Source organism: Stenotrophomonas sp. PvP093, assembly GCF_017876915.1.
Taxonomy (GTDB): Bacteria; Pseudomonadota; Gammaproteobacteria; order Xanthomonadales; family Xanthomonadaceae; genus Stenotrophomonas; species Stenotrophomonas muris.
Window position 1 is genome coordinate 287,348 of record NZ_JAGIOX010000004.1, and the last position, 54,907, is coordinate 342,254.

The following is a 54,907-nucleotide window of genomic DNA, read 5'->3' on the forward strand; positions in this document are numbered from 1 at the left end:
AGCCGAGCCCATGCTCGGCTTACGCGCGCAGCGCGCGGGTTTCCGTGCACGGAGCGAACAGCAGCCGAGCATGGGCTCGGCTCTACAGTTCGGCGGTACTGCTGCGGAACCCGCTGAACACCGATTCCGCAGCAAACCCCACGCCACCCAGCAGCACGCCGAAGTACACCACCGTGGCCACCACGAAGCCGTAGCCGGCTGCCACCGCCGCACCATCGCGCTGGATGAAGCCAATCGCAAACGACATCAGCGCCAGCGCCGGCAGCGTGTTGCTGAAGGGAATCGGCCCGGCCGGCGCCATCAGCAGCAGGGTCGCAAACACCAGCATCAGGTTGTTCAGGCGCATCATCTTCTTTGAGCGCACCATCACCGCCAGCCGCATCGGCCGCGACAGCCGCTCCATGCGGTGCACCCATTTCAGCGCACGGCCCAGGTTGGCCTTCAGCTTGTCGGTGGCGATCCCGCGGCGCGCCAGCTTCTGCGGCACCCACAGCGGGCGGTTGCGCACCCGGCTCAGGCCGATCAGCAGGATCGAGGCGCCAAACACCGTGCTCAGCCCGGGAATCGACACCGGAATGATGAAGATGGCCGAGAGCAGGATCACGACCAGCAGCAGGCCCTCATCGCCCAGCGCGCTGAGCAGGGTGCCGACGCTCACCTGGTCGCCGGGCAGCTCGTCGATCATCTGCTCGATCTGCTGGGCCAGGGGGGCGCTGTCGTTGGTTTCGGGGGCACGGTAGGTCATGCGTCGCAAGGTTCTCCAGGGAAGGGCGGTCAGCGGGCCGTCCTGCGGTGGGGGACGCACAGGCTCCTGCAGTATCCCGGCCAACGTGGGCAAAGAGGTGAACCGGGCATGAGGGGGTAAACTGGCGTGCCCCGCACGAGTTGAACGCAATGGACATGGGCCGCAGGCAATCGACCATCGAACTGGTCGCCATCGACATGGATGGCACGCTGCTGGACCCGTCGCACCAGCTCACCCCCCGCGCCAGGAAGGCCATCGCGCAGGCGCGCGCACTGGGCGTGCACATCGTGCTGACCAGTGGCCGCCCGGTTCCCGGCCTGGCGCCGTACCTGCACGAGCTCGGCATCACCGGCAACGACGACTACTGCATCGCCTGCAATGGCGGCCTGGTGCAGCGCATCGGCACGCGCGAAACCGTGGTCGAGTACCCGCTCAGCTTCGACGACTTCCTGTTCTGCGAGCAGGTCGCCCGCGACCTGGGCGTGCACTTCCAGGCGCTGGACAGCCAGCGCATGTACACGCCCAACCAGGACATCAGCTACTACACCGTGGCCGACTCGCATCTTTCGCGGATGCCGCTGTCGTATCGCCGCGTGGAAGACATGGACCCGTCGATGTCCTTCATCAAGCTGATGATGATCGACGAACCCGAGGTGCTGGACGCTGCCATCGCGCGCCTGCCCGGCGCGCTGACCGAGCGCTTCGCGGTATTGAAGAGCGCACCGTTCTTCCTGGAAGTGTTCGACCACCGCGCGGGCAAGGGGCCGAGCCTGCAAAGACTGGCCGAGCACCTGGGCATCGACCGCGCCAACGTGATGGCCATCGGCGACCAGGAGAACGACCTGACCATGCTGCAGTATGCCGGCACCAGCGTGGCGATGGGCAATGCCATCGACGCGGTGAAGGCGGTGGCGCGGTTTGAGACCAGCAGCAATGCCGATGAAGGCGTGGCGCGCGCGATCGAGCGTTTCGTCCTGCAGTAACCGCGCGTCCCTATGCTCTGGTAGCTGCCAACCTTGGTTGGCACACACAATCGGCAAGCGCCGACCAAGGTCGGCCTCTACCAGGCCCCATTCGCCCCGGCAGGTGCCAACCTTGGTTGGCACACGCAGGCGGCAAGCGCCGACCAAGGTCGGCCTCTACCAGGCCCCATTCGCCCCGGTAAGTGCCACCCTTGGTTGGCACACGCAGGCGGCCAGCGCCGACCAGGGTCGGCCTCTACCAGGCCCCATTCGCCCCGGTAGGTGCCAACCTTGGTTGGCACACGAGCACCGACCAAGGTCGGCCCCCACCACGCCGGGGCTATACCCACGTATAGCCCACCCATCCCCACCGCCATCGGCGCTGTACCACCGCGCAATGGCGGATGCGGCAGCGCGATGCAAGAATTCCGCACGTCGAAATCACGCCATCGAATCCTGCGGCAGATGATCGTCTGCCTCTGCTGACCGGCGCGCACCCCGCCGTCACCCCTCAACGCAATCGCATCGCCAGCCAGGGCGCCGACACCGGTGCTGCAACGCGCTGGGCGTGCGCCTGCGCCGCTCTCTCCCTGCACCCTGGATCTGCCCATGAACACCCCACCCACGACGCGCCTCGCCCTGTCCATCATCGCGGCCATCACCGCACCTGCGTATGCTGCAGAAACGCAGGACGCCGCGCTCGACACGCCCACCACGCTCAACGCCCTGCAGGTGATCGCCACGCCGCGCGGTGCGGCCGTGGCACCGACCCAGGTGGTCGGCCCCAACCGCTACATCATCAAGGCCGAAGACCTCGACGCGATGGTCACCGGCAACAATGGCCTGGCCATGCTGAAGCAGGTACCTGGCGCCAGCTACACCGCCACCGATGGGCTGGGCCTGGATATCTCCGCCACCAGCCTGTTCGTGCGCGGCTTCCGCATGAACGAAATGGGCATCACCTTCGAAGGCGTGCCGCTGAACGACAACGGCTTCCTTTCGCTCACCGGCACCAGCGTGGTGAACGTGGGCGTGCCCGATGGCATCGGCGCGATCACGGTCAGCCCCGGTGGCGCACCGGTCAGCGTGTTCTCCAGCAGCGTCAACGGCGGCAGCCTGGAATACCGCCTGCGCGACCTGCAGGACACGCCCAGCCTGCGCGTGAAGCAGGGCGTGGGCAGCAACAGCACGCTGGTCACCACCGTATCCGGGCAGACCGGCCAGCTCGGTGAGCATGGCCCGAAAGTGCTGGTCGACCTGCAGCGCGTGTCCGCCGACAAGTACCAGGGCGAGGGCACGCAGAACTTCCTGCGCGGCGACCTGAAGCTGCAGCAGGACGTCGCCTGGGGCGATGTCACCGTGTTCCTGTCCGACAGCAAGGCCAAGGTCTGGGGTTACAACAACATTTCCTTCGACATGATCAGCAAGCTGGGCTGGAAGGCCGACATCTTCTACCCGGACTACGCCTGGGCGTACTACGTGGCCTCGCCGGAGAACGCAGACAAATCCTGCGGCGCCTATACCTGTGGTGAACTGTCCGGGCTTATTCCCTACGACACCGGCCAGAGCACGCGTGACCGCGTGTCCTCGATCAACCACCGCTTCCAGATCAGTCCGGCGCTGAGCGGCAACGTGCAGCTGTACAACGCCAACAGCCACACCCAGGCCACGCTGACCGACCCGAACGTGCCGTCGCCCAACGGCGCGCCGTTCTCCGAACAGGTGCAGACCCCGCGCCTCAACCGGCTGGGCGGCATGCTCAATCTGCAGTTCGAGACCGGCGCGCACACCTTCACCGCCGGTTTCTGGCAGGAGAAGAGCAAGGCCGCGGCCAAGACCGAGTGGTACCAGCAGCCGCTGCTGGGCGAGGGCCCGCCGCTGAAGGCCACCGGTCCGTTCGATGTGTACGGCCCCGCGTTCAAGACCGACAACGCATCGAGTTGGGTGACCCGCTCGCGCCAGTTCTACCTGCAGGACGACATCGTGTTGAACGACACGCTGAAGCTGGGCGTTGGTTTCAAGGCCGTGGACTTCCGCACCAGCGGTGGCGGCCTCGGTGATGCCAAGGACCGGCCGGTGAACGGCACGCTGCGCGCGAAGAGCAACTTCCTGCCGCATGTCTCGCTGTTCTGGAGCCCGACCGAATCCACCGATGCCTTCATCGACCTGGCCAATACCATGAACGGCTACCGCGTGGCCCAGCGCGGCAACATCGGCTACACCGCCTCGGCGTGGACCATCACCGACCAGGAGGAGTTTGACCGCGTGGCGGGTACGCTGCGGCCGGAGAAGAACTGGAACCTCACCGTGGGCGCATCGCATCGTTTCGACCGGCTGACGATCACCGGCGACGTGTTCTACAACGACATCCGCAACCGCTTGCTGTCGGCCGCCATCGGTACCCAGTTCGCGCAGATCAACACCGTGCGGCTGATGCCGAAGATGCACGTGATCGGCGCTGACCTTGGCATCACCGCCGACCTGAGCGACCACCTGCAGTTCTACCAGGGCGTGGCCGTGGCCCGTTCGTACTACGACAGCGATTTCGTGGTGGGTGACACGGTGTACCCGATCAAGGGCAACGCGCAGCCGGGCTACCCGCAGATCTCGCTGGTCAGCGACCTGTCAGCGCATTTCGGTGACTGGCGTTTTGGCGCCACCAGCACCTCTTACCTGCGCCAGCCCTTCACCTACGAGAACGACATCCGCGTGCCGACGTTCTGGCAGGTCAACACCTATGCCGCCTACCGCTTCGGTGCCGACAGCGCGGTGCCCGGCCTGGAGCTGCGGCTGGACGTGAGCAACCTGTTCAACCGCCACAACATCGGCACCGCCACCATTGCCGGCTCGTCGTTCTCGGGGGATTACCAGACCCTGCAGCGCAGCGCGCCACGGCAGCTGATGTTCAGTACCTCGATGGCGTTCTGAGGCGGCGAGGATGGGGTCAGAGCCCTTTGCTGCGCAAAGGGATCCGACCCCGCAGCCACCCCGTGATCGGGGTCAGATCCCTTTGCGCAGCAAAGGGCTCTGACCCCCCAAACCCGCCCGGAAGCCCGCCTTGCGCAAACAACAGGGGTTTTCTGGCAGCGACGCAAGGTTCCCACAATGTTGCTGGGTCATCCTGTTGGCATGGCACAGCACAACCCGCGAACCCCGTTGTTCGGCATCCGGGGCCCAGGACGGCCCCGGCAGGCGCTGTCCGTGGCGCCTGCAATCGACCTGCGGGCCGAGTACCGGTTCTGGCAGGTCTACGAACGCGTGGTCCGCCCGCTGCCCGGCGGTGGGCTGCGCCGGGCCTGGCTGGTGTGCCAGAAGGTGTACCGGGACCGCCTGCGGTTCCCGCATGACACCCGTGAAGCCGCGCTGGCGCGTGTGCTTTTCGGCAGCAACAGCACGCCCGAGCGCGCAGCCGAACTGCAGGACCTCTTCGGCCTTGTCAGCCGCCGCATGGCGTCCGTTGCCGTCCGGCGACAGGCGCCCATCCCGGGAAAGTGAATCACTGGCCAGGAATCGACACGCGTTGATGGCTTTCTCTTGGTCCGCCTGCTTTTGGCCTATTCTGGGGCGGGCCGGTAAGGACGGGAAACGATGGAAATCAGACGATCTGCACGCCTTGTGATCGTTGCTGAGGATGCGGTGCTGCTGTTCCGATATCACGATGAACACCACGCTCCCTTCTGGGCTACACCGGGTGGGGAGCTTCTGCCCGGGGAGGGATATGCGGACGCCGCACGGCGTGAGCTCAGGGAGGAGACCGGATTGGATCTGCCGATAGGCGTGCGGCTGGAAAAGCGCGATGCCGTCTACGCGGTCGCCCGATCAACGCCCGCGCGATGGCTGGAAGAGTATTTTCTGGTCCGCAGCCCCAACCAGCCCGACATCCAGCGTGACGGATGGACGGAGGAGGAAAATGCCACGATCAGGGCGTGGAAATGGTGGCGCGTAGAAGAGATGAGAGAACAGCCTGCTTCCCTGTTCAAGCCGGAATGGCTGCCGGATCTTTTTGAACGTGTGCCCGCATGACGCGGCCTGATTCTGCCCGCTGCAATTACGTGCTCGCCTTCCCGCGGTCCAACTGCCGGTAGCCAATGGCCTCGGCCAGATGCGCCGTCTGGATCGTTTCGCAACCCGCCAGATCGGCAATCGTGCGCGCCACCCGCAGAATCCGGTGCATCGCCCGCGCCGATAGCTGCAGGCGCTCGATGGCCTGTTCCAGCATGTCCTGATCTGCCTCGCTCAGTCGGGTACAGGCCCGCAGTGCCGCTGGCGGCAGATGCGCGTTGAGCCCGCCACGCACCTCCTGCTTGGCATGGGCGGCTTCCACCCGTGCACGTACCGCCGCACTGGGCTCCCCCAGCGGCGTGCTCTCCCGCAACTCCACTGCGTCCATGCGCGCCACACTGATATGCAGGTCGATACGGTCCAGCAACGGACCAGACACCCGCGCACGGTAACGGTTGATACGCTCTTCGCTGCACAGGCAGCGGTTGCTGCGGTCACCGGCCCAGCCGCACGGGCAGGGGTTCATGTGTTCCGGGTGGGTCCTAACAGTTATGAGTGATTTTACGCTGCTGTTTCAATGGGTTGCCGCAACTAACTGTTTCCTGACCCGCAGGAGCGGCTATGTAGCGCCCTTGGGCCTGATATCGACGACCTTCGAATCGCGCTGCTTGGCTTCAAGGACGCGGTTCTCCGCCTGCAGGACCTCATTGATGGACGCCAACCGAGCCAACTGGGATCGAAGCGCCTGATTCTCTGCCCGGAGGGCCCGGTTCCTCTCACGTTCGGCCAGCAACTGCTCATGCTTCACATCCCGCTGCGCCCGGCTCGACCGGCCTTGGGCCTCGCGGATCGCTTCGGCGATGTCTGGATAATGGTTGTGGATCAAAGCGGGGGTGACGCCAGCCTCATGCGCCACGGAGGTTATGCTGAGCTTCTTAGCTTCTGTTCGTGCTCGCCCCCTTTGAATTCGCGAGACTGCAAGCTCAAGTTCCTTGCGCCTGGCATCGCCGGGCTTTCGTTTCGTAGTCATTGGGCGTGAGCATCCGGATCGTGTCCCAGGGAAAGCAATACGTTGCGACAGCGCTCAAGGTCGCGAAGTACACGCAATCGCCCACCTTGTCCAATGTCTTCGCACTTGGCGACATCCTTGAGATCGCTATAGAGACGCTGGTAGAGATGAGCATGAACGCTACCAATGACCGCATTGTCGCAACCACTGCAGCGCGTCTTCTCGAAAGTGTTTCCAATACACCGATTGTCGTCTGCAGTACACCATGCGTGCCCGTTGCTACGGATTGCATGGCTCTCCGCCACTGACCGAACCATTGTTGCCCGATCCTTGAAAAGAACGATGTTCTCGTTCTGGCTCCGCCAGAAGGTGAGTCTGCCCCCATAGCCGCCGGCTAGTGGTTCAGCAGGACTCAACCATTGGTCGGCAACCCCTTGCTTGATCGCAGCTAGCTCTTCCAGGATCTCCCCATACAACTCAATCTCCTGCGACTCATTGAGTGCATACGCATCATTGGTCATGTCCTGCGACCAGTGCTTGAAATGCTCGCGCAAATACCGCAGGTCACCGAAACGGCTGCGTGCAGCGTAGTTGGCAAACTTCCGACGGAACTGATGCGTACTAAGAACCCAGTTCAGACCGATACCCCGTGCGAAAGACGTGAGAGCGATGTTCCACGCGCTGTCGGTCAGTATCCGTACCCGGCCCGATCGATCTTTGTCAGCGCCGATGAACACCGCGCCGACATGTCGTTGTGCCTCGGCAATTTCGGGATCAAGTGGATTCGCCTCAGTCATCCGTTGGATTTCTAACACCAACTCTTCCTGTAGCGGTATCGCCCACCGGTCCATGACCGCTAGTGCCTGCACCGCAGCCGTTGGTATCATCCATTCGGTGTCGCCGACTGCGGTCTTATCGCTCCGCCCCCGCATCCACCAATAGACCTCACCTTCTTCGCCTCGCGTGCTGTAGCAGGCCGAGGACCGGAGATGCGCCAACTCATGGTTCCGACACCCAGAGAGGCTGGCGACCACAATGTAGCAAGCCGTGCGAAGCCTATTCAGCTCTACTCCGAAGCTTCGAACGCCTCTATCCCAGCCTAGCAATTTGAGCTGACGGTTCTTGGCTCGATTGGCACCAGAGCTGGATAAGGCTACTGAGGTATCCGGAAATCCCTCAAGAGTGTCACGTAGGTCAAGTAGGGCAGAACCTCTCTGAACAAGCGACCATGCCTCATGAAACAATGCACTGAAGACATCGTCAGGAATTAGTGGTGTTTTGCTTCGCTTACTCGAACCGGTGAGCCCTGCGAGATGCTTGGCCGAGCTTTCTGGCCACGGGTGCGAGGGCATCGGGTCGTTCGTAAGCAAGCTCATCTCGTACAGAACTTCGACGGCAGAGAACCGCCCTCCCAAGGCCTCCGCAGACAGAGGCTTGCCGTCACCCTTGCGAACTATACGCTCTGCCTTGCAGGCGGCGACATACGTAGCGCATACCATTGGACTGACATCGCAGAGCGCCTCTACCTTGATCGACACAAGATAGCGGAAGAACTGCACGGACTGATCGAACACTCCCACAAGCGTGGTGGCCGCGGCCTTACCGGACCCCTCTCGACCACGAAAATGGTACAGGTACATCAGCTCCTTGGCTGCGGCACGAAACTCCTCGGGCACCCTTGAGAAGTCAATCCTTGCATGGCCCTTCGCCACGTTGGGCGGGGCACCATTCAGCAACCAGGTGCCATCCCCATACAAGCTTCTGGTGACCAAGGTGCCATTGACCTTGGCCGAGCTAATGACAAGGCGATCTCGCTCATTCGCGTTCAGTGAAACGGAACTGAAGGTCTGAGATGGAACATCTGAGTCCACCTGGTGCAACGCTGTTGCGTTCATGCAGTCTCTTCCAATGGCTGGCGGAAATCGTCAAGTGACGCAATAGAATCAAACCTCCAGAAGGCGTGAGGGTCGTGGCGAGCACGCTCACGAGCTGCATCGACGTCCGCCGGCTTGAAGACCTTCCTCTGTAACCCCGTCGCGATGACATCACGCTCTATAAGTCGAGGAATGTGGGCATAGTGTCTCTCCCAAATGCGGGCATCCATTCGATCCCGCTCACGGAGAACTCGCCAGTAGAAGCTGAAGAGTCGATAGAGATCCTCACCAGTCACCACATAGTTGCGGCAGCGCAGGCAGTCGAGAAAGGAAAAGCACACGGCGCCGTCGGCTGTCGTGGAGGAATACGTGGTATTGCTTGGATCGGTGCAGCGGCCGGTTGGCGTCCGCTCAGTCGCCCCGATCGTTCGGCTGAGAAGTTCTTGGGTAAGCACCTCGCCCATGAACTGCCAGTTGCGACTGGACCGTTCTCCCGGCCTCATGTAGTTGCGTCCGGCTACCCTCGGTGTGCTGCCAAGTGCGACAGCAGTGCTGCCTAGGTCACCATCAAGCAACTCGAAGATGCGATTGGCGAACGTCTTCCGCAGGCGGGAGACGTTTATCCTCAGTGGCTTTCCATCCGCGCCGACTAGCTCCGCATCAGCGACGAGGGTCTGAATCGCGTTGGAGACCGTGGAGTCGTTCAGCGCAGTGACATACCCACTTCTGCCTCGCTGGCGGCTGCGATAGAGCCAGATCCTACCGGCATGATGTGCTTCTGCTTCGGCCTGCAGGGGCTTGGAAAGTTCTATCACTCGCCGGATCAGGCGAACGATAGGCACCTTGACGCCCGGCATTGACTCAATCGTGCGATCGTCTTGTCCATCTGCACGAAGTGCTACTTTGCTGGAGTTGTAGCCCCTTCTCTTCCAGAGGACGAGGAACTCTGTGTTCTCTTTGGGGTGGGGGCGTAGGCAATCAGCACCCATTTCAAGAAGAGGAGTGGTGTTGCGTCCAGTGTGGAGTGCAATGATCAGAAGTGCGTATGACAGCAGTTCACTAGTAACACTTACGTCCTCCCGGAAGATCGGCATCACTGCCGTCTTAACTGCCGCGGCGAACGCTTGGCGCTCTTTTCGCAGTAGTGGCGTCTCGCCCTTGACCTGTCTAGCACTGTTCGGAAAGGGGTTCGCCGGAAAGGTTCGCTCAGTCCCTGCATCGAATAAATGGATAAGCCCGCGGCGACCAAGCGCTTGGATCACCGCCTTCGTTTTGTCGTATCGCATCTTCTGCGCTGAGCGGGTGGCACCTGAATCCGCAAGATGTCGGAGGTAGCCATCTATCACGTCGCGATCTATGTCGGCTAGGGTCAAGGCGCGCCGGAGAGCGGCTGCGCGCAGAGCCAGGTAGGGAAGAAAGGTGTCTAGCCCAGAGCGTGCATAGCCGGCGATCGTGCTTACCTCTAACTCTGCGTCCTGCTTGCACAGGAAGCGCTCTATTTGACGCTGACAGGCGCTGGTGATTTCGTCTATTCCCACCGCGTAGTGTCTGGCGAAGTCGTAGGTCCGCGCACCGACGGCATTAAAACCGAAGTTCACCAGCGTCGCCGCAGGCGGCTTCCTGTCATCATCGCCCGATTTCAGGAGACCACCTTCGTGGTGCTGTGCTATCCGAGGCTGATGAAGATCAGTCCTGATGTGGACCTTGCGCTTTCCTGTCATGAGAGCGTATCAACCAGGTCATTCAGCTCTTCGTCGTAAGCAAGGACGGCATCATCGACCAGGGAGTTGACAAGGTGAAGGTAGATCATGGTTGTCTCGATGGAGACATGCCCAAGCTGGCGCTGAACAAACACGAGCGGCTCTACCGCTTGTGCTGCTCTGTCCCTCTGAAGAGCTAAAAGCATATGAGTGGCGTAGGTGTGCCGCAACATGTGCGGATGCGTTCGGAACCCTGCCTTCAGCCCGTTCTTCCGTACGATGACTTCGATGTGCTTTCCATGATTCGCATAAGGTCTACCATCCTGCGTCAGGAAGAGTGTGGGATGGGCCTTATCGCTCAGGGACGCTAGTTCGCCGCGGACAAGGACGCTGTAGCGATAGAGATCGCTCATAAGACGCCTCGAAATCCAAATATCTCGAGGCTTGCCGCCCTTGGTCATCATGCCCTCTCCGTCGGAGGGATCGAGGGCCACCATGACGTTCCTCGCACTACCGTGCCTGGCGTCTGGGTTGAAGACATAGGCTAGCGGGAACGTAGCGATCTCCTCACGACGCAAGCCGGTCTGGAGTCCCAGCCGGGTCATCATCCTGTGATGCGGATTCTCAGTGCATGCGAGTAGTGCGTGAGCCTGTTCTCGGGTCAGGAATTTGGGCAACTGCCTGTGGTTTCGAGGCATCACATCGCGAACCTTAATTGTGTTCCCAGACTTATCGGTGTGCGCCAAGAAGCCTGCGTTCTCGCGACGGACAGTGCGATCTTCGATACCAAACGGAAGTCGGTCAATCCAGGTCTGCTTCTGGGAGTACTCGTAGAAGTCGCAAACGTAGTGCAGCCGCTGGCGAACCGTACGTCGGGCAAGCTTCACTTGCTCCAGGCAATAGTCCCGATAAGCGGCAACAAGCGATTTCTCCTCGCCACGGTCTACATCAGCCCAATGCAGGTCATGAGCCTCGAGGAAGCCAAAGTAGTCATAGAGCGCTCGACCTGTGCTTGGCCAGGACCCTCGTGAACCAATCACTCCGCGTAGAAGATAGTGTCGGAGGAATTGATTTACCTCCACGGCTGACTCCATCGAGTCATAGAGCACGATGGGGAAGCCTGGGTAAGGCTGCCCGCGAATCGTGAAGTCGGAGGTGGCCCATATTAGGTGCACGAGCGAGTTCCCGGTTGGCTCCGAGTGTGCTCAGTGTTTGCTGAGGCGCCATCAGGTAGCTGATTTGCTTATTCTTGATATGACTTTTCACTTAGGCATGCCCCGCGGTCGGCGTGGCCACCTTCCCGGCGAGCCGGATGAGTGAAGGCCGGCACTTCGGGATGCGCAAGTACGATCGTGGAAATTGGTGCGCGGCCCTCGAGCAGAACCTCAAGTGTTGCCATAGGTTTCACCTAACGCACCAAGCTCCACTGCCGTTCCCCGTGCTGTGCCTGAGCAGGCCCAAGATCAATCAAGACCACACCATTTCGGCTGCTAGTCAGGGATCCGGCAGGGGACACCCTGCACATCGTTGATAGTTCTAACCCAATGATCTCAGTGTACTGAACTTCTAACGATCGCACAGACCCGGATCATCGCCGCCACCAGCTGGAATCGCGCTGGATACTGCACGCTGCGTGCCGCGCGGGCGATGCGGATGTGGCCGGACTCCAGTGGCTCGCGCAGGGTCTCCAGCGCGCTGCGGTTCCACTCTGCAATCCAGGGAGCCGGATTTGTCCAACGCCGTGGGCTCTTTGTCGGCAATCGCATGCATGATGATGCGAGAGCCGCGGTAGCCGATGCTGTGGTTCCATACCCAGCTCAAAGCGACGCTGAGCCGTTCTCCACCAGCGAGTAGCACAGGCTGGCAGGATCGAAGCGATCGACCTCCTTCTCCGTTTCCTGCGTCCACGGAAGAAGTCTCAAACGGATGCCGGATACGACCGGGCCGGGAGGAACAAATCCATGCTTGAACGGATTTTCGCCGCACGGCTCTCCCGTCTCGGAATCCAGCGAAGCGCACCAGAGATACGTCGAGAACTCGGTGTGCTTTTCGCAGTGCAGGTCTCCTTCATCCCATGTCACGCCGTGAAGCGGCGTAGCATGGTCGGGTTCGGCAACGCCGAAGCGATGGGACAACTCGCTCATCGCCATCTGATCCCTGGCCTGGTCGCCTTCGGTCATGAAAGGAGCTGCAATATGCCGCGGGGGGCCTGAATCAACAGATGCGGGCGCGCGTGCACTTCACCCGCGGCGGCAGCACGATCGGTATAGGCCGGCATGCCGTACACGGTGGCGGTCGCAGTGGGGTGTACGGTCGTCGTATTGATGTTGGCCGGCTCTTTCACAACGACCTCATTTCTTCTTGGTGAAAAAACACGCTTCAAAGCAAATGCCCGCAGCCATGCGTTTGGCACATGGCTGCGGGCCATCTTCATGAGCGGGCACCGCTCTACACGGTCCGTCCAATAGGCTGGCCGTCTAGAGGCTTGTGCTGGCCTTTTCAGAACGCCCTCAGCTTCCGGGCTTTCAGACGAAGGTGTACGCGCAGACCTTGTTGCCCGCCGGATCACGCAGGTAGGCCGCATAGGCACCCGGCAGGTGGCCACGCGGGCCGGGCTGGCCCTCGTCGGTACCGCCTGCGGCAAGGCCGGCGGCGTGGAAGGCGTCCACTTCGGCGGGAGTGGCGGCCGCAAAGCCGACCGTCACGCCGTTGCTGGAAGACGCTTCACCATTGCCCGGACGGGCGATGATGAAAGCCGGCTTTTCGCGACCGAAAAGCACCCATCCGTTGCCGAAAGGACCGAGGTTCTTGATGCCGAGAGCACCCAGAGCGGCGTCATAGAACGCGGTCGACTCCTGGAGGTCGGCGGCGCCGACGAAGACGTGCGAGAAGATGCCGTCGCCGGAAATGACAGGATTGGACATGGTTGATTTCCTTGGTGGCTGATGTTGAATGGATAGTGGGTGATCAGTAGTGGATCACCGTGCGAATCGACTTGCCTTCATGCATCAGGTCGAAGGCCTTGTTGATGTCGTCCAGGCCCATGGTGTGGGTGACGAACGGGGCGAGATCGATCTCGCCTTTCATTGCGTCTTCCACCATGCCGGGAAGCTGAGTGCGGCCCTTGACCCCACCGAACGCCGAACCCTTCCAGGTGCGACCGGTGACCAACTGGAACGGGCGGGTCGAAATTTCCTTGCCAGCACCAGCCACGCCGATGACGATCGACTGGCCCCAGCCGCGGTGGGCAGCTTCCAGAGCCGAACGCATCACGTCGACGTTGCCGATGCACTCGAAGGTGTGATCGACACCCCAGCCGGTCATCTCGATCAGAACCTCGTGAATCGGCTTGTCGAAGTCCTTCGGGTTGAGACATTCGGTCGCGCCGAAGGTACGAGCCAGTTCGAACTTCGCCGGATTGGTATCGATGGCGATGATGCGCCCCGCTTTGGCCTGGCGTGCACCTTGAATCGCAGCCAGACCGATGCCGTCGAGGCCGAAGATGGCCACCGAGTCGCCGGGCTGTACCTTGGCCGTGTTGTGCACGGCACCGATGCCGGTGGTCACGCCGCAGCCCAGCAGGCAGACGTGCTCGTGGTTGGCGTCCGGGTTGATCTTGGCCAGCGAGACTTCGGCGACGACCGTGTATTCGCTGAAGGTCGAGCAGCCCATGTAGTGGTAAACCGGCTGACCGTTGTACGAGAAGCGAGTCGTACCATCGGGCATCAGCCCCTTGCCCTGGGTTGCGCGAACCGCGACACACAGGTTGGTCTTGCCGGACTTGCAGAACAGGCACTCGCCGCATTCGGCGGTGTAGAGCGGAATGACGTGATCGCCAGGCTTCACGCTGGTCACACCTTCACCCACCTCCACGACGATACCCGCACCTTCATGACCCAGCACGACCGGGAAGATACCTTCGGGGTCCTCGCCCGACAGGGTGAAGGCGTCGGTATGGCAAACGCCGGTATTCGTGATCTTGATGAGCACCTCGCCCTTGCGTGGTGGCTCGACGTCGATCTCGACGATTTCCAGCGGCTTTCCTGGCCCGAAGGCTACTGCTGCACGTGATTTCATGATGTCGCTTCCTTTACTGCCTAACTGAATTTGCCCTCATCGAGGGCACCCTGGTGCCTCTATCGCAGATAGGAGCGGACGATAGAGATGGTCTCGTCAATGGACTTGTTCTGCGAATCGCTCCTGATTTCGCTACTGGGAAATTCTTCCCGCAGATAGCTCTCCAGAACGGTTTCCATCCATCCGTTGACTGCTCCACGAACGGCCGCAAGCTGCTGAGCAGCTGCAGGGCATTGCGCACCTGCATCAAGCGCTTGCTCAAGAGTCGCTAGGCGACCTGATGACCCGAGTGGCGAGCTTTCCGCAGTGCAGGCAACATCTGTCCGTCCCAGTCACGATCGACCGCAACCTGGGCCTGTTCTTGGTTTCGTTCCAGTGCCTCAACGTCAAGATCACTGATCGCCCATGTCTGCGTGCCGCAAGTAGTCGCGAGAATGCCGTCCTCGGGGAATCCACGATCCATGGGTGCATAGATCGTGGCCTCGCCAGTGTTCGTGTCCAGCGCCGGACTCCAGTCAGCGGCTCCCGTCGTCACGGCCTGTGCGACGAACATCCGGTTCTCCAGTGCCCGCGCCATGCAGCCCACACGAACCCGGGTTGCACCTGCCCTCGTGTCCGTACAGCTCGGGACCAACAGCAGGCGTGCACCCGCCTCTCGCTGGGCTCGCACGGGCAATGGAAACTCACTGTCGTAGCAAACAGCGATGCCGGCACGCACGCCATTCAGGTCGAACACCTTGAGTTCGTCGCCCCCCTCGATGACGCCAGTGTCTTTCTCGAACCCCGTCAACTGCAATTTGTCCTGGTAATCACGCGTGCCGTCCGGCGCAAACCACCACGCGCGGTTGCGATAGCGATCCGGTCCAACCCGGGTCAAGAACGTACCAGCCTGAATGGTCATGCGCAGCTCGCGCGCCAGGTCGGTGTACAGGTCCAGCCACGCAGGCTGCAAGGCCTGCAGCGCGGCCAGCGAGGCGTTGAAATCCTGGCGGATGCCAGGCTCGAACATCGCAGCCAGTTCGAGGGACAGATATTCGGGCAACACGGCCAGTTCCGCTCCGGCACGGCTCGCCTCCTCCAGAACCTGCCGCTGCCGCGCTGCGAATGCCTCGAAGTCCGTGGGCTGACCCACGGCGTATTTCGCAACTGCTACTTTCATTTCGCGTTCTCCAGGGGGCGCAGCCACATCGTGAGCGTCTGCTCGGTTTCGCTCGGCTCACCCACCTGTTTCCAGGGCAGCGTAACCTTCATGTCCGACTGCCGCACGTAGCCACGACGGGTCCAGAAGGGATCATTACTGCGGTAGTTGGAAGGACGCCGGGGATCGTCGTCTGCTCGATCCACCGACGCGAACGATGTCCACTGCATGCCCCCCAACGAACGGGCATGCGCTTCGCGTTCGTCAAAGAAGCGATGGCCCAGGCCAAGGCCCCGGAAGGCCGGAAGCAGGACTGATTCGCCGCAGTAAAACACTGTCTCCATCGGGATTCCTCGATCGGCGAACGGCACGTGGAAGGCCGGCTCCGCATCGCCGAGCGGCAATCCCGTGGACGCACCCACGACCACGTCATCAGCGAGCGCGAGTACCAGCAGGCTGTCTGCCGAACGGGCGTACATAGCGAGGTAGTGCTTCTCGTATTCGGTGTCGCCCTCGTACAGGTAAGGAAAGCTGCGGAAGACGCTCGCCCGCAGGCCTGCCACGGCATCGAACCATTCGGCAATGTCCGGACCACGACGAACCAGCACCTGCACGTCGCTGGTCATCTCAGGCGTCCCCTCCAACCTGTGCGATCCAGTCGCCGAGGTTGTAGTAGTTGGTGACACGAGCGATCTTGCCATCGCGGATGTCGAAGAACGCGCCACCCGGCAGCACGTAACGCTGGCCCTTGGCTTCCGGCAGCCCGTCGTCCGTCACTTTGTATTCGCCATGCACCACGTACTCCGCGCCTGCGCGCAGGCCGTCGGCGCTGACCATCACCACGATCCCGCGCAGTTGCTCGCCATAGCAGCGGTCCATGCGCTGCAGGAAGGCGCGGAAGGCTTCGCGACCGACCTCACGAGCGCCCTGGTTCAAGTCGTGCGCGACGTCATCGGTCAACATGGACAGCATGGCCTCGCGGTCGCCGCGGTTGAAGGCGTCGTAGTAGGCAGTGATGAGAGTGGCAGCGTTCATTCGCGTTCCTTATTGGGTTGTTCGGAGCGGAGCATTCCGGGGTGCTGTTAGTCTGGGCAACCGCTCCCCGCTTGTATATGGAATTGTTTCGATTTTATAATTTCACAATCTGGAACAATCAACGAGCAGCAGAACCGGCCATGAGGCGTGCGTCATGAACAAGGAAATGGAACTACTGCGTATCTTTCGGGTGGCGGCCGAAAGCAGCAGTTTTCGCGATGCGGCCGCCCGGCTGGGGACTTCTCCGCAAGGTGTAACCCGTGCCATCCAGCAACTGGAGCAACACTACGGCGAGGTGTTGTTTCATCGAAGCACGCGCCAGGTGCGCATCACCGCCTTCGGCGAAGGGCTGCTAGACCGAGTGCGCCCCGCATTGGAGCAGTTCGAGGATCTGTGGCGAACGCCTGGCTCCGACCAGCAGGCCTCTCTGTCCGGTACGGTTCGCATCACCGCACCGCACAGCCTGGGCACCAGAGCGGTGCTACCGGCACTGGAGCGCGTGGCCGAGCGTCATCCGGGCATCACGCTGGATGTGCGCCTGTCCGATCGCATCAGCAATACGGTTGACGAAGGGATTGACGTCGGGATCAGGGTCGGATTCATGCGCGATAGCCGCTTCGTCGCACGCAAGGCCGCCGACATGCGACTCCCCATCGTTGCCGCTCCGCGCCTGATCAAGAAAGTGGGCGTACCTGCAAAAATCGATGCGCTAAGCAGCCTGCCAGTTACCGTGGCCTTGGATATCAATACCGGCCGTCCCTGGCCTTGGCACTTCAAGGCGGGACGCCAGTGGACACCTACCGCACCCACTCTCGTCGCCGACAATGCCGACATGGAAATGGGAGCGGCGCTGGCCGGGATCGCGTTCGCGCAACTGGCGGACTACATGGCCGCCCCCTACATTGCCAGCGGGAAGCTCGTGCAAGTGCTGGAGAACGAAGAACCTCCGGCATGGGGGTTGTACGTCTATCGGCCTCAGCGTGGCCCAATTCCGGGAAGGGTTCGAGCGGTATTTGATGAAATGCTGGTCGCCGTTGGATCGTTGCCAGCTTTGCCCTGACGCGTCGCAAGACTCTGTAGGGCACACACCTTGAAAAGCGGGGCACTGAGGCTCGGTGGCTCACCCCTCCGGTTGAATGGTAATCCCCCGGCGAATTCAACGTTGAAGTGCAATGTGGTTGGGGTTGAAGAATACCTCGCTTGGGGTTAGGTAGCCGAGCCTCTTTCTGGGCCTGTCGTTGAGACGATCCTCGGCGGCTTGTAGCTCTTCCATGGTGATGGTCGAGAAGTCGCGGCTGCGCGGGAAATACTGTGGCAGCAGGCCGTTGAGGTTCTCGTTGCAGCCGCGTTGCCACGGGCTGTGCGGATCGGCGAAGTAGATCGCAGCCTTGAGTGATCTCTCCAGCCTGCGGTCCTCGGCGAACTCGCTGCCTCGATCGAAGGTGATGGTGTGGATGTAGTCGGCCAGCCGATCCATGCGGCACTCGATGGCTTGCGAGACGGCATCGGCGGTGCCGTCCGGACTCCAGGTCAGGCGCACGAAGCCGCTTCGCCGCTCGACCAATGTGATCACCGCGCCCGTGCCGCGTGCGGGACGCACCGAGTCGCCTTCCCAGTCGCCAATGCGGCTTCGCTCGGCGACTTCAGGCGGTCGAGCCTGAATCGGCTTGCGGTCGGCGAAGCGGCCCGTGCGGCGCTGGCCGTAACCGCGACGCCGCTTCGGTTGCCGCAAGTGCGAGTGCAAGCCGAGCTCGCGTGCATACCGGTAGACCGTCGTGTGGCTCACCTTGCCGGCTTTGAGCGGTTAAGCATGTTGCCCTCCTATTTGTTCCATATTCAGGAATAGCTTAATCCAATAATTTCCATTTATTGAGATCAATCATGGGGCTAAGATTTGTTCACTGCCAGGTTAATCAGCCATGGCGAAATACAAACCCGCCGATGAGGTTCTCAACATGAGCAATAACATTTCTGGAAAAGTTGTCGTTATCACCGGCGCCAGCAGTGGCTTGGGTGAAGCGACTGCACGCCACCTTGCTGCGCTTGGCGCGCGCGTAGTGCTGGCCGCACGCCGCAAAGATAAACTCGACGCATTGGTGACTGAGCTGACCAATGCAGGTGGTCAGGCAATCGCGTATCAGACCGATGTCACCTCTCAGGAAGAAGTCAAAGCGCTCATTCAAGGTACCGTGGACACCTACGGGCGCATTGATGTACTGGTCAACAATGCCGGGCTGATGGCGATTGCACCGCTCAGTGATGCTCGCACTGACGAGTGGGATCGCATGATCGACATCAACATCAAGGGGCTGCTGTACGGAGTCGCGGCTGCATTGCCGGTCTTCCAGAAACAAAACAGTGGCCACTTCATCAACATCGCATCGGTTGCAGGCCTGAAGGTATTCAGCCCTGGCGGCACGGTGTACAGCGGCACCAAGTTTGCTGTACGGGCCATTTCCGAAGGACTGCGTCACGAAGTCGGTGGCAGCATTCGCACCACGACTATCGAACCGGGTGCTGTGGACTCCGAGTTGAAATTCGGCAGCACCCACCAACAGAGCCGCGATTTCGTGGTGGACTTCTACAAGCATGCAATTCCCGCTCAATCCGTCGCTCGGGCTATCGCCTTCGCAATTGAGCAGCCTGCTGAAGTGGATATTAACGAGATCGTTCTGCGCCCAACGGTGCAGGAATTCTAATGAGCTTAGGGCCTGCCGCTTCGGCGTCAGGCCCCGCTTATATCGAGTGAAAAGCTGTGTGAATCGCCCCCTGGTTCTGTAGTTACCAGATAACCGCGTTTGGCCGGTTTGAGTTTGTTGCATCAGATGGGTGTCGGCCAATAGCCGCCATTGTGTTCCCGGTGAGGCTTTGCCTGCGCGTAGTCCGATGCAGCAAGGAAACCCCCAGGTGTTGTTCGAGCATTTTTACCTGCTTTCCCACCAACTGAGGGGATAGGTTGAGGTCATCCGCAGCAGGGCTGAATGATCCCAGCTCTGACGAACGTAGCCATCTGGGTCGGGCGATCCATTAAAAACTCTCTGTTTCAAATATTACGTCATAGTAGGCCTTTATCCGCTACCAACCAATGATTACATTTTATTCACTCTTCGATTAGCCGCAGACCTTTCCTGCGCACTTCGAAGCCCATTCAAAAACGAGGTATCCGCAATGGCACGCATTGTCAGAATCCATGAATACGGTGACGCCAGTGTTCTGAAGCTGGAAAATTTGGACGTATCGGCACCGGCGGCAAACGAGGTGCAGATTGGCGTCAAAGCGATTGGCTTGAACCGAGCCGAGGTGATGTTTCGCAATCACGCATACCTACAGGAAGCCGAGTTCCCAGCCGCCTGGGCTACGAGGCCGCAGGCATCGTGGTTGCAGTGGGTAGCGCAGTAACCGGGATCAAGGTGGGTGATGCAGTCGCTCTCATCCCGCCTCTGGACATCGCCCGTTGGGGCACCTACGGAGAGCTGGCCAATGTACCTGCTCATCTGGTGGTGAAGAGCCCCGAGAGGTTGTCCTTTGAAGAGGCTGCTGCGTCCTGGATGCAGTACGTCACCGCCTGGGGTGCACTCATCGAGCAGGCCAAACTCGGGCAACACGACTTTGTCCTTGTCACCGCGGCATCAAGCAGTGTCGGTCTGGCTGCCTTCCAGATAGCACGCATGGTCGGCGCCACACCAATTGCAATCACGCGAACCCGTGCGAAGAAACAGGCCCTTCTGGATGCTGGTGCCGCGTATGTGATCGTGAGTGACGAAGAGGATATCGTCGAGCGCGTGATGGAGATAACGGCCGGACAAGGCGCCCGCGTTGTGTTCGACCCGGTTGGCGGGCGGTCCTTCGAGCCCCTCACGCAGAGCATGGCCCGAGGTGGCATTCTGCTGGTATACGGTGCACTCAGCTCGGAACCGACGCCATTCCCGCTGTTTACCGTGCTGGGCAAAAGCCTAACCCTCAAGGGCTATCTCTATGCAGAAATTGTGGCCGACCCAGAAGTCCTTGAACGTGCCAAGGCGTTTATTCTGCAGGGGCTGGAGTCTGGAGCACTGAGCCCGATAATCGCCAAGACCTTCCCTCTGAGTGACATCCAGGAAGCCCATCGTTTCCTTGAGGCCAATCAGCAGATTGGAAAGATCGTGGTGACAGTCTAATCGCCATTTCTGGGGCTGAGAGCAGAATCTTTCGGCCCCAGTTCAACCCGTCCAACTGACCGCTTTTGGCCGATAGCGGACATAGGCCCCGCGGCGAATGTCCACCTCTTCTTTGGCGATTCGGTCAGAGCTCAATTCAATCTGATCAACTGCCTACCAGCTTGTCGACTTCGCCTGCGAAATGATCTTGGGATCTGGGAAGCTACCCTTGAGAATACACCGACGCGACCGCGATGCCGGCCGGATTTCCCCTCAGGCGCTATGCAAGTCTACAATATACCGTCAAGTACCCAACGGATCGGCTAGCGATGACTCCACCCTGACGCTTGATTGAAGAAGCGACCCAGACACATAGGTCTGGAAGGGTGCCTGTTTCTTTCGTTTGGCGCGCACGGCTGTGCGCGGAGATCATTTTCTATGTCTGCAATTTATCCCCTGCGCCAGCAATGGCTCGGTAACATCCGTGGTGACCTGCTGTCGGGCATTGTCGTTGCGCTAGCCCTGATTCCTGAGGCAATCGCGTTTTCCATCATCGCCGGCGTCGACCCAAGGGTAGGTTTGTATGCCTCGTTCTGCATCGCCGTCATCATCGCCATCGCCGGTGGCCGCCCTGGCATGATCTCGGCTGCGACCGGCGCCATGGCGTTGGTGATGGTCACGCTGGTGCGCGAGCACGGCATTCAGTATCTGTTTGCCGCCACCATCCTGGCCGGCGTCCTGCAGATGCTGGCCGGCGCCCTGCGGTTGGGCTCGCTGATGCGCTTTGTGTCGCGCTCGGTGGTGACCGGATTTGTGAATGCACTGGCGATTCTCATTTTCATGGCGCAGCTTCCCGAGCTCATCGGCATGCCGTGGATGGTGTATGCGATCTGTGCTGTGGGTCTGGCAATCATCTACCTGCTGCCGCTGCTGACCAAAGCCGTTCCTTCGGCATTGGTGGCGATCGTGGTTCTCACGGCCGCTTCCATGTATTTCGGCTTCCAGGTACGCACCGTAGGCGACATGGGGGCGCTGCCTGACAGCCTGCCGTCGTTCCTGATTCCGGATGTGCCATTCACCTGGGAAACACTCCAGATCCTGCTGCCGGTTTCGGCGACTTTGGCGGTCGTTGGCTTGTTGGAATCGCTGATGACCGCGCAGATCGTCGAAGACATGACCGATACCCCGAGCCAGAAGAATCGCGAATGTGCGGGCCAAGGCTTGGCTAACACCGTAACGGGCTTCTTTGGGGGCATGGCAGGCTGTGCAATGATCGGCCAGTCGGTGATCAACATCACTTCCGGTGGCCGGGGCCGTCTCTCGTGCCTTGTGGCCGGCGTGGTTTTGCTCCTTCTGGTTGTTTATGGGTCAAACCTGGTGAGTCAGATTCCAATGGCCGCACTGGTCGCAGTGATGATCATGGTCAGCATCGGCACCTTCAGCTGGCGCTCGCTGCGCGAGCTGGCCATTCATCCCAAGAGCTCTTCGGTCGTGATGATTGGCACGGTCATCGTGACCGTGGCTACCCACGACCTCGCCAAAGGCGTGTTGACAGGCGTGATCCTGTCGGCGGTGTTCTTCACCCGCAAGGTCGGCAAGATGCTGATCATCGACGACACCCAGGTCGAGACCGACTCGCGCGTCTACGTTGTGAAGGGGCAGGTGTTCTTTGCGTCTTCTGGACAGTTCGTGAGTAGCTTCAACTATCTGGATGTCCCCAAGGAGGTCATCATCGATCTGAAGGACGCCCACTTCTGGGACGTGACCGCCGTTGATGCGCTCGACCGGGTAGTGATGAAGCTGCGCGAGCACGGCGCGACCGTTGAGGTGTTCGGTCTCAACGATGCAAGTGAGACCTTGGTAGACCGCTTGGGAAAGCATCGTACGCCAGGCGCCACACGGTCGTCGGGTCATTGAACAGATGAGCGAAGCGGGCACCGAGGGGTGCCCGCTTCCTTTTCGGCAGTCATCGAGTTGACATATGGCAAGGCAATACTTCGATTATTCTAGATAAATGGTTGCGATGACATGCGTCCCCTGAATGTTCTGTTCCTTTGCACAGGCAACTCGGCGCGCAGCATTCTTGCCGAAGCACTGGCCAGCCATTTAGGGCGCGAACGTATCCGCGCTTACAGTGCGGGCAGTCATCCCAAGGGCGTAGTTCATCCGGTGGCCCTGCAGGTGCTCTCGGAGATTGGCTTCGACGTTGCCGGACTGTCGAGCAAGCCGTGGGATGCATTCGCAGGTCCGGAAGCACCGCAGATGGATCTCATCGTAACGGTGTGCGATCGTGCCGCGGGTGAAGCGTGTCCCGTGTGGCCGGGCCACCCGGCTACCGCCCACTGGGGCATCCCCGACCCGGCCGCAGTGCAGGGCAGTGCTGATCAGGTCCATAAGGCGTTCCTGAGCACGCTTCACCAGCTCCAGCACCGTCTCGGATTGCTGTTGGCGCTTAAGCCTGAAGCGCTGGACCGCATGGCCCTGCAATCGCAGGTGCGGGCGCTGGGCAATGGCGCCGAGGCTCACGCGCCAGATAACACCGGAGAAGCCTCCCCGATGTAGTCGCTGATCTGCCTTACTGCCTCGCGCGCGTATCGGGTCACCCCGATCAGCGTGGCCGATGCTGCGCCATTCCAGTCGCCATAGCCGAGCAGCCAAACCGATGGCGCTGCGACCGACCGAACCTGGGTGTCATCCACGTCGATCCGACCACGAGCGTTGACAATGCCCAGTCCTTCCAGGTGCGACAATACCGGCCGGAAGCCGGTGCACCAGATCACCGCGTCGAAGTTGCGTTCGCTGCCATCTGCCCACTGCATGCCGGTGGCGGTGAAACGGACGGGTGGCGGCATGGAGACCAGTACACCGCGGCGCCGTGCGTCCACCACCGGCGGCACCATCACGATGTCGCCAAAACCATCCCGCTGAATATCCGGCTCACGTCCTTCCTGCTGAGCCCTCCACTTCTCGGTTGCGCGTGCGAACAGAACGCGCCCGTCGACATCGTCGGCCAGGAAGGCTGGCGCCCGCTGGGTGATCCACGTGGTCTTGGCCACCTTGGAGACCTCGGCCAGAATCTGTGCGCCTGAGTTGCCGCTGCCGATGATGGCCACGCGCATTCCGGCGAAGGGTTCGGGATGGCTGTAGTGGGCCGAGTGCAGCTGCACGCCGCCGAAAGCGTCCAGACCTTCATATCCGGGCGTGCAGGGATGCCGCCACGTACCCGTGGCGCTGATCACTGCACGTGTCTGCCACTGCCGGCCGTCATCTGCTTCCACCCGCAGCCGGCTCCCCGAGCGGCTGATGCGTTTCACCTGCACGGGACGGATGACGGGCAGCGCATACTTATGCTCGTAGCGCGCGAGGTAGTCGAGCACTTCCGCCTGCGACGGGCACGGTTCCCGGGTAGCAGGCATCGGCCAACCGGGAATCGAGCTCCAGCCCGCCGGCGAGAACAGATGCAGGGATTTCCACGCATGCTGCCACGCCCCGCCAGGTGACGTTTCGGCATCAAGAATCACATAGGACAGCCCGCTGCGACGCAGGAAGTAGCCAGCCGAAAGACCCGCCTGGCCACCTCCGATCACCACGACATCGACGCTGTCCATCGGGACTTCCTCATGCTGCAGCACCTAGGCGATTCAGCGGCTCCGTGCATCGGCAGGAAAGTAGCTTTTGCCCAGGCGCAGGGCGACGTGGACCAGCAGAATCAGCACGGGCACTTCCACCAGCGGGCCGATAACAGCCGCGAAGGCTACCGGGGAAGCCAGCCCGAACGCCGCGATCGCCACGGCGATGGCCAGTTCGAAGTTGTTGCCTGCTGCGGTGAACGCGATCGCGGTGGTGCGGGGGTAGTCTTTGGCGATCAGCTTGCCCATGAAGAAACTGATGACGAACTGGATGATGAAGTACAACGTCAGCGGGATCGCGATGCGTACCGCGTCCATCGGAATCCTCAGCACATCGCCTCCCTTCAGGCTGAACATCGCCACGATGGTAAACAGCAGTGCGGCGAGGGTTACCGGGCTGATGGCGGGCAGGAACGTCTCTTCATACCATTGCACGCCCTTGCGCGCCTTCAACCATCGGCGGGTGAGGAAGCCCGCCAGGAACGGGATACCAAGGTAGATCAGAACAGCCTCGGCGATGGTCCAGAAACTGACATCGATGACGCTGCCCTGCAGACCGAACACCGGCGGCAACCAGGACAGGAAGAACCACGCATAGACGCTGAACAGCGCAATCTGGAAGATCGAGTTGAATGCCACCAGCCCGGCGACGTACTGGCCGTCACCGCGGGCAAGCTGATTCCAGACCAGCACCATGGCGATGCACCGTGCCAGCCCGATCAGGACCAGGCCGGTCATGTACTCGGGGTAATCGCGCAGGAACAGCACGGCCAGGCCGAACATCAGGAACGGACCGACGATCCAGTTCTGCAGCAGCGAGAGCATCAGTACCCGTTTGTCGGCGAAGACCCGCGGCAGTTCCTCGTACTTCACCTTGGCCAGCGGCGGATACATCATCAGGATCAGACCAATCGCGATCGGGATGTTGGTCGACCCTATGGAGAGGCTGTTCAACGCGCTGGGTACACCTTCGAACAACGCCCCCATGCCGACGCCGAGCGCCATGGCGGCGAAGATCCAGAGCGTGAGATACCGGTCCAGGAAGGACAGGCGGGAGGTATCAGTGGTCATGGGGATTTCCGGAAAGACGGTCAGTTGATCTGTGCGATCGGGTCGAGCCGGGCCTTGAGGGCCTCGCTGTCATCCCAGACGCTGTCTGAGATCTCCAGAAACGCCTTCAGGCGCGCCTTGATGATCTGGTGCGCGCGATCGAACGCTTCGGCTTTCTGTCCGTCCGAGCCTTCAACGCCGGCCGGATCGAACAGGCCCCAGTGCACCCGTACAAAGTCGCCGAACACTACCGGGCATGCCTCGGCCGCCGCGCTGTCGCAGACGGTGACGATCAGATCCATCGGCGCGGCATCCGCTTCGGCGAACTCGTCCCACGACTTGCTGCGAAGGCCGTCCACCGGGAAACCCTCGCGCTGCAACTGAGCAATGGCAAACGGGTTGACGCGGCCGGCCGGCTGGCTGCCGGCGCTGAAGGACTCGTAGCGGCCTTGGCCCCACTTTTTCAGGGTCGATTCGGCCAACACGCTGCGAGCGGAATTACCGGTACACAAGAACAGGACGCGACGGGTCATCTGAGCGATCTCTAAGGTGGGTTGGTCAGCAGCCAACGGGTCGTTCGCAGGCCTGTTCGTCGGCACAACAGTTCTCCGTGAGATAGGCCACCAATGCGGTCATCGCCTCGAACTCGGCCCGGTAGCAGATCGTCCGACCATGTTGCTCGGCGCTGATCAGGCCCGCAGCCAACAGTTCCTTCAGGTGGAAGGAGAGCGTGGCACCAGGCAAGCAGAGCGTCTGGGCAATGTCACCGGCCAGCTTGCCGCCGCTGCCGGCCTGTACAAGCAGGCGGAAGATCGACAGGCGGGTGGCGTGGCCCAAGGCAGCAAGAGCGTGGGTTGCAGCGTTATGTTCCATGATTCTAGAATAATAGAATCGATTCCGTAGGACAACCCCGTGCAGCAGATCCCCAACTTGGTCCCAGGTGCCTTGGACATCCCGACGGCCACCAAGCTCAACGACCCGGCCGCGCAGCCGCACCGCCCGCGCATCCTGATCCTGTACGGGTCGCTGCGACCTCAGTCGTTCAGTCGCAAGCTGGCGCTGGAGGCGCAGCGGCTGCTGGAACAGCTCGGGGCGGAAACCCGCCTGTTCGATCCACATGAGCTGCCGATGCTTGACTCGGTGCCAGCCACCCACCCAAAGGTGCAGGAGCTGCGCCAGGCCTCGCTGTGGTCGGAGGGACACGTGTGGGTCAGCCCGGAACGCCATGGCACCCTTACCGCGGTATTCAAGAACCAGATCGACTGGCTGCCACTGGAAGAGGGCAGCGTGCGCCCCACCCAAGGCCGCACGCTGGCCGTGATGCAGGTCTGCGGCGGTTCGCAGTCGTTCAACGTCGTCAACGCGCTGCGTGTGCTCGGCCGGTGGATGCGGATGGTGACGATCCCCAACCAGTCCTCGGTCGCCAAGGCCTGGCAGGAGTTCGACGACGAAGGTCGAATGAAACCCTCGGCGTACTACGATCGCGTGGTGGACGTCATGGAGGAACTGGTCAAGTTCACCCTGCTGGTACGTGGGCGCACCGACTACCTGGTGGACCGTTACAGCGAGCGCAAGGGGGCCATCGAGGCGGCGGCGCTCGCGGCCGCTGCAGGGGTGGTGGAAACTGTTTTGAACGAGGAGGAAAGTGCGTGAACGCGGTCATCTACCACAACCCCAAGTGCGGCACCTCGCGCAACACCCTGGCGATGATCCGCTTCGCCGGGATCGAGCCGGAAGTGATCGACTACCTGGCCCACCCGCCCAGCCGCGCGCGCCTGGTCGACCTCATCAGGGCCGCGGGCTTGAGCGTGCGCGACGCCCTCCGGCAGAAGGGCACTCCTTATGACGAGCTGGCACTGGGCGATGCGGCACTGAGCGACGACGCGCTGCTTGATGCCATGCTGGCGCACCCAATACTCATCAATCGTCCTTTCGTGCAAACCGATAATGGCACGCGCCTGTGCCGCCCTTCCGAACTGGTGCTGGATCCTGCCGAAGCTTCCCGGACCATTCCGGAAGGAAGATGGAGAGTTGGTGGCCGAGCACAGGGGAAGCCCGGCGACCTAGTCTGGGTGCTGGGCCGGGCTGGCCGCCTTTGAGAACAACCGGAGATCCTGCCCCATGCCGACGCTCCATCCCGCAAAAAGCGAAAGTGCGTGGCGTGTCTTCCTGGTGTTCCTACGACTGGGACTGACCTCGTTCGGCGGCCCGATCGCCCATCTGAGCTACTTCCGCCTCGAGTTTGTCGAGCGCCGCCGGTGGCTGACGGACCGTAGCTACTCGGATCTGGTGGCCTTGTGCCAGTTACTGCCAGGCCCAGCCAGCAGCCAGGTTGGGATGGCGCTGGGCTTGGCTCGCGCCGGCTGGCTTGGCCTGCTGGCCGCCTGGGCAGGTTTTACCCTGCCATCGGCCGTACTGATGATCCTGTTCGGATTTGGCGTTGCTCGATACCAAGGCATCCTCGAATCCGGTTGGCTGCATGGCCTGAAGATCGTTGCAGTTGCCGTGGTGGCGCAGGCTGTATGGGGAATGGCCCGGACCCTATGCCCGGACCGCCTGCGGGCAGGGATGGCGCTTGTCGCCGCCGTATTGACGCTAGCACTGCCCTCGGTCTTCGGCCAGATGGTGGTGATCATCTGCAGCGGCCTGCTCGGTCGCTGGGCGCTGAAAATCGAGCCTGCCCAGGGCCAGTTCGCTTGCAGCTATCCCGTCTCGCGAAGAACGGGCTCGGTAGCGCTGATGCTGTTGGTGCTGCCGCTTGTTCTGCTGCCTGTGTGGGTGGTGGCTAGTGGCTCCCCGTTGGCTGTGCTGTTGGAGGGGACGTACCGTGCTGGTGCCTTGGTCTTTGGCGGCGGCCATGTCGTACTGCCGTTGCTGCAGACCGCGGTTGTCCAAAGCGGCACGGTGACCACTGCGGATCTGCTCGCTGGGTACGGTGCGGCGCAGGCGGTGCCAGGCCCTCTCTTCACTTTCGCGGCGTACTTGGGAGCCCTGGCCAAGGGGCCGCTGGGTGGCTGGCTTGGAGGCCTTGTGCTGTTGGCAGTCATTTTCCTGCCAGCCTTTCTTGTGCTCGTGGGGGCGCTGCCGTTCTGGGAGGCCCTGCGCCACCGAAAGGCTTTGCAAGCTTCGATTGCTGGCGTCAACACCGGGGTGGTCGGGATTCTGCTGGCTGCGTTGTACAACCCGGTGTGGACGAGTGCGATCCATGACCGATGGGATGCCGCGATGGCGCTGGTTGCGTTCGGGCTACTGGCCCTCGCGCGTACACCGCCGATCTTGGTTGTGTTGCTGGCTGCCATGACGACCTGGGCCCTGCCACGGTAACGCCGCCAGGTCAATCAGGCGCGCCTCTGCAGCACAATATAACGTCTGCTTCTGGCCAGCAGCGGTCATTCACAATCCCTCGGTCAAGTCGAGTCGCAGGACGCGAACGTGACAGGCCCTAGGGAGGGTCTGAACAACGCACTCTGACACTTGGATTTCAGCGTCAGAGCGCCGGACCAGCGTCGATTTGATCAATTTCCCGCCCTTTCAGGCGGTTTCTGGCGGGTTTTCCCGCCTTACAGGCGCACCACCCCCATCGCCGGCAACAGGCGCCGGCGCGCCATCCACAGGTTCGACAGCGCGAACAGCGTCAGCACCTGCGCCGCGTTCTTCGCCAGGCCGCGGTAGCGCACCTTCGTGTAGCCGAACTGGCGCTTGATCACCCGGAACGGATGCTCGACCTTCGCGCGCAGGCTCGCCTTGTACCGCTCCCAGCGCTCGGTGTAACGCCGCTCGCGCGGGTTCTTCATCGCCCGCAACTTCGACGGCTTCTCCGCGATCAGGAAGCCGGCCTCCACATCCTTCAACTCTTCACGCTTGTCGGCACCGGTATAGCCGCTGTCGCCACAGATCGTGTCTTCCCGGCCGTGCAGCAGCCTGTGTACCCGGGTCACGTCGGCCACGTTCGCCGCCGTGCACTCGACGTGGTGCACCAGGCCGGATTCATCATCGACGCCGATGTGCGCCTTCATGCCGAAGTGCCACTGGTTGCCCTTCTTCGTCTGGCACATTTCCGGATCGCGCTTGCCTTCGGCGTTCTTCGTCGAGCTCGGCGCGGCGATGATCGTCGCGTCCACGATCGTGCCCGCGTGCAGGCTCAGGCCCTTGCGCGCCAGATGCGCATTCACCCGCTCGAAGATCCGCCCGGCCAGGCCGTGGGTTTCCAGCAACCGGCGGAAGTGGAGGATCGTGGTCTCGTCGGGAATCGCGTCCACGCCGCCCAACCGCGCGAACCGGCGCATCACCGGCGTGTCGTACAAGGCCTCTTCCATCGCCGGGTCGCTGAGCGCGTACCACTGCTGCAGGAAATGGATGCGCAGCATCGTCGCCAGCGGGTACGGCTGGCGGCCGGGACGGCCCAGCTTCGGGTAGTGCGGCTCGATCAGCGCCAGCAGCGCCTGCCACGGCACCACCTGCTCCATCTCGGCCAGGAAGATCTCCCGCCGCGTGCGCTTGCGCTGGCCCAGGGTCTCGGCATCACCGAACGTCAGCTGCATCGATCGTCACCCCAATCTGGTGCGCTATTGTCGCCTGCAGCAGCGGAGTTGTTCAGACCTTCCCTAGCTAGAGATGTTATCTCGCGCGGCTATTCTCTCGACCAGTGTATTGATCGCCGCCTCCATGGCGTGGGCAGTCTTGTCGCCGCTCTGGTTGGTGATGACGAAAATGCCAAGGTCATACTTCGGCATGATGTAGATATAGCACTGCGAGCGGGGCACACCACCATGATGGGCATAGTAGGTGCCCTTCAAGCGGTCGCCGCCGACGATGTTCCAGAAATAGCCGATGCTGAACTCGGAATCGAATTCGACAAGAGTACGGTGTGATTCCGTCACGACGGGCCCACCGGCCAGCTGGAACTTGAGGAACTTCACCATTTCCGGAACGGTCGCCTTTACGTTCCCCGATGCTCCCCAAGGCAACTCCGGCATGGGCGAGGTCGGTACCGCGTTGTCACTGTGGTAGCCGACCGCAAGCCGGGGCGCCTCAGCATCGCCCAGCCTGATTCTGAGGTCCGCCATTGCCGCGGAATCGCGGAAGAATTCGCGTAACAGCGACTCATAGTCGCTCTTGTAAACCGTCTCCAGAATATGCGCCGCCAGTTGGGTTCCAGCACTGGAGTAGGCGTAATCCTTTCCGGGCACCTGGTGAATCTCGACGGCATGCAGGTCCCTGAAGAAATCCGCCTTGCCATAGCCGGCGTAAATGGCATTGAGTTCACGAGGCGTACGCTGATCGGTGAAGTCCGCGAGCACCGTGTTCGCGCGTTCCGGCAACATGTTCGGAAGACCGCTCGTATGCGACAGCAGGTGACGGATGCGGATGGGGTCGCCCTTGTACTGCAGGTTCGGATAATTGCCGTGCAGATACTTCCGGACATCGTCGTCCAGCCCCAGCCTGCGCTCCAGGACGGCATTGGCCATCAGGGTCCCTGCCATGGTCTTGCTCAACGAACCGATTTCGTAGAGGGTCGCGTCGGTCGGAGGGCTCAGCCTGCCGGCTTCCATGTTGCCGCGATGACGGATGAATTCCTGGCCCCGATATACGACTGCGATCGAGGTTGAGTGGAGCAACGGCTGCTGTATCAGTGTTGCGGCCACCTCATCGAGGTCCGCCCCGAGATCCTTTGCCGGCACATGCTCGCCCTTGCAGCCGGCAGCCAAGAACACGACGGACAATACGAAGTAGTTGAGCCACCGCCCGTTTCGAACAATCCTCGAAATCGCTTGCATGCGTCTGTGCTTGAAGGGTTTTGGCAAGAACTCTCAAGATAGCCGAACACCGAGGGCCGCACACCTGTCCCTGTTCTCGCGGCGGCCGCCCCTGGCGCCAGCCAGAAGGTGTGCGTGTGGACGTCCGCTTCGTGCCGAAAGCACACGTCGTCCCGGAGCTTCGTCGGCATCAATGGGTGGAGTCGTTCGCCCGCGACTGGTAGAACTCGCCGATGCGTCGAACAAACCGCTGCGGGTTCGCACCGGCAAGATTGGTCAGCACGATCACGGCCAAGTCTTCATCCGGGTAGACGACGAATGCCGCGCGGGCACCGCCAATGCCTGCGACCTGGCGCGGGCGATCAGCCTTCAAAACCGGCCAGCCTAAGGCCCAATCGCTTTTCGCCCCGCTGTTCAGTGGCTCTTGCTGCCACATGCGCTGGACATGTGCATCATCAATCAACTGGTCCTGCGACAGCGCAATGATCCAGCGCGACAGCTCTTCGGCCGTCGTCTGGATTCGCCACCCGCCCACAGGCTGTAGGGCATTTCATAAATCCAATGCGACAGGCGCTCACCATCGTCCGGTGCCAGCGAGCCCCGCGGCGACCAGCTGTAGATCGTGGCGGCTCCGGCAACCAGGTCATAGCTGTCACCGAACGTGGTAGAGGGCATGCCCGCCACATCGAACTGTCGCTGCGTCACGAATCGCTCGTATGGTTGCCCGCTCAACTTGACGATGATCCGCGACAGCAGGCCGTAGTTGGTCTGGTTGTACGAGAACTGTTCGCCTGGCGATACCTCCAGAGGCCGAGCCTCGACCGCGCTCCATGCCTCCGGCTCCGTCGCACCGCCAAAGGCCCCCTGCGAGTCGATGATCTCCGGAAGGCCTGATGTATGCCCCAGCAGCTGCCGGATCCGCACCCCACGCCAGGTCGCGGGCACATCGTCCAAATAGCGTGACAAGGGGGCGTCCAGATCCACCCGTCCGTCCTGGACCAGTTGCATCATGGCTACGCCGGTGAACGACTTGGTGGCCGAGTTGATCGGGAACAGCGTCTTGCCGGTAACAGGCACCCGGTTCTCGACATTGGCGAACCCGTAGTTCTCCAGCAGCACTACTTTCCCGTTTTGCACCACTGCCAGCTGGAGGCCCGGAATCCGCTGCTTCTGCATGGCCTGCTGGATGAAGGCCCTGGCCTTGCTGTTGGCTTCCTTAAGAGAACCGGCCGCAAGCGCCTGGGCTGGAAGCCATGCCGACAGGGCAACGGTCAGCAAGGCGGTGCGCAAGAGTGCAGGCAGCATGGATTTCCCTGGGCCAGGTCGTCTGGAAAATGGATTGGCGAGTGCCGACGGAACCGATGCCGGCCGGCAACCCTAGGCCCAGGCACCCGGGCACGACAGTGCAAAGAGTCATGCTCACAATGGAGTTGGCTGAATGGTCCGGGGGAAGTTAGGTAAGCCCGCGCATCGGCGGCCCGCTCGGCATGGGGCTGATCGGGCTGCCTGACGCCCGGAGCGGTTGCACGCCACACGCATGGCCCGGGCAGCGTCGAATCCCCGCTAGGAATCGGATCCTGCCAGATCGGACGGCAGCTGTCGGCCAGAAGTGGATACTGCAATCATTGCTGCCTGAGCCCACTCTCCAAAGGCAAGGGGAGCGCCTGCTGTTCGCCCGCTGTCACATCAACTGCGACTAGCTGAAATCTTTGATCGCCTACCTGGCAGGGCATTCCGCGCACCAGCATCCTGTTCGATCTGATGACTAATGATTCTCAGGACTTGCTGCGGTACCGGTGTGCGGCTACCTCGCTATCACTACTTGATCAGGAAGTCATTCAGTGATTTTCCGCTTGCTACCAGCTCGGCTATCCATCGCGGTTGCCGCCCTCGACCGGACCACGTCTGGCCGCGCACTGCAGGATTGCGGTACTTGGGAGCGATCTTGGGCACTGTCGATTTGGCAGGCCTCCGATCACCTCGCTTCTTGGCGGTTTCGGAGGGCACGATCACTGAAGCGCCGTAGAGTTCCTCTATCGTGTATCCATGATCCTTGACGTACTTGTTGATCTTGGCGCGCATCGCTGTGGCCTTAGGGCGTGACAGCACTTTGGACTGCTGCTTCTCCGCCTGAGCAATCAGTGAGCGAAGTTCCTTGGCAGAAAGGCCGCTGATATCAATAGTCATGAATTCTTCCCCGATGTCGAGGCCCTAGCCTATTCTCAAATGACATTGCGTGTCACTCCATGTCCACTATGAGTCGCTCAATCTCAGGATCGACTACTAAGAAGTTTATCGTGTTAGCTACTCTCTCACTGCACATGATTTTCACGTGGCATATGGACCTGAGGACTAAAGATGCGCCGTGAGTGATTGCTGTGGTCCCGCCAAGAATTCTTTGAGATCGCCAGTTTGAGGCATTGGATGAATCGACGTTAGACTCAAGCGCTTTCCGTAGCAGATCAGGGAGGCAAGGCGCATAACCGTGAGATCAATTCCCTTCATTGTCGCTGCCGCGTTGGCGGGAACTTCGCTGGCTGCAGAGGCTTCTGAGGATAACCTCCATAGAGATCCTTACTTTGATCCAGGAGGCGCCGTCAGGTTCAACTATGGCTGGCTCGACTACGGGCCGACCAGCCGCCTGCAGCTTGAACTGCTGCGTGCAGACCTTGACGCTGGAACCGGACCGTTTTCCTTCTCTGCCCAATACCGCTGGTACGATGGCTTCGACGCCGTGCATCACGCCTACGCGGGCTGGCAGTTCTCCGATGCTACCCAGCTCAAGGCAGGTATCCAGCAAGTCCCGTTCGGGCTGCTCCCTACCGTTTCGCAGAGCTTCTGGTTCGGCTCCGGCTACTACTTGGGCATTGAGGATGATTACGATCCGGGCCTTGTAGTGATTCACCGCACCGGCAGCACGACCTGGCATCTCGGCTGGTTCTCCGGAGACGAATACGGGTCCGGGGCTCGCTATGATCGCTACTCCTTTGATGTCGCGCAGACCGAGGCGTTGCCGTATCGTGAGCGGCAACGACTGCATGCACGCGTGGAGCGCGCGCGCGCCTGGGGCGGCGGCGAGCTGTTGCTGGGCGCATCAGCGTTTGCTGGCAAGGTGCAGAACACTCAGACACGGCGTCACTACGGTCATCAGGGCGCGGCCCTCCACGCACAGTGGCAGCGCGATGGTTGGACCGCGCAGTTGCAGTGGGCGCGGTACCGGTATGCCGTGCCCGGAGATCGCATCGCAATGTCGGCGTTCCAATCCCCCTTCCAGGTTGCAGCGCAGGCGGATGTGCCAAGCGCCAACATCGCCTATTCGTTCGGCCAGAAGGGCTGGCTGGATGACATCACCTGCTATAACAACCTCAGCATGACCCGCCCGGTCGGGCACCGCGCGGGCCTTCGTGATTCGTGGCAGAACGTGACCGGTTGCAGCCTGCAGAAAGGCATCATGCTCACCTATGTCGACTGGATCGCTGGCCGCAACATGTGGTTTGCCGGTGGTGATGGTATCGGCATCGACGAGGGAGGTCCTTCCCGCTGGCATTCACGGCTGAACTTCAACATCGGCTTCTACTTCTGATCGGCCTCGCGCAAGCCAGAGGCTTCTTCACCCAACAACACGGAGGTATCCATGCAGAGCACGGCTCCGCAACATCCCCCCGTTCGCCAGCGGATCCTTCCGCAGGTGTTCATTCCCACGGCAGCCATCGTCATCGCGCTGCTGGCGCTTGCTGCCATCGCGCCCGATATAGCCACGCGGTGGTTCACCGCGGCCAAGTCATGGGCTGCCAATGATGCAGGCTGGTTCACCATCCTTGCGGTGGCCGGCTTCCTGGTCTTCGTCGTCGGCGTCGCCATCAGCAGTTACGGCCGCATCAAACTCGGCCCTGACCACAGTACGCCGGACTACAGCTACGGCTCCTGGTTCGCCATGTTGTTCGCTGCCGGCATGGGCATCGGTCTGATGTTCTTCGGCGTTGCCGAGCCCATCATGCACTACGCCACGCCGCCGGTCGGCTCGCCCGAGTCGGCCGCAGCTGCCCGCCAGGCCATGCGCATCACCTTCTTCCACTGGGGCATCCACGCATGGGCGATCTACGCAGTGGTAGCGCTGTCGCTGGCGTACTTTGCCTACCGGCACAATCTCCCGCTGCGTGTCCGATCCGCACTGTATCCGCTCATCGGCGATCGTATCCACGGCCCGTTGGGGCATGCTGTAGACACGTTCGCCGCGCTGGGTACCATCTTCGGCCTGGCCACCTCGCTGGGGCTGGGCGTCATGCAGATCAACGCCGGCCTGAACTACCTGTTCGGCCTGGAGGTCAGTACGCTCGTCCAGGTTGGCTTGATCACCGTCATCACACTGGTGGCGACCGGCTCGGTCGTGGCTGGCCTGGACAGCGGCGTACGCAGGCTGTCCGAGCTCAACATGATCCTGGCGGCAGCGTTGCTGGCCTTCGTGCTGGTCTGTGGACCCACCGTGCACCTGATGCAGGCACTGGTGCAGAACACCGGCATGTACGTTTCCCAGCTGTTCTCGATGACCTTCAACCTTTATGCCTACGAACCCACGGGTTGGCTGGGTGGCTGGACGCTGTTCTACTGGGGCTGGTGGATTGCCTGGTCGCCCTTCGTTGGCATGTTCATCGCGCGCATCTCACGTGGACGCACCGTCCGTGAGTTCGTGGTGGGGGTGTTGCTTGTGCCGCTTGGCTTCACATTCCTCTGGATGACCATCTACGGCAACACCGCGTTGCACATGGTGCGGGCGGAGGGCATCCAGCAGTTGGTGCAGGCGGTCTCAACCGACAGCTCGATGGCGCTCTTCGAGTTTCTGGAGCACCTGCCGCTGACCATGCTGACCTCTTCGCTGGCGGTCATCCTGGTTGCGCTGTTCTTCGTAACCTCAGCGGACTCCGGTGCCCTGGTAATCGACATGCTTACCTCGAAGGGTGAGCAGGAATCGCCGGTCTGGCAGCGGATCTTCTGGGCGCTGCTGGTCGGCGGCCTTGCGATTGCCCTGCTGGTGGCCGGCGGCTTGGAATCATTGCAGGCGGCCACCATTGCCAGTGCGTTGCCATTTACGATCGTCATGATCCTGATGTGCTGGGGACTGCTGAAGGCCATGCATCTGGATGCAACCAAGCGCTCGATCCTGCGCGAGGCACGTATCTTGCCGGGTACCAGCGAGGATTGGCGGGCGCGCCTGCGCCTGCTGGCGCACAATCCGTTGAAGATCGAGGTGACCGGCTTCATCGAGCAGCGTGTCATCCCAGCATTGGAAGAGGTTGCGGCTGAGCTGCGCAAGCAGGATCTGCCGGTCCAGGTCTCCAAGGGGGAGGATGGTCGTGCGTGGCTGCAGGTTGGCCATGGCGAGGAGATGGACTTCTTCTACTCGGTACGGCCCCAGCCCTATGAGCCGCCGACGTTCGCCCTGCAGGATCCCCGTCGGCCGGTCAGCGAGGGTACCCGTCATTACCGTGCGGAGGTCTATCTGCGGGAGGGCGGGCAGGACTACGACGTCATGGGATGGACCAAGGTTCAACTCATCCACGATGTGCTCGATCAATACGAGCGCCACCGTCAGTTCCTGGACAAGGTGCGCTCGTAGAATCTGCACACAGATGCCGCCCGGAGTAGCGGCATCTGCCTTGGGTCGGGCATGACCCTGCGTTGACGTGGCCTCGGCGCCCGGCCGTGCTATTGATGGTCGAACTTCCCAGAAAGTAGCCCATGCTCACCAGATTGAGGCTTGCAGCCAGCAAAGTTACAAAGCGGATGTGGTTCCGTTCGACCCTGTATGGCGCCCTAGGCATCATCACGGCGTTGGCGGGCGCGTTCCTGAAGTTCCTCATTCCCGTCGGCCTTGCCGCGCGGATCGGCGCAGATTCCGTCGGCAACATTCTTGGCATTCTTGCCGCGTCGATGCTGACGGTCACCACCTTCTCGCTGTCCACCATGGTCTCGGCCTACGGGTCCGCGTCCAGCAGCGCCACCCCGCGCGCGGCCCGCCTGCTGATCGAAGACACCCGGGCCCAAGGTGCGCTGGCCACCTTCATTGGTGCCTTCCTGTTCTCGATCGTGGGCCTCATCGCGCTCAGCACCGGCATCTACGGAGATAGCGGCCGGCTTGTACTGTTCGGGGCAACTATCGCGGTCATCATCGTCATCACAGTGACGTTGCTCCGGGCTATCGAGCAGTTCTCACGCTTTGGCCGCGTCGGCGAAACCATCGATCTGGTGGAGCGGGCGACCCAAGTGGCAATGAAGCGCCGCGCCGAGGAGCCTTCGCTCGGCGGAGCCAGTGCGGTTCGGGTAGGAGAGGGGGCGGTGCAGCTGGTCGGCGATCAGGTGGCCTACGTTGAACACGTGGATGTCGGGCGGATCAACGCCATTGCGCAGGAACATGATCTACGCGTTCATCTGCTCTGCCAGCCGGGTACGTTCGCAACCCCAACCCGTCCGTTGATAGCCATCGAGGGAAATCTACTTCCTGAAGTACAGAGTAAAGTGATCTCAGCCATTTCCTTTAGCGACGCGCGCTCCATCGAAAATGACCCACGGTTCGGGCTGGTCGTGCTTGCGGAAATTGCCCAGCGAGCCATGTCACCTGCGGTGAACGACCCTGGGACCTGCATCGACGTCATCGGGACATGTGTCAGGCTGCTCTGTGCATGGTCCAGCCACGGAGGGGACGCTGCGACAGGCGAGGTGCTGTATCCGCGCGTGCACGTGCAGTGTCTCGACGTACGCGACATGTTTGAGGACGCGTTCACTCCGATTGCCAGGGATGCCGCCGCGTCCCTGGAGGTCAGTATCCGGCTGCAGAAGGCCTTCGCAGCGTTGGCAGGGTCCTCGAATGAAGCGACAAGAGTCGCATCACAGGCGCATGCCCGCATCGCGTTGGAGCGCGGCCTATTGGCCATGGATTTCGAAGCTGATCGCGAGGCGCTTCGAGCCGTCGCATCTTATTTGACTCTGGAGGATGTGGACCACCGTTCGTAGTATCTTCCTATCAAAGCCTTTGAAGCGCTGCGCTGGCTATCAGTGCTCGGCTGTGGTCTGGAGCACATCCGGTCAGCTCACCTTCCACAGCATGTATGCGGCAGTAATGAAGATCAGTACTGCAAATACCGTGTTCAGAGCTCCACGATAGTTGGCCAGCTTCGTCGAAGTTGCTGCACCTGCAATACCGCCAGCCACGCCGGCAACGACGAAAACTGCCGCGAGCTTCCAGTTGACCAGACCTGTACGCGCGTAGTTCAGTGCGGTGGTCATGCCAAATGCGGCGACGGCGACGAGCGAGCTTCCGACTGCGGCGATCATCGGCATGCCCGTCGCGGCCACCAGTGCGGGCACGATGAGAAAGCCTCCGCCAATGCCAAAGAAGCCAGAAAGCCCGCCGGCGGTGGTGCCCAGCCCAATCAGCGCGGGCGCGTTGCCTCTGCCGAGCCGAGCGTCCGTGAGTCCAGGCGTGTTGCGCCTGCGAAGCATGGCGATGCCGACAACGATCATAGCCACAGCAAACAGCGCCAACAGGCTCCTGCCGTCGAACGCCTTGCCCAAGCTGGAACCCAGGTATGCGCCCGCGATCCCCGCCAGAGCGAAGACCGAGGCACAAGGCCATCGAACGTTCCCTCTACGGGCATGTATCACCAGATTCGACACCGCATTGACCGCTACTGCCAGGGCGCTGGTGCCGATAGCCACATGCGGATCTCCCACTCCGACCACGTAGAGCATCAGTGGTACCGCCAGGATGGATCCGCCCCCACCGACCACGCCCAGGACGAAGCCGACCAGGACGCCAGACAGGCCGCCCAGAACCAACTGCAGCAGAGATAGCGCTTCCATGTGTCAGTCGCCGGACGCCGGGCCTTGCTGCAGCCGTGCTGCGATGGAAGAAAGGTCATAGCCTGCATCCGAAGCAACAGACAGGACGTGGTCAAACGCCGCTCCATTGTGAACGACTTCCGACAGCGCCCAAAGCATCGCAGCACGGGTGCCGGTTCTGCAGTACGCGGCAACAGGGCTTGGCAGCGCTTCGATCAACCTGGCAAAGGTATGCACCTGATCATCGGTAATGACGCCAGGCAGCGCAGGAAGATAGGCAAACTGCATGCCCGCCTGGTGGCAGGCGGCCTGCAGCGCATGGTGACTGGGCTGCTCCGGCTGTTCATCGTCGGGGCGGTTGCAGATCACGCTCGCAAAGCCCTGCTCCTTCAGGGCTTCAATGTCCTTTGGCAGGAGCTGGCCGGACACCTTGAGGCTGGCGGAGAGTGGCTTGAGGTTCATGGTTTTCCCGTAGTTGCAGTGGGGCGGTGAATGAGGCCATGCAGGAGCACGCCAGCGATCATTGCCGTGGCGAAGATGATCGCGAAGGGCTGGCCGGTTCCCAGCAACGCGATGGCTGGGCCGGGACATAGTCCGGCCAGACCCCAACCCAGGCCGAATATCGCCGCACCGATCACCAGGCGCCGATCGATGATGCGATGGGCGGGAATGTGCAGCGATACGGCAAGCAGCGGCGTTCTGCGGGCGCGTATCCACAGGTAGGCTGCGCCGGAAGGGATCAGTGCGCCCAGCATGACCAGCGCCAGGGAGGGGTCCCAGGCGTCGCTCACATCAAGGAAAGCAAGCACGCGGGCTGGGTTGGCCATATCGGATACGACCAGGCCCAATCCGAAGAGTGCGCCGCACAGGAACGCGGCTAGACGGATCATGCCGGGCCCCCGGTCGTAATCTGTACCAGGGTTGCCGTGGCCATGCCCACGAGCATGAACACGCAGGTCGCCACCACCGACCGAGGCGATGCCCGGCCCAGGCCGCAGACACCGTGCCCACTGGTACAGCCAGCCCCAAGGCGAGTTCCGTAACCCACCAGCAGTCCGGCGATCACCAGCACCACAGTTCCGTTTGCGGAGAGCGCCGGCAGGGGTATGGGTCGGGCCGCCAATGCCAAGCCTGACGCCAGGGCAAGTCCTGCCAGAAACAGGACTGCACCGCTGCGCCCGCCGTCACCCGTCATGCCCAGTGTCTTGGCAAGCAGTCCCGAGATGCCAGCAACGCGCCCGAGAAGGAGTAGATAGGCTCCGGCCGCTGTTCCGATCATGGCACCGCCAGCGAGCGGCCAATACCAGGCCAGGTGAGAGAGCGTCATAGCAGGTCCACCGGCAGCTTGAGATATCGCACGCCGTTTTCCTCGGGCTCGGGCAGATGGCCGGCGCACATGTTGACCTGCACTGACGGCAGGATCAGCCGTGGCATCGGAAGTGTGGCATCACGAGCCTCCCGCAGTTCCACAAACATGGCTTCGCTCACGCCCTCGTGCACATGCATGTTTGTTGCCCTTTCGGCACCGATGGTAGTTTCCCATGCGAAATGGTCCCGGCCGGTGGCTTTGTAGTCGTGGCACAGGAATACGCGAGCGGCGTCGGGCAGGAACAGCAGGCGCTGGATCGAGCGATACAACTGGCGCGCTGAGCCACCTGGGAAGTCGCATCGGGCAGTGCCGTAGTCCGGCATGAACAGCGTGTCGCCAGGAAATACGGCGTCGCCGATCACGTACGCCAGACAAGCGGGAGTATGGCCTGGCACGTGCAGCGACATCGCCTGCAGATTACCGATGCGGAAGGAGGCACCGTCGGCGAACAGGTGATCGAACTGGCTGCCATCCCGCTTGAATGCAGTACCGGCATTGAAGAGCTTGCCGAAGGTTTCCTGGACTGCGGTGATGTGTTCGCCAATAGCCAGCGCGCCTCCCACCTGCTCCTGCAGCCATGGAGCCGCGGACAGGTGGTCGGCATGCGCGTGGGTTTCCAGCAACCACTGCACCTGCAGGCGCTCGGCACGCACGTAGTCCACCAACGCCGATGCGGAGGAAGTGGACGTGCGGCCTGCGGCCATGTCGAAGTCCAGGACGCTGTCGATGATGGCGCACGCTGAAGAAGTTGGATCGCGTACGACGTGGCTGGCAGTGAACGTAGCAGGGTCAAAGAACGTCTTCACGGAAGGTGAGGGAAGCAGGCCGGCACGCGCATCGCTGACCAGGCGCACAGCCTGGTCCAAGGGGGCGTCTACCGCTACGGATGGGATCATGGCTGGCTCCAAGAGGCTTCGCGACCTGAGAATTACATAGTTACGTAATATGTGCAACTATTGAAATATGCTAGATTGGACGCGTGCCCGCATGGTCTTTGCATCACATCACCTGCCCAAGTTGCCCTTACCCGTGACCAGCCCCCCATTCAGCCCGTCAGACCTAGCCACGATGAAGGAGCGCGTGCCTGAAGTGGCCGAGTTGCTGCGCTTCATGGCCACCCCCTCGCGCCTGTTGCTGCTATGCCAGCTCGCGCAAGGTGAAATGACGGTGGGCGGACTGGAGGAAGCCACCGGCATTCGACAGCCGGCGCTCTCCCAGCAACTGGCCGAACTCCGTCAACGAAAGCTCGTAGCGACCCGACGGGAATCGCGGTCGATCATCTACCGCATGGAAGACCCGCGCGTTGCAGCACTGCTGGGCGCGATGCATGGGATTTTCTGCGTGGACGATGCATCAACTTGACGTGATCTAAAGCGTCCTGGAAGGGGCGGGCTGGACTTCCTGACCCAGGGAATTTAGGCAACTGGCGTAGTCTGCCCCAAAACCCTTTGGCCACAGCGGGCCCGAGGTCTGCTGCGGCCTAGGGGTATTCATGAGGGAGGGGGTGGCTGTCTGCTTCTGGTCGGAAACGGACCCCGCACATGGTGACTATGTGAAACGCAGTGAGTACTCCCTCTTCCCGTCAGAAGCCGACGTGTTGTCAGTCAACTTGACGACCTAAGGACGAGCTCATCCAGAAACAGCACGCCGTGATGGGCCAGCGAGATCTCGCCGGGGCAGGGCGGATTGCCGCCGCCCACCAGCGCCGCCGCGCTGGCACTGTGGTGCGGTGCCCGGAAGGGCCGCTGCCGCCATCGCCTTGGGTCCAGCCCTTCGCCACTCACCGAGGCAATCGCGGCCAGCTGCAACGCCTCGGCTTCCTCGGTATCCGGCAACAGGCTGGGCAGGCGCGAGGCCAGCAGCGTCTTGCCGCAGCCCGGACTGCCGATCAGAAGCAAATGATGCCCACCCGCTGCGGCCACTTCCAACGCGCGCCGCGCATGCGCCTGACCGCGCACGTCGGCCAGATCGGGCAGCGGCAACGGCGTCGTGTCCACGCGCTCCACGGACGGCAATAGACGCGGATTGCCCAACCCGGCGCAGCACTCCAGCAGCGTGCGCGCCACACGCACATCAGCATGCTCGGCCAACGCAGCCTCGGCGGCATTACCCGGCGGCCGGCACCACCAGGATGCGCCCGGCTTCAGCGGCGGCGATTGCGGCGGGCAGCGCACCGGCCACCGGTCGTAGTTCACCGGTCAGGCCAAGCTCGCCCAGGAACTCGTATTGCAGCAGCGGCTGCGGATCGACCTGGCCACTGGCCGCAAGAATTCCCAAGGCAATCGCCAGGTCGTATCGCCCACCTTCCTTGGGCAGATCGGCAGGTGCGAGGTTCAAGGTGATACGCCGCTGCGGAAAGTCGAAGCGTGCACAGAGCAGGGCGGCTCGCACGCGCTCGCGGGATTCGCGCACGCTGGTCTCGGCCAGGCCGACAATCTGGGTGGCGGGCAGGCCGCCAGAGAGGTGCACTTCCACCCGCACCAGCGGGGCATCGACCCCGGCGCGGGCACGGCTGTGGACCAGCGCCAGGCTCATGTGTGGATTCCTGCAGAAAGACGCCTGATGGTGCAGCAGGTAATCTGCGTGGGACTATCGGGGTTTGCCGGCAATGCGTCTCGGGGTATTTCTGCCTGCAAAGGGTGCAGCGTGCGCATCGAGGGCAAATGATCTGTGCAGCGCGGCTCTGCGATGGCGGTCTCGCAGGTCTTGCGTCAGACAAGGCGTACTACAGGGTAGTGAAGGAAAGGAGCGAGCTGAAATGCAGTGCATTCGAGTACTGATGGCCCTCTCGCTCGCCATGGGCCTGCCGGGGTGCCGGGATGAGGTGGAGAGTTCAACGTATCCCATTGGCCAGACGGGAGAGACGTGCACAGCCTACAAGGGCTTCGACCGCCAGCCTCCTGAAGTAGTTGTGGCCGAGCTTGCCAAGCGAGGGTTGGATAGTCGCCGATTGGTGCATAGGACAGTCTGCGGCCCGATCACAAGTTGGGACATTCTCCCCGCAGGGGCGTCGATCGATCGGACACCTCCGCCAGACGCATATGTAAGCGTCCACCTGCTGGAAGACGGCTCGGTTTCCGTCAGTACAGACCGCCCCTGACGTTGGCGCCGCCCTTGATGATCGAGCGGCGGGCGAACAGACAAAAGTACGGATGGGCTCGCAGGCGGGGCGAGTGGCACCCAGGTGGGCTGGAAGGGTGACAACGATACGACCCTGCGTGCTGAGAGCGGCACCAGGACAGCGGCGGAGTAGACATTGAGTTTTCCACATGTCAGGAGTACCCGGGAAATGTACAGATTCAAGGCCGAAGTCGTTTCCATAGAGGAAGATGACTACTGCATCGTAGTTGGCTTGGCCGACAGCTCGACGAATCCGTCTCGTTACGTGGTATTGCAGAACGCGAAGGCGTATGACGACCAGGACGAAGAGTTGGGCATGGCGCACGCCCATATCGAGGTCGGTGGAGGTCTTGAGCCTTGCTATGGCGGTCTGGTGCATATCTCTCTGCGGCGCATGGAGCTTGAGCTGTCTCTCTCCGAAAGTGCACAGAGGAAGCTTGGGATCACTGGTGGGATTGCAGTGACACTGAAAACGTTGGACAACGGCAGCAAGCTGGAGGCCGCGTTGCGGAAAATCTGTGTTGCGGAGAGTATTCCGTTTGATCTGAAATGGTGATACGTCTCCGGAACGAATGGGCTATCCGCGCATGAGTCGCGAATGTCCCGTGATCATTCCTTCAGATGGATGGACGAAGTTGTCATGAACACACGCAGACTCATCTTGATTGCGCTGGGCATGTTGCCTGCAGCTGCAGGCTTCCCCGCAGGGAGTCCACGTGTGGACTTTGTATCGAAAGCCTTCCGCGATGGAAGTTTCATCCCGCATGTCTACAGCGAGCGGGATGTCCTGCGCCGCTATGGTGATGGCGAAATGGTCGCGGACGCGGCAGGGCTGATACGGCGTAGATATCTGGATCCAACTACCCGATTGGAGGTGCTGATGACCTCCAACCCTGACGTCGCTCCGGAGTTCCGAACCATCGATGAGATCCGCGTTTCATCGATCAGCGCAGGGCAACCCGCTGCAGGCAGAACCGAGAGCTTGCGGGGCGTGAAGCTGAAAGGCGTTGCCATGGGTGACCCGGCGTCCAAGGCTGCCAGCGCAGCAGGCGCGTATGGCCAGAGGGACACAGAGCAGGCAACGCTGGGCAGCTTCAAGGTCGAGCGCACCTGTGGGTTCTCGGAAGGTGGATCGAGCATTTGCTTCTACGTCCGGGATGGAAAAGTGGTTGCGATGGCACTGGGATTTGGCCCCTGACCAGTTGCTGTGCCCCTTGCGGTGCAGGCGCAGCGCAACTGTGAGCGTCAGCCTACGATGGCACTTCAGCGCTGAAGTAGTTGGTGGGATGGGGCTGGCGGCGGCCTGGCGCCCCAAGCAGGCACCGCTGCTCATCCAGCACCAACCCATTGAAGCGCCCAAACCGCGTCTCAATCCACGAAGGCCCCGCACTTTCCACCAGCAACCGCCCCTGGCTCTGGTGCAGATCCAGCCAACGCTCGAAGCTGATGCGCAGGCGCTCAATATCAGGCGCCCGCCACCGTGCATCGGCAGGCATGCGGATCAGCACGCGCGAGGGCGCGTTCTCCACGTCCATCACCAGCACGCCCTTGCACCGGATCTCGAACGATGTCGCCCTGGTATGGCGCGTATGCAATTCAAAGCCCTCGTGGGCTTTTGCGCTCACGAAGCCGAGTGCATCACTGTGCAGCAGGCGGTAATCGGCCGGCTGCAGCTTCTGGTAGGCCCACACCTGATCGCCCGCGGGTTCGGGCCACTCCACCCACATCGCGCCGATCACCGCGATGCACACCACCGCAGCGGCCAGGCCGTGCATCTTCATTCGTCACCCCGCACACAGGCAGAAAGGTACGCGCCGTAAGCGCGCGCTCAGTCCTTGGGTCGCATTCGCTCGTGGATGAAGGCGGTCAGCGCCAGATCGGCCATCACCAGCCCCTCCATCACCCGGTCGCCCACGTACTGTTCGGGCTCGCCGTTCTGGCGCGTGCGCTCGGCCGCCAGCAGGATCTCCTGCACGATGCGCTGGCCGGTGAGCGCGCAGTCGGCGTCGGACAACGCCATCTGCCGGCTGCGTAGATGGTGCCGCTCGGGCCAGGGCTGGCCATCGGCCGCAGCGCCCGCGCCGATGGCGTGCAGGATGGCGATGAGGCTGTTGGGGTCCGGGGCCGGAGCGCGTGACGGCGCTTCCAGGATCGGGCGTGGGGGCGGGGAGTGCGGTATGGTCATGGCGGGCTCCGTGCATGCAGGCGGACGCCGCCACCGATAAAGGTGGCGGACGGGGCGTGGCTCGAAAACCGGTGTGTGATGATCGCCGGCGGGCACGAGGCCCCCACGCCCCGCCCGCCATAGCCGGCAGACGGATTGCCAGCCGGCACCACGCAAGGTGATGCCGGCTGGCAAGCGCAAACTTCATCACAACAACGGGTTTTCGAGTCCCGACCACCGATGCACGGTGGCGCAGTAACGATTACCTGCTGTTGTGCGGAATGCCAACGGGTAGGGGTCAATGCCGCCAAATCCCGAGACGCATTTGGCATTGTCGCATAGCACCGGAAGCGGCGAGAGCCTTGGCGTGCTAGGCGAAACGGTGCTTCTGGAACGGAGTCGTCAGAACCTTCCGCAAGAGACGCAGGGAGCGGCAAATGCGACAGCACTCGCCCATCGGGCATGTGTGATCGCTCATGCAACCGAACCGCTGCGACACCCGCTAGAGGGTTTAAATGACTTCTTGCCTATTGAACCCACCGAGTGCCGCGCGCAATCTGACTACTGCTGTAGTCACGCGGGGCTGCCCTGCCCGCAGCAGGACGGTCTTGTAGCGTTTGAACGGATTCCACCCACTGGCGCAGGCCAATACAAGGATCACTGTACGTGTTACGCCGCAATCGACTTCTTCTGTCTGCGGGTCTGGTCCCGCTTCCGTGGTTCCTGTTCTGGACCAGCGTTGCCGCCGTGTTCGCGCCGGGCTACAACCCGCTTGCACAGCACGCCAGCGAGCTGCTGCAGGCGCCAACGCTCGCAAGCATCTGCGGCAGGATCGCCGCCCTCGGCTCCGGCGTGGCCTTCGTGGCGTTCTCCATCGGGGTATGGCGGGAGTCCGGCCGGCGGATTGCCGTAGGCGCGATCTGCTGGTTGGTCTTCGGTATATCCATGCTGACCAACGGGCTCTGGCCCATGGGCCATCCGATGCACGGCTTCTACACCATCGGTATCGCAAACATCATTGCACCCGCGATGTCGCATATCGAATTGAGCGCGTGGTCTGCAAACCGAAGGGCGTACGCCGTGACTGCTGCGGTGAGCGTCGCGGGGATTGTCTATCTCTGGTTGAACGTGGTGGGAGCGGATCCGGAGGGGTTCAGGGGGCTGACACAGCGCGTGTTTTCATCGATCAACTCGCTGTGGCCATTCCTGGTGGCGCTGTATCTGGTGCGCAGGGGTTCAAGCGCGCTGAAGGCGGAGCCTGTGAACTGATGGATAGGCATGCAGTTAGATGGACGGCTGTTGAGTGTGTGGCTTTGAGATGGGGATGAAGATCTTTTGTCGTCAGCTGATCTACGTTCAAGTGCACCACGGCCGCTACATTGCGCGCGTGGTGGGTGGAGACAGGACCATCCGTCGCCAGTGCCATGCCCTTGGCAATCGCGCGGGTCCGATCAAGGACTTCTCCGTCTTCCGGCCTCAGCTAAAGGAAATCTTCTCGGAACTCACGCTTGGGTTCTCACTTCAAAAGCCATGGGCGCTTCTGCACTTTGATCCGATTGAATATCCGATCACGAAGGAAGAAATCGCTGGGTTCCAGAAGGTTGCCATACGCAGCGGTGTGAGTTTCTGCTTTCTCTCCACGTGGGAGCAGCGGCATGACGACAAGGGTCTCTGAGAATGTTCAAGTAGTGGCCGCCGAGCCTGCCGTTGGGACCGGCTAGGCGCTGGCCTGTTGGCCGGGACCCGCCGCCCTAGGATCGCGCGTTAGCAAGGGGAAATCTACCAAACTATGTTTTATGGGTAAATCGTATAGCTAGTCCTAGGGTAGCTGGGCAGCCAACAGTCATCACGGCACTCTGAGAGAGGAAATGAAGCCTTCGGAGACTCAGGCGAAGATTGTGGCGAGCCAGCTTCTCATTCTTCTACTCCAAGAGTGAGCGTCTCGTTCGGCACCTTCTCGGGCCGGGTTGCCGCTGGATTTGGCACAGTCCTAGCTCTCCTTACTGTCAATCTAGATACTGTCTCTAAGTTCAACATCGCTGAGCGGTCTAAAATTCGCATCTTCCCTCATTCTTGTCTCGGCGGCCTTGGCTGTTATAGACGAAATGCTAGCCGCGCTCATAGCGGCTGGTACTACTGCAGCAATTGAAGGTGCAGCACACGACAAGGGTCTCGGGGCGCGACATAGAGATCGACAGGCCACGGCCATTTTTCAGAAGTGGAGAGTGCGTTGTTCTGACCGGGCAGTCTGTTTGCCTGGCGAGCTTTCGTCAAGGTACGGTCAGGGGGCTAAGTTTGGACGCATGTACACCAAGGTTGCTCAGGTCCAAGCGTTTGTTATCATCATTCAGGCCGTACTGTCACTGGCTGCCGCAGTCGTCATTGTCCTCAGCTTGGCGGCCTAACATTTGATTCAAGTCGAAGCCGTTTCGCGGGTCGGTTTAATTCCAGAGTCGGCGCCCTAGGAGATTTTCATGGCAGATACAGACGAGACATCACTGCAGGTTTTGCTAAAAGTTTCGTTTGAGAATTCCGTTTCGACCGAATCGCTCGTGGCAATACTCAACGCGCTGGAGAGTGCTGCGTACCAAGCGGAAACGGCAGAGCTAAGACAGCTTCGCCGTTCGTTTCCTTCATTGCCAGAAGTGGCAACGGATGCGGCCGCGTATCGGCTGCAGAATGAGAAAGGTCGTGTAGTTCGCTATTCAAGCGCGGATGACGGCTCAATTTTGCTTATAGGCGCAGTCGCTGGACTGTCCTACTACATTCTTGACAAGACACTTGGTCAGACGATCTCAGAAGCTTGGTCAGAGTCCGAGAGCCACGAGAGGCTCAAAGCATTCCTGAAGAAGCGGAGGTTTATCCGTTCACGTGAGGTGGAGCGGCGCATAAAATCTCCTTTGGAGCGCCGTGGCATATATGTCGAGTCTGAGTTCTCAGACGGCCCACAAGGTGAGCAACTGAAGCTTTTTGTTCACGTGCCGGATGAGTCAGGCGCTAACAATTCATTTGAGACGAAACCGCTTCGCGGTTCGGATTAATTCAGGCGCCAAGCGCCCACAGAGAGTCCTCGCAATGCCCAATCATCACGGAATTCTCATCATTATTCAAGGCCTGGCTGGTTCGGGGAAATCGCATTTAATACAGTTTTTGAAGTATGACTTCTTGATTGAAGAAAACTTTGCAGTCTCAGATGAATCTGAAGAGAGGAACATAAATGATCTTGCTGCCAACTTGCGCTGCGGACGCCGCTGCATTGTCTCAGAGAGGAAATATCGCTCTAATATAGAGCGGGGAAAATTCATAGCTAAAGTGCTACAAGCCGTTTCCCCGTCACATCCACCGACGATTAAGATCATCTGCTTTGAAAATGATCTAAAAGCAGCAAATTACAACTGCGAGAATCGAGGTAACAAGCCCGGAGACATTGGCGGGAGAGCGCATATCATTCAGAACGAATGCGACTCAAAGACGTACGAAATACCGAGCGACGCAGTCGTAATTAAGATACATCGCATGTCGACGCAGATCCTGACGCCATCTTCCGGTCCGCCGGAGGTAATATCATTGCGTGGAGTGGTTCGGAAAGACGCATAACAATTCGTTCGAGGCTGACGGCTTGGCCGCCACTTAACTCCAGCTCCGCTGCTGGCCGTTAGCCGACACCGAAGGAGCTTGCAGAATGAAGGGGATTCCCAAAGGGCAGCTGGGTTCCAATGGCAGCATTCGATCATTCCCTGGTAACCCTCCGATTCTTCGGGGACGACCTCCTGCCCGAAGAAGTCAGTGCCTTGCTCGGGGCGACGCCGACCGCATCGCATCACAAGGGCCAGGAACTCAGAGACAGCCGATCAGGCACCGTGCGTATCGCCAGGACTGGCAGCTGGCAACTTGATGCGGAGCGTCGTGAGCCTGAAGATCTGGACGCTCAGATCTTCGAGATCCTCGATCAACTCACCGGCGATCTCGCCGTATGGCAGGCTCTGGCACGCTTCCGACCTGATCTGTTCTGTGGCCTTTTCATGGGCAGCAGCAATGATGGTGTCTCGCTTTCGCCTCGCGCGCTGCTCGCCTTGGGTGAGCGCGGCATTGAGCTCGGGCTGGACATCTATGAAGCCGATGAAGAAGTGCGCAACGCCCAGCGCCAGCAGGCCATCAGTTGATGATCTCCCCACTCCCCGAAGCAACAAACGCCTTCAACTGCCGAACGAACTCCGCGTCGTAGGCTTCCCACTCCGTAACCTCCCCAACCACCCGCAACGGCTGCGCACTCCGATACGACCGCGTTGGGTTCCCGGGAAACTTCTTGTTGGTCACATTCGGATCGTCTTCAAACGGCCCGGTCGGCTCCACCACATACACGCGCGGTCGCCCTTCACCGCGGGCCATCTCCGCAGCCAACCCGGCGCCCTTGGCAATCGTGGTGAAGTAGATGTGGTTCATCACCACGCTGTCGCGATAGTTGGAGCGGAAGCCCGCGCTCAGCAAGTCGCCCACGGCCAGGTCAGCGCGGGTGCCGTGATAGAACGGCCCAGCCACCTGGTCGCAGGTGTCATGCGAAACGGGTGTCCAGTCGGTGTCCTGTGCCATTGCTGCTGCCCCTCTCTGTGCTGCCGGATCGACAGGCCGGCGAGTCTAGGGCGCCCGGTGGGCCTTGCTGCAAGGCCCCATCCGGGAAATAATCTGTAAACGGGAGGCGCAGTGCGCCTCCTTTTTTCATTCTGCGGCGCCGCGCCCTTCCAGCTCGCGCACGGCGGTTTCCAGCGCGTCCAGCTTCTGGCGGGTCTTCAGCAGCACGGCGCGCTGCACTTCGAACTCCTCGCGGGTGACCAGGTCGAGCTTGGCCAGGCCGGCCTGCAGCGCGCTCTTGAAGGTGGCCTGCAGTTCCTCGCGCGACTCGCGCAGGCCCGGCGGCACCAGGTCGCTGAGGCGACGGGCGAGGTCATCGATTTGATTCAGGTCGATCATGGGGTGCTCCGTGGGGGTGGGCCCGTGCATCCGGCGCGGGCAGGCCGTTCGGGCACAAGGATACTGCCGGCACCCACTGCCCGGACAGGCGGCAGCGGCTTCGCACGGGCCGTGTTCAGGCGCTATCCTCCACGCCGGAAGACAGGAGATAGACGATGAAGATGGTCATGGCGGTGATCAAGCCGTTCAAGCTCGACGACGTGCGCGAAGCGCTGGCCGAGCGTGGGGTTACCGGGATCACGGTGACGGAAGTGAAGGGCTTTGGTCGCCAGAAGGGCCACACCGAGCTGTACCGTGGCGCGGAGTATGTGGTCGATTTCCTGCCGAAGGTGAAGCTGGAAGTGGCGGTGACCGATGACCAGGTGGAGGCGGTGGTTGAGGCCATCGTGAAGGCCGCCGGCACCGGCAAGATTGGTGACGGCAAGGTGTTCGTGTACGACCTGGGCAGCGTGGTGCGTATCCGTACCGGCGAGTTGGACGCGGACGCGTTGTAACCCGCTCGGCGGGATGTTGTAGAGCCGAGCCCATGCTCGGCTGCACTTCGCGCGATGCAGGAACAGCAGCCGAGCGCGCGCTCGGCTCTACAAAGAGCGGTAAAGCGGTCGAGCGAGCTCGACCCCTACCGCCGCTTGGCCCACTTGTAGAACCGCTTCCAGCCCTGGCGCACGGCGGCGACCCAGCCCGGGTCGGCCACCAATGCGGCCTGCGCGGCGCTCGGCGCCTGGCCGGTCACGCGCTGGCGGATCTTCAGCAGGTTCTTCATGTCGCTGCGGCGCATCTGCCGGCTCAGCGGGCCGCGGCGCAGCCAGCGGGGTACGCGCCAGGCGGAGGTGAAATCCAGTAGCACCGGCACGCCGCCACTGACCACCACGTTGGTGCCATGCAGGTCGTTGTGGGTGATGCCGGCGGCGTGCAGACGGCTGAGCGCGTGTTGCAGCTGCTCGAACACGTCATTGCCGACGGCCTGCGCGGTGCTCAGGGTTTGGCCGGGGATGAACTCCATACCCAGTGCCAGGCCACCGAGGGTGCCGAGCAGCGCGGGGGCATGCTTCCAGCCGCCGAGGCGCTGCAGCATGCGGGCCTCGCGGCGCACCATCAGTCGCGCGATCAGCGAAACGGGAGTGCCGCGGTAGCGGGAGTAGTCCTTGATGACCGCCTCGCGCCCGTCCAGGCAGGTGCGGTAGACGTCGGGGGCCAGGAAACGTTCGCCGCGCTTGAGCAGCAGCGGGGAGGCGGCATCATTGCCGCAGGAGGAGGGGGGAAGAGCAGGAAGATGCATGTCGGGGTCTCGAACGACCCGGTGGGTGGCGCAAAGCGTCAAGCGAACCGGTGTTACAGGGAGTTACTAAGTTTTCGTTAATTTTAGTACTCGCCAGTTCGCTATTCCACGATTTGTCGGAGAAATGTCGGGGTCGTGGCTGGAACAGTTCGTCACGCAGAATCGGACAATTCCGTCTCACTTATAAGGGTTGCCCCGCTGGATCAATGAGTTGGGCGCGCTTCCAGCCCATTCATCGGCGGCGCGCTGAACGCCACGCACGTCCAGCTTGACCCCGGCGCACGCCCTGCCGACCATAAGCTGTTAACCCGCGACATCGGCGGCCGCCCCCCTCCGGCACGTCCCCGTCCCCTGCCGCGTTCCGAACCGGTGCTGGCCGCCTGGCCGTGCATCGCCCCGTTTCCCGTTCCGGCCGCGGCTGGAGGAAAGTGCTTTGATCATCAAAATCGTCATTGCAGCGCTGTTCGTGGCCTGCGTGCTGTACATCCACTTCCGTGGCAAGGTCCGCGCGCGCTGGTCGCGCCAGCTGCTGGACCACTCCAGTTTCATGGCCCCGATCAACGTGGTCATGTACATGTTCTCGAAGGTGCCGACCACGCCGTTCCTGGACCCTGGCAAAGAGTTCCCGCAGCTGGAGCCGCTGCGCCAGAACTGGCAGATGATCCGCGACGAGGCGCTGGCGCTGCGCGACGCGCAGAAGATCGCTGCCTCCAGCACGTTCAACGATGCCGGCTTCAATTCGTTCTTCCGTCGTGGCTGGAAGCGCTTCTACCTGAAGTGGTACGGCCCGTCGCACCCGTCGGCGAAGACGCTGTGCCCGAAGACCACGGCGCTGATCGAGTCGATCCCGGACGTGCGTGCGGCGATGTTCGCGCAGCTGCCACCGGGCAGTGAGCTGCGCCCGCACCGCGACCCGTTCGCTGGCTCGCTGCGCCTGCACCTGGGCCTGAGCACGCCCAACGACGATGCCTGCTACATCGAAGTGGACGGCATCAAGAAGAGCTGGCGCGACGGCGAGTGGATGATGTTCGACGAGACCTACATCCACCATGCGCACAACGAGACGCAGCAGGACCGGGTGATCCTGTTCTGCGACATCGCCCGCCCGCTGCGCTTCGGCCTGCCGGGGCTGTTCAACCGCGCGGTGGCGGCCACGCTGCTGGCCGGTGGTGCATCGCCGAACCTGCCGGGTGACCCGACCGGTGGCGTCAACAAGGCGTTCGGCAGTGTCTACAAGGTGCGCCTGAAGGCCAAGGCGCTGCGCGAGCGCAGCGTGGTGGCCTACCAGCTGATCAAGTGGGGCCTGGTGGTGGCGGTGATCGCCGGTATCTGGGCCCTTTGACTGTAGAGCCGAGCCCATGCTCGGCTGGGTTTACCGCAACCTGTCCGAAGAGCAGCCGAGCGTGGGCTCGGCTCTACAGAAAGCAGAAAACCCGCGCTGTCGCCAGCGCGGGTTTTTGTTTGGATCAACCCTTCAGTGCCGCCTGCACGAACGGCGGGGTCACCAGCACGCCGGTGTGCAGCGCGGCGGTGTAGTACAGGGTGTTGAAGGTCTTGGCGGCCGAGTCGGCCTGGCGGAAGTCGAAGCTGCTGTCGCCCTTGCGCGCCATGGTCACGCTCCACCAGCCGGTGGGGTAGCACGGCTGCGGGAACGGCAGGGTCTTGAACGAACCGAAGCCGGCCTTGCCCATCTCGGTGCGCATTTCGTTGATCAGGTCCAGCTGCATCAGCGGCGATTCGGACTGCTGCACCAGGATGCCGTCGTCCTTCAGGGCCTTGAAGCAGCTCTCGTAGAAGGCCTTGTTGAACAGGCCTTCGCCGGGGCCGACCGGGTCGGTCGAATCGACGATCACCACGTCCACGCTGCCGGCCGGGCAGTTGGCCATGTAGGCCACGCCGTCGTCGAACAGCAGCTCGGCGCGGGCGTCATCGTTGGAGTCGCACAGTTCCGGGAAGTGCTTGCGCGCCATCACGGTGACCTGCTCGTCGATGTCGCACTGGGTCACGCTCTCCACGCCGCTGTGCTTGAGCACTTCGCGCAGGGTGCCGCAGTCGCCGCCACCGATGATCACCACGCGCTTGGGTGCGGCATGGGTGAACAGCACCGGGTGGCTGATCATCTCGTGGTAGAAGAAGTTGTCCTTGCTGGTCAGCATGATGGCCCCGTCGATGGTCATCAGGTTGCCCCAGTCGGTGGTCTGGAAGATCTCGATCTTCTGGAACGGCGACTGCACCTCGTCCAGCTTGCCGGTGATGCGGTAGCCGATGGCCGAGCCGGTGCGCTCGAAGTGTTCGATGTACCAGTTGTTGCTGTCAGTCATTGGAAAACAGTCCTGTTCGGAGGGGTGGAGCCGGGCTGGCGGGCGGGGCCGCGTGGCACAGATGCCACATCCGGACGGATCGGCCCGTTCAGGTTGGAACCTGTCACGGGCGCGGGCGCGCATGATAACGAACCTGTGGGCATATAGGCGTTATCATGCCCCCCCCTTTTATTGCCAACAAGGCCGACTGAAATGACCGATTGGTCCCTCGACCAAGCCCGCAAGACCTACTCGATCCCGCATTGGGCGGACGGTTACTTCGACGTGGATCAGGCCGGGCACATGGTGGTGAGACCGACCGGGGCGGACGGCCCGGTGGTATCGCTGCCCAAGGTGGTGGACGCTGCGCGCGCGGCCGGTGCCAAGCTGCCGCTGCTGGTGCGCTTCCCGGACATCCTCGGCCAGCGCCTGGGCAAGCTGCAGGCGGCCTTCGCCCAGGCCCAGCAGGACTGGGAGTACAGCGGCGGCTACACCGCCGTGTACCCGATCAAGGTCAACCAGACCCGCGGCGTGGCCGGCACCCTGGCCAGCCACCACGGCGAAGGCTTCGGCCTGGAAGCGGGCAGCAAGCCCGAGCTGATGGCCGTGCTGGCGCTGTCGCGCCCGGGTGGCCTGATCGTCTGCAACGGCTACAAGGACCGCGAGTACATCCGGCTGGCCCTGATCGGCCGCAAGCTGGGCCTGCAGACCTTCATCGTCATCGAGAAGCCGTCCGAGCTGAAGCTGGTGCTGGAAGA

The 54,907-nt window shown here is 61.7% G+C and carries 56 protein-coding genes and 7 pseudogenes (1 of these 63 only partly in view); 26 read left to right on the forward strand and 37 right to left on the reverse strand.

Annotated features, from left to right (window positions below; all coding sequences use genetic code 11):
* Positions 1–82: 82 nt before the first annotated feature.
* Positions 83–745, reverse strand: a complete 663-nt coding sequence (locus J3A72_RS03960; RefSeq protein ID WP_032958795.1) for an exopolysaccharide biosynthesis protein — start codon at positions 743–745, stop codon at positions 83–85.
* 149 nt (positions 746–894) lie between these two features.
* Between J3A72_RS03960 and yidA the strand changes: the two genes are divergently transcribed.
* The 4 genes from yidA to J3A72_RS03980 all read left to right on the forward strand — a co-directional run bounded on the left by yidA (position 895) and on the right by J3A72_RS03980 (position 5,730).
* Positions 895–1,728, forward strand: coding sequence for a sugar-phosphatase (yidA, locus tag J3A72_RS03965; protein ID WP_014648720.1), 834 nt, complete (start codon positions 895–897; stop codon positions 1,726–1,728).
* 588 nt (positions 1,729–2,316) lie between these two features.
* Positions 2,317–4,635, forward strand: coding sequence for a TonB-dependent receptor (locus J3A72_RS03970; RefSeq protein ID WP_140222796.1), 2,319 nt, complete (start codon positions 2,317–2,319; stop codon positions 4,633–4,635).
* Between the two features lie 177 nt (positions 4,636–4,812).
* Positions 4,813–5,202 carry a hypothetical protein gene (locus J3A72_RS03975; protein ID WP_032958799.1) on the forward strand — a complete coding sequence of 130 codons (390 nt, stop codon included), beginning with the start codon at positions 4,813–4,815 and terminating at the stop codon, positions 5,200–5,202.
* A gap of 93 nt (positions 5,203–5,295) precedes the next feature.
* Positions 5,296–5,730 carry an NUDIX domain-containing protein gene (locus J3A72_RS03980; RefSeq protein WP_032958800.1) on the forward strand — a complete coding sequence of 145 codons (435 nt, stop codon included), beginning with the start codon at positions 5,296–5,298 and terminating at the stop codon, positions 5,728–5,730.
* A gap of 25 nt (positions 5,731–5,755) precedes the next feature.
* On the opposite strand, the pseudogene J3A72_RS03985 reads toward J3A72_RS03980, so the two are convergent.
* The 13 genes and pseudogenes from J3A72_RS03985 to J3A72_RS04045 all read right to left on the reverse strand — a co-directional run.
* A pseudogene (locus J3A72_RS03985) lies at positions 5,756–6,235 on the reverse strand (ATP-binding protein); the annotation flags it as partial.
* Positions 6,236–6,328: 93 nt separating this feature from the next.
* Complete coding sequence (locus J3A72_RS03990) at positions 6,329–6,739, reverse strand: TetR family transcriptional regulator (RefSeq protein ID WP_075076583.1); 411 nt, start codon at positions 6,737–6,739, stop codon at positions 6,329–6,331.
* Positions 6,736–8,613, reverse strand: coding sequence for a hypothetical protein (locus J3A72_RS03995; protein WP_075076582.1), 1,878 nt, complete (start codon positions 8,611–8,613; stop codon positions 6,736–6,738). The genes J3A72_RS03990 and J3A72_RS03995 overlap by 4 nt, the downstream gene beginning before the upstream one ends.
* A complete protein-coding gene (locus J3A72_RS04000; RefSeq protein WP_075076581.1) occupies positions 8,610–10,313 on the reverse strand; it encodes a hypothetical protein in 1,704 nt (567 codons plus the stop codon). Before J3A72_RS04000 ends, J3A72_RS03995 begins: the two co-directional genes overlap by 4 nt.
* Positions 10,310–11,401 carry a tyrosine-type recombinase/integrase gene (locus J3A72_RS23205; RefSeq protein WP_197599548.1) on the reverse strand — a complete coding sequence of 364 codons (1,092 nt, stop codon included), beginning with the start codon at positions 11,399–11,401 and terminating at the stop codon, positions 10,310–10,312. Before J3A72_RS23205 ends, J3A72_RS04000 begins: the two co-directional genes overlap by 4 nt.
* Positions 11,402–11,881: 480 nt before the next feature.
* Positions 11,882–12,007 (reverse strand): annotated as a pseudogene (locus J3A72_RS22945) (ATP-binding protein); the annotation flags it as partial.
* A 105-nt stretch (positions 12,008–12,112) separates the two neighbouring features.
* Positions 12,113–12,636 (reverse strand): annotated as a pseudogene (locus tag J3A72_RS04015) (DUF3422 family protein); the annotation flags it as partial.
* Positions 12,637–12,817: 181 nt separating this feature from the next.
* Positions 12,818–13,216 carry a VOC family protein gene (locus tag J3A72_RS04020; protein WP_024957960.1) on the reverse strand — a complete coding sequence of 133 codons (399 nt, stop codon included), beginning with the start codon at positions 13,214–13,216 and terminating at the stop codon, positions 12,818–12,820.
* Between the two features lie 43 nt (positions 13,217–13,259).
* Positions 13,260–14,369: an S-(hydroxymethyl)glutathione dehydrogenase/class III alcohol dehydrogenase gene (locus J3A72_RS04025; RefSeq protein WP_075075872.1), complete on the reverse strand. Its 1,110-nt coding sequence runs from the start codon at positions 14,367–14,369 to the stop codon at positions 13,260–13,262.
* Positions 14,370–14,428: 59 nt separating this feature from the next.
* A complete protein-coding gene (locus J3A72_RS04030) occupies positions 14,429–14,701 on the reverse strand; it encodes a metal-sensing transcriptional repressor (protein ID WP_050426966.1) in 273 nt (90 codons plus the stop codon).
* Positions 14,638–15,528, reverse strand: coding sequence for a carbon-nitrogen hydrolase family protein (locus J3A72_RS04035; RefSeq protein WP_024957958.1), 891 nt, complete (start codon positions 15,526–15,528; stop codon positions 14,638–14,640). Before J3A72_RS04035 ends, J3A72_RS04030 begins: the two co-directional genes overlap by 64 nt.
* The gene (locus J3A72_RS04040) at positions 15,525–16,133 is read right to left on the reverse strand and encodes a GNAT family N-acetyltransferase (protein WP_024957957.1); all 609 of its coding nucleotides are present in this window, start codon (positions 16,131–16,133) and stop codon (positions 15,525–15,527) included. The genes J3A72_RS04035 and J3A72_RS04040 overlap by 4 nt, the downstream gene beginning before the upstream one ends.
* 1 nt (position 16,134) lies before the next feature.
* A complete protein-coding gene (locus J3A72_RS04045; RefSeq protein ID WP_024957956.1) occupies positions 16,135–16,542 on the reverse strand; it encodes a ketosteroid isomerase-related protein in 408 nt (135 codons plus the stop codon).
* Positions 16,543–16,696: 154 nt separating this feature from the next.
* Here J3A72_RS04045 and J3A72_RS04050 point away from each other — a divergent pair, with 154 nt between their 5' ends.
* Positions 16,697–17,602 (forward strand): LysR family transcriptional regulator, encoded by a 906-nt coding sequence (locus J3A72_RS04050; RefSeq protein ID WP_024957955.1) that lies wholly within the window; start codon positions 16,697–16,699, stop codon positions 17,600–17,602.
* Between the two features lie 96 nt (positions 17,603–17,698).
* Here J3A72_RS04050 and J3A72_RS04055 read toward each other — a convergent pair whose 3' ends face one another.
* Positions 17,699–18,328 (reverse strand): IS30 family transposase, encoded by a 630-nt coding sequence (locus tag J3A72_RS04055; protein WP_024957954.1) that lies wholly within the window; start codon positions 18,326–18,328, stop codon positions 17,699–17,701.
* A gap of 169 nt (positions 18,329–18,497) precedes the next feature.
* Here J3A72_RS04055 and J3A72_RS04060 point away from each other — a divergent pair, with 169 nt between their 5' ends.
* A complete protein-coding gene (locus tag J3A72_RS04060; RefSeq protein ID WP_033835953.1) occupies positions 18,498–19,241 on the forward strand; it encodes an SDR family oxidoreductase in 744 nt (247 codons plus the stop codon).
* Positions 19,242–19,401: 160 nt separating this feature from the next.
* Here J3A72_RS04060 and J3A72_RS22955 read toward each other — a convergent pair.
* Positions 19,402–19,566, reverse strand: a pseudogene (locus J3A72_RS22955) (LysR family transcriptional regulator); the annotation flags it as partial.
* Between the two features lie 144 nt (positions 19,567–19,710).
* On the opposite strand from J3A72_RS22955, the pseudogene J3A72_RS04070 reads away from it, so the two are divergent.
* The 3 genes and pseudogenes from J3A72_RS04070 to J3A72_RS04080 all read left to right on the forward strand — a co-directional run bounded on the left by J3A72_RS04070 (position 19,711) and on the right by J3A72_RS04080 (position 23,240).
* Positions 19,711–20,699 (forward strand): annotated as a pseudogene (locus J3A72_RS04070) (zinc-dependent alcohol dehydrogenase family protein).
* A 417-nt stretch (positions 20,700–21,116) separates the two neighbouring features.
* Positions 21,117–22,595, forward strand: a complete 1,479-nt coding sequence (locus J3A72_RS04075) for a SulP family inorganic anion transporter (protein WP_033834881.1) — start codon at positions 21,117–21,119, stop codon at positions 22,593–22,595.
* 111 nt (positions 22,596–22,706) lie between these two features.
* Positions 22,707–23,240 (forward strand): arsenate reductase ArsC, encoded by a 534-nt coding sequence (locus J3A72_RS04080; RefSeq protein ID WP_072167338.1) that lies wholly within the window; start codon positions 22,707–22,709, stop codon positions 23,238–23,240.
* Here the strand turns inward: J3A72_RS04080 and J3A72_RS04085 are convergent.
* From J3A72_RS04085 to J3A72_RS04100, 4 genes are read right to left on the reverse strand one after another with little or no spacing between them, the layout of a single operon-like run.
* A complete protein-coding gene (locus J3A72_RS04085; RefSeq protein ID WP_033834879.1) occupies positions 23,201–24,286 on the reverse strand; it encodes an ArsO family NAD(P)H-dependent flavin-containing monooxygenase in 1,086 nt (361 codons plus the stop codon). The two genes, J3A72_RS04080 and J3A72_RS04085, sit on opposite strands and share 40 nt — an antisense overlap.
* Positions 24,287–24,319: 33 nt before the next feature.
* Positions 24,320–25,378 (reverse strand): ACR3 family arsenite efflux transporter, encoded by a 1,059-nt coding sequence (gene arsB / locus J3A72_RS04090; protein WP_033834878.1) that lies wholly within the window; start codon positions 25,376–25,378, stop codon positions 24,320–24,322.
* Between the two features lie 20 nt (positions 25,379–25,398).
* Complete coding sequence (locus tag J3A72_RS04095; RefSeq protein WP_024957947.1) at positions 25,399–25,890, reverse strand: arsenate reductase ArsC; 492 nt, start codon at positions 25,888–25,890, stop codon at positions 25,399–25,401.
* A 25-nt stretch (positions 25,891–25,915) separates the two neighbouring features.
* Positions 25,916–26,230 (reverse strand): metalloregulator ArsR/SmtB family transcription factor, encoded by a 315-nt coding sequence (locus J3A72_RS04100; RefSeq protein WP_024957946.1) that lies wholly within the window; start codon positions 26,228–26,230, stop codon positions 25,916–25,918.
* 39 nt (positions 26,231–26,269) lie between these two features.
* On the opposite strand from J3A72_RS04100, the gene arsH reads away from it, so the two are divergent.
* From arsH to chrA, 3 genes and pseudogenes are all read left to right on the forward strand, one after another.
* Entirely contained in the window at positions 26,270–27,010 is a 741-nt protein-coding gene (gene arsH, locus J3A72_RS04105) for an arsenical resistance protein ArsH (RefSeq protein WP_024957945.1), read from the forward strand.
* Positions 27,007–27,424, forward strand: a pseudogene (gene arsC / locus J3A72_RS04110) (arsenate reductase (glutaredoxin)). The gene arsH and the pseudogene arsC overlap by 4 nt, the downstream one beginning before the upstream one ends.
* Positions 27,425–27,478: 54 nt before the next feature.
* Complete coding sequence (gene chrA, locus J3A72_RS04115; RefSeq protein WP_024957944.1) at positions 27,479–28,681, forward strand: chromate efflux transporter; 1,203 nt, start codon at positions 27,479–27,481, stop codon at positions 28,679–28,681.
* Positions 28,682–28,917: 236 nt separating this feature from the next.
* Here chrA and J3A72_RS04120 read toward each other — a convergent pair whose 3' ends face one another.
* From J3A72_RS04120 to J3A72_RS04135, 5 genes are all read right to left on the reverse strand, one after another.
* Complete coding sequence (locus tag J3A72_RS04120) at positions 28,918–29,898, reverse strand: IS5 family transposase (RefSeq protein WP_075076136.1); 981 nt, start codon at positions 29,896–29,898, stop codon at positions 28,918–28,920.
* A gap of 63 nt (positions 29,899–29,961) precedes the next feature.
* The gene (locus J3A72_RS04125) at positions 29,962–31,134 is read right to left on the reverse strand and encodes a serine hydrolase domain-containing protein (RefSeq protein WP_024957943.1); all 1,173 of its coding nucleotides are present in this window, start codon (positions 31,132–31,134) and stop codon (positions 29,962–29,964) included.
* Between the two features lie 169 nt (positions 31,135–31,303).
* Positions 31,304–31,576 carry a serine hydrolase gene (locus tag J3A72_RS23150; RefSeq protein ID WP_280953974.1) on the reverse strand — a complete coding sequence of 91 codons (273 nt, stop codon included), beginning with the start codon at positions 31,574–31,576 and terminating at the stop codon, positions 31,304–31,306.
* Complete coding sequence (locus tag J3A72_RS04130; RefSeq protein WP_280953975.1) at positions 31,573–32,418, reverse strand: serine hydrolase domain-containing protein; 846 nt, start codon at positions 32,416–32,418, stop codon at positions 31,573–31,575. The genes J3A72_RS23150 and J3A72_RS04130 overlap by 4 nt, the downstream gene beginning before the upstream one ends.
* Before the next feature lie 513 nt (positions 32,419–32,931).
* Positions 32,932–33,300, reverse strand: coding sequence for an H-NS histone family protein (locus tag J3A72_RS04135; RefSeq protein ID WP_049461414.1), 369 nt, complete (start codon positions 33,298–33,300; stop codon positions 32,932–32,934).
* 298 nt (positions 33,301–33,598) lie between these two features.
* Here J3A72_RS04135 and J3A72_RS04140 point away from each other — a divergent pair, with 298 nt between their 5' ends.
* The 3 genes from J3A72_RS04140 to J3A72_RS04150 all read left to right on the forward strand — a co-directional run bounded on the left by J3A72_RS04140 (position 33,599) and on the right by J3A72_RS04150 (position 38,121).
* Positions 33,599–34,696 (forward strand): hypothetical protein, encoded by a 1,098-nt coding sequence (locus J3A72_RS04140; RefSeq protein WP_033834877.1) that lies wholly within the window; start codon positions 33,599–33,601, stop codon positions 34,694–34,696.
* A gap of 51 nt (positions 34,697–34,747) precedes the next feature.
* Positions 34,748–36,727 (forward strand): choline BCCT transporter BetT, encoded by a 1,980-nt coding sequence (gene betT / locus J3A72_RS04145; RefSeq protein ID WP_033834876.1) that lies wholly within the window; start codon positions 34,748–34,750, stop codon positions 36,725–36,727.
* Between the two features lie 122 nt (positions 36,728–36,849).
* Positions 36,850–38,121 (forward strand): DUF2254 domain-containing protein, encoded by a 1,272-nt coding sequence (locus J3A72_RS04150; RefSeq protein WP_024957939.1) that lies wholly within the window; start codon positions 36,850–36,852, stop codon positions 38,119–38,121.
* A 72-nt stretch (positions 38,122–38,193) separates the two neighbouring features.
* Here J3A72_RS04150 and J3A72_RS04155 read toward each other — a convergent pair whose 3' ends face one another.
* From J3A72_RS04155 to J3A72_RS04175, 5 genes are read right to left on the reverse strand one after another with little or no spacing between them, the layout of a single operon-like run.
* Positions 38,194–38,955 carry a sulfite exporter TauE/SafE family protein gene (locus tag J3A72_RS04155; protein WP_080264271.1) on the reverse strand — a complete coding sequence of 254 codons (762 nt, stop codon included), beginning with the start codon at positions 38,953–38,955 and terminating at the stop codon, positions 38,194–38,196.
* Between the two features lie 18 nt (positions 38,956–38,973).
* A complete protein-coding gene (locus tag J3A72_RS04160; RefSeq protein ID WP_033834874.1) occupies positions 38,974–39,411 on the reverse strand; it encodes a TIGR01244 family sulfur transferase in 438 nt (145 codons plus the stop codon).
* Entirely contained in the window at positions 39,408–39,839 is a 432-nt protein-coding gene (locus J3A72_RS04165) for a DUF6691 family protein (RefSeq protein WP_033834873.1), read from the reverse strand. The genes J3A72_RS04160 and J3A72_RS04165 overlap by 4 nt, the downstream gene beginning before the upstream one ends.
* The gene (locus J3A72_RS04170) at positions 39,836–40,276 is read right to left on the reverse strand and encodes a membrane protein (RefSeq protein ID WP_033834872.1); all 441 of its coding nucleotides are present in this window, start codon (positions 40,274–40,276) and stop codon (positions 39,836–39,838) included. Before J3A72_RS04170 ends, J3A72_RS04165 begins: the two co-directional genes overlap by 4 nt.
* Positions 40,273–41,214 carry an MBL fold metallo-hydrolase gene (locus tag J3A72_RS04175; protein ID WP_223224754.1) on the reverse strand — a complete coding sequence of 314 codons (942 nt, stop codon included), beginning with the start codon at positions 41,212–41,214 and terminating at the stop codon, positions 40,273–40,275. Before J3A72_RS04175 ends, J3A72_RS04170 begins: the two co-directional genes overlap by 4 nt.
* A gap of 172 nt (positions 41,215–41,386) precedes the next feature.
* On the opposite strand from J3A72_RS04175, the gene J3A72_RS04180 reads away from it, so the two are divergent.
* Entirely contained in the window at positions 41,387–41,680 is a 294-nt protein-coding gene (locus tag J3A72_RS04180) for a metalloregulator ArsR/SmtB family transcription factor (protein ID WP_024957933.1), read from the forward strand.
* Positions 41,681–41,943: 263 nt separating this feature from the next.
* Here J3A72_RS04180 and J3A72_RS04185 read toward each other — a convergent pair.
* Positions 41,944–42,853: pseudogene (locus tag J3A72_RS04185) on the reverse strand (YifB family Mg chelatase-like AAA ATPase); the annotation flags it as partial.
* 754 nt (positions 42,854–43,607) lie between these two features.
* On the opposite strand from J3A72_RS04185, the gene J3A72_RS04190 reads away from it, so the two are divergent.
* Together J3A72_RS04190 and J3A72_RS04195 are read left to right on the forward strand one after the other, a co-directional pair.
* On the forward strand, positions 43,608–43,994 hold the full coding sequence (locus J3A72_RS04190; protein WP_075075875.1) for an Imm10 family immunity protein: 387 nt from the start codon (positions 43,608–43,610) through the stop codon (positions 43,992–43,994).
* A 42-nt stretch (positions 43,995–44,036) separates the two neighbouring features.
* Positions 44,037–44,636: a hypothetical protein gene (locus J3A72_RS04195; RefSeq protein ID WP_069117705.1), complete on the forward strand. Its 600-nt coding sequence runs from the start codon at positions 44,037–44,039 to the stop codon at positions 44,634–44,636.
* Between the two features lie 52 nt (positions 44,637–44,688).
* On the opposite strand, the gene J3A72_RS04200 is transcribed toward J3A72_RS04195, so the two are convergent.
* Both J3A72_RS04200 and J3A72_RS04205 read right to left on the reverse strand, forming a co-directional pair.
* Positions 44,689–45,219, reverse strand: a complete 531-nt coding sequence (locus tag J3A72_RS04200) for a cold-shock protein (protein WP_075075876.1) — start codon at positions 45,217–45,219, stop codon at positions 44,689–44,691.
* A 47-nt stretch (positions 45,220–45,266) separates the two neighbouring features.
* Positions 45,267–45,623, reverse strand: a complete 357-nt coding sequence (locus J3A72_RS04205) for a hypothetical protein (protein WP_075075877.1) — start codon at positions 45,621–45,623, stop codon at positions 45,267–45,269.
* 645 nt (positions 45,624–46,268) lie between these two features.
* On the opposite strand from J3A72_RS04205, the gene J3A72_RS04210 reads away from it, so the two are divergent.
* The 5 genes from J3A72_RS04210 (at position 46,269) to J3A72_RS04230 (ending at position 49,765) form a co-directional block, all read left to right on the forward strand.
* The gene (locus tag J3A72_RS04210) at positions 46,269–46,871 is read left to right on the forward strand and encodes a DUF998 domain-containing protein (RefSeq protein ID WP_075075878.1); all 603 of its coding nucleotides are present in this window, start codon (positions 46,269–46,271) and stop codon (positions 46,869–46,871) included.
* Between the two features lie 55 nt (positions 46,872–46,926).
* On the forward strand, positions 46,927–47,277 hold the full coding sequence (locus J3A72_RS04215) for a hypothetical protein (protein ID WP_075075886.1): 351 nt from the start codon (positions 46,927–46,929) through the stop codon (positions 47,275–47,277).
* A gap of 799 nt (positions 47,278–48,076) precedes the next feature.
* Complete coding sequence (locus tag J3A72_RS04220) at positions 48,077–48,643, forward strand: hypothetical protein (RefSeq protein WP_140222794.1); 567 nt, start codon at positions 48,077–48,079, stop codon at positions 48,641–48,643.
* A 34-nt stretch (positions 48,644–48,677) separates the two neighbouring features.
* Positions 48,678–49,199: a hypothetical protein gene (locus J3A72_RS04225; RefSeq protein WP_140222793.1), complete on the forward strand. Its 522-nt coding sequence runs from the start codon at positions 48,678–48,680 to the stop codon at positions 49,197–49,199.
* A gap of 119 nt (positions 49,200–49,318) precedes the next feature.
* Entirely contained in the window at positions 49,319–49,765 is a 447-nt protein-coding gene (locus tag J3A72_RS04230; protein ID WP_075075879.1) for a DUF4279 domain-containing protein, read from the forward strand.
* Here J3A72_RS04230 and arr read toward each other — a convergent pair.
* Both arr and J3A72_RS04240 read right to left on the reverse strand, forming a co-directional pair.
* Positions 49,758–50,192, reverse strand: coding sequence for an NAD(+)--rifampin ADP-ribosyltransferase (gene arr / locus J3A72_RS04235; RefSeq protein ID WP_014648712.1), 435 nt, complete (start codon positions 50,190–50,192; stop codon positions 49,758–49,760). The two genes, J3A72_RS04230 and arr, sit on opposite strands and share 8 nt — an antisense overlap.
* A 126-nt stretch (positions 50,193–50,318) precedes the next feature.
* Positions 50,319–50,570 carry an accessory factor UbiK family protein gene (locus tag J3A72_RS04240; protein ID WP_005419983.1) on the reverse strand — a complete coding sequence of 84 codons (252 nt, stop codon included), beginning with the start codon at positions 50,568–50,570 and terminating at the stop codon, positions 50,319–50,321.
* 155 nt (positions 50,571–50,725) lie between these two features.
* Between J3A72_RS04240 and J3A72_RS04245 the strand changes: the two genes are divergently transcribed.
* Entirely contained in the window at positions 50,726–51,064 is a 339-nt protein-coding gene (locus J3A72_RS04245; RefSeq protein WP_005411374.1) for a P-II family nitrogen regulator, read from the forward strand.
* A gap of 125 nt (positions 51,065–51,189) precedes the next feature.
* Here the strand turns inward: J3A72_RS04245 and J3A72_RS04250 are convergent, their stop codons facing one another.
* Complete coding sequence (locus tag J3A72_RS04250; RefSeq protein WP_032958814.1) at positions 51,190–51,849, reverse strand: RIO1 family regulatory kinase/ATPase; 660 nt, start codon at positions 51,847–51,849, stop codon at positions 51,190–51,192.
* Positions 51,850–52,285: 436 nt separating this feature from the next.
* Here J3A72_RS04250 and J3A72_RS04255 point away from each other — a divergent pair, with 436 nt between their 5' ends.
* On the forward strand, positions 52,286–53,191 hold the full coding sequence (locus tag J3A72_RS04255; protein WP_032954620.1) for an aspartyl/asparaginyl beta-hydroxylase domain-containing protein: 906 nt from the start codon (positions 52,286–52,288) through the stop codon (positions 53,189–53,191).
* A 124-nt stretch (positions 53,192–53,315) separates the two neighbouring features.
* Here J3A72_RS04255 and speE read toward each other — a convergent pair whose 3' ends face one another.
* Positions 53,316–54,170, reverse strand: a complete 855-nt coding sequence (speE, locus tag J3A72_RS04260; RefSeq protein WP_014648709.1) for a polyamine aminopropyltransferase — start codon at positions 54,168–54,170, stop codon at positions 53,316–53,318.
* Between the two features lie 192 nt (positions 54,171–54,362).
* Here speE and speA point away from each other — a divergent pair, with 192 nt between their 5' ends.
* On the forward strand, positions 54,363–54,907 hold the beginning of the coding sequence (gene speA, locus J3A72_RS04265) for an arginine decarboxylase (RefSeq protein ID WP_014648708.1). 1,345 nt of this gene lie beyond the right edge of the window; 545 of the gene's 1,890 nt are visible here — the first part of the coding sequence; its start codon is at positions 54,363–54,365; its stop codon lies off the right edge, out of view.

Coding starts and splice junctions, on each gene's coding strand:
- J3A72_RS04175 (WP_223224754.1), bottom strand. CDS start 41,214: ATGATCCCATCCGTAGCGGTAGACGCCCCCTTGGACCAGGCTGTGCGC.
- J3A72_RS03975 (WP_032958799.1), top strand. CDS start 4,813: ATGTTGCTGGGTCATCCTGTTGGCATGGCACAGCACAACCCGCGAACC.
- J3A72_RS04180 (WP_024957933.1), top strand. CDS start 41,387: ATGAAGGAGCGCGTGCCTGAAGTGGCCGAGTTGCTGCGCTTCATGGCC.
- J3A72_RS04050 (WP_024957955.1), top strand. CDS start 16,697: ATGAACAAGGAAATGGAACTACTGCGTATCTTTCGGGTGGCGGCCGAA.
- J3A72_RS04100 (WP_024957946.1), bottom strand. CDS start 26,230: ATGGAACATAACGCTGCAACCCACGCTCTTGCTGCCTTGGGCCACGCC.
- arr (WP_014648712.1), bottom strand. CDS start 50,192: ATGGCACAGGACACCGACTGGACACCCGTTTCGCATGACACCTGCGAC.
- J3A72_RS04040 (WP_024957957.1), bottom strand. CDS start 16,133: ATGACCAGCGACGTGCAGGTGCTGGTTCGTCGTGGTCCGGACATTGCC.
- J3A72_RS04190 (WP_075075875.1), top strand. CDS start 43,608: ATGTACAGATTCAAGGCCGAAGTCGTTTCCATAGAGGAAGATGACTAC.
- J3A72_RS04130 (WP_280953975.1), bottom strand. CDS start 32,418: ATGCTGCCTGCACTCTTGCGCACCGCCTTGCTGACCGTTGCCCTGTCG.
- J3A72_RS04080 (WP_072167338.1), top strand. CDS start 22,707: ATGCGTCCCCTGAATGTTCTGTTCCTTTGCACAGGCAACTCGGCGCGC.
- J3A72_RS03960 (WP_032958795.1), bottom strand. CDS start 745: ATGACCTACCGTGCCCCCGAAACCAACGACAGCGCCCCCCTGGCCCAG.
- J3A72_RS04215 (WP_075075886.1), top strand. CDS start 46,927: ATGAAGATCTTTTGTCGTCAGCTGATCTACGTTCAAGTGCACCACGGC.
- J3A72_RS04020 (WP_024957960.1), bottom strand. CDS start 13,216: ATGTCCAATCCTGTCATTTCCGGCGACGGCATCTTCTCGCACGTCTTC.
- J3A72_RS03990 (WP_075076583.1), bottom strand. CDS start 6,739: ATGACTACGAAACGAAAGCCCGGCGATGCCAGGCGCAAGGAACTTGAG.
- J3A72_RS04135 (WP_049461414.1), bottom strand. CDS start 33,300: ATGACTATTGATATCAGCGGCCTTTCTGCCAAGGAACTTCGCTCACTG.
- arsB (WP_033834878.1), bottom strand. CDS start 25,378: ATGACCACTGATACCTCCCGCCTGTCCTTCCTGGACCGGTATCTCACG.
- J3A72_RS04245 (WP_005411374.1), top strand. CDS start 50,726: ATGAAGATGGTCATGGCGGTGATCAAGCCGTTCAAGCTCGACGACGTG.
- J3A72_RS04075 (WP_033834881.1), top strand. CDS start 21,117: ATGTCTGCAATTTATCCCCTGCGCCAGCAATGGCTCGGTAACATCCGT.
- J3A72_RS04240 (WP_005419983.1), bottom strand. CDS start 50,570: ATGATCGACCTGAATCAAATCGATGACCTCGCCCGTCGCCTCAGCGAC.
- yidA (WP_014648720.1), top strand. CDS start 895: ATGGACATGGGCCGCAGGCAATCGACCATCGAACTGGTCGCCATCGAC.
- J3A72_RS04060 (WP_033835953.1), top strand. CDS start 18,498: ATGAGCAATAACATTTCTGGAAAAGTTGTCGTTATCACCGGCGCCAGC.
- J3A72_RS04225 (WP_140222793.1), top strand. CDS start 48,678: ATGCCCAATCATCACGGAATTCTCATCATTATTCAAGGCCTGGCTGGT.
- J3A72_RS04195 (WP_069117705.1), top strand. CDS start 44,037: ATGTCCCGTGATCATTCCTTCAGATGGATGGACGAAGTTGTCATGAAC.
- J3A72_RS04025 (WP_075075872.1), bottom strand. CDS start 14,369: ATGAAATCACGTGCAGCAGTAGCCTTCGGGCCAGGAAAGCCGCTGGAA.
- J3A72_RS04160 (WP_033834874.1), bottom strand. CDS start 39,411: ATGAACCTCAAGCCACTCTCCGCCAGCCTCAAGGTGTCCGGCCAGCTC.
- J3A72_RS04170 (WP_033834872.1), bottom strand. CDS start 40,276: ATGACGCTCTCTCACCTGGCCTGGTATTGGCCGCTCGCTGGCGGTGCC.
- J3A72_RS04035 (WP_024957958.1), bottom strand. CDS start 15,528: ATGAAAGTAGCAGTTGCGAAATACGCCGTGGGTCAGCCCACGGACTTC.
- J3A72_RS04205 (WP_075075877.1), bottom strand. CDS start 45,623: ATGACCATACCGCACTCCCCGCCCCCACGCCCGATCCTGGAAGCGCCG.
- J3A72_RS03970 (WP_140222796.1), top strand. CDS start 2,317: ATGAACACCCCACCCACGACGCGCCTCGCCCTGTCCATCATCGCGGCC.
- J3A72_RS04120 (WP_075076136.1), bottom strand. CDS start 29,898: ATGCAGCTGACGTTCGGTGATGCCGAGACCCTGGGCCAGCGCAAGCGC.
- J3A72_RS04095 (WP_024957947.1), bottom strand. CDS start 25,890: ATGACCCGTCGCGTCCTGTTCTTGTGTACCGGTAATTCCGCTCGCAGC.
- J3A72_RS03980 (WP_032958800.1), top strand. CDS start 5,296: ATGGAAATCAGACGATCTGCACGCCTTGTGATCGTTGCTGAGGATGCG.
- J3A72_RS04230 (WP_075075879.1), top strand. CDS start 49,319: ATGGCAGCATTCGATCATTCCCTGGTAACCCTCCGATTCTTCGGGGAC.
- J3A72_RS04250 (WP_032958814.1), bottom strand. CDS start 51,849: ATGCATCTTCCTGCTCTTCCCCCCTCCTCCTGCGGCAATGATGCCGCC.
- J3A72_RS03995 (WP_075076582.1), bottom strand. CDS start 8,613: ATGAACGCAACAGCGTTGCACCAGGTGGACTCAGATGTTCCATCTCAG.
- J3A72_RS04150 (WP_024957939.1), top strand. CDS start 36,850: ATGCTCACCAGATTGAGGCTTGCAGCCAGCAAAGTTACAAAGCGGATG.
- J3A72_RS04220 (WP_140222794.1), top strand. CDS start 48,077: ATGGCAGATACAGACGAGACATCACTGCAGGTTTTGCTAAAAGTTTCG.
- J3A72_RS04125 (WP_024957943.1), bottom strand. CDS start 31,134: ATGCAAGCGATTTCGAGGATTGTTCGAAACGGGCGGTGGCTCAACTAC.
- J3A72_RS04165 (WP_033834873.1), bottom strand. CDS start 39,839: ATGATCCGTCTAGCCGCGTTCCTGTGCGGCGCACTCTTCGGATTGGGC.
- J3A72_RS04045 (WP_024957956.1), bottom strand. CDS start 16,542: ATGAACGCTGCCACTCTCATCACTGCCTACTACGACGCCTTCAACCGC.
- chrA (WP_024957944.1), top strand. CDS start 27,479: ATGCCGACGCTCCATCCCGCAAAAAGCGAAAGTGCGTGGCGTGTCTTC.
- J3A72_RS04200 (WP_075075876.1), bottom strand. CDS start 45,219: ATGAAGATGCACGGCCTGGCCGCTGCGGTGGTGTGCATCGCGGTGATC.
- betT (WP_033834876.1), top strand. CDS start 34,748: ATGCAGAGCACGGCTCCGCAACATCCCCCCGTTCGCCAGCGGATCCTT.
- speE (WP_014648709.1), bottom strand. CDS start 54,170: ATGACTGACAGCAACAACTGGTACATCGAACACTTCGAGCGCACCGGC.
- J3A72_RS04000 (WP_075076581.1), bottom strand. CDS start 10,313: ATGACAGGAAAGCGCAAGGTCCACATCAGGACTGATCTTCATCAGCCT.
- J3A72_RS04085 (WP_033834879.1), bottom strand. CDS start 24,286: ATGGACAGCGTCGATGTCGTGGTGATCGGAGGTGGCCAGGCGGGTCTT.